Origin of the sequence: Micromonospora sp. NPDC085948 (assembly GCF_040686315.1) — a bacterium.
Classification (GTDB): domain Bacteria; phylum Actinomycetota; class Actinomycetes; order Mycobacteriales; family Micromonosporaceae; genus Micromonospora.
Window position 1 is genome coordinate 186,454 of record NZ_JBFBJW010000008.1, and the last position, 57,671, is coordinate 244,124.

Sequence of the window (57,671 nt, forward strand, 5' to 3'; positions counted from 1 at the left end):
CGCAGTCGCGAACGAAAGGCGGGTCCGGTGAGCGTAAAGACGTCTGAGACCGCTGAGAAGCAGGAGACGACCTGGCAGACCCTGCGCCGGGGTCTGGCGCTCTCTCCGGAGCTGCGGACCGGCCTGGCCGGCACCCTGGCGCTGGCGTTGGTCTACATGGTCGGTCGGGTGGCCGTGCCGGTCGCCGTGCAGCAGGGCATCGACCGCGGCCTCGTCGGTGGTCTGGACCTCGACGTGGTGTGGACGGTGGTGGCGGTCACCGCCGCGATCCTGGCGGTCACGACGGTCTGCGGTTATCTGATGATGCGCCGGCTGTTCACGGTCAGCGAGACGGCGCTGGCCAACGTCCGGACGCGGGCGTTCCGGCACGTGCACGACCTGTCGATGTTGCACCAGCAGTCGGAGCGGCGGGGCTCGTTGGTCTCGCGGGTCACCAGCGACGTCGACCAGATCACCCAGTTCCTCCAGTGGGGCGGGGTGATCCTGCTGGTCAACCTCGGTCAGCTGGTGGTCACCACCGCCGTGATGCTCGCGTACTCCTGGCAGTTGACCCTTGTGGTGCTGGCCGCGTTCCTGCCGGCGGTGTTCATCATCCGGCAGTTGCAGCAGCGGCTGGGCTCGGCGTACGCGACGGTGCGTCAGCGCACCGGCACGCTGCTCGGCACGATCGGCGAGAGCGTGGTGGGCGCGCCGGTGATCCGGGCGTACGGGATCGCGGGCCGCACCGAGCGGCGGTTGGACGAGGCGATCGACGCGCAGCGTCTGGCGCAGCAGCGGGCGATCCGGATCAGCATCGTGGGCAGCTCGGTCGGCGAGCTGGCGGCGGGGCTCGCGCTGGCGGGTGTGGTGGTGCTCGGGGTGACGCTGGGGGTGGACGGCACGCTGTCGATCGGCCAGTTGACCGCGTTCCTGTTCCTGGTGACGCTCTTCATCCAGCCGGTGCAGATCGCCACCGAGGTGCTCAACGAGGCGCAGAACGCGATCGCCGGCTGGCGTCGGGTGCTGGATGTGCTGGACGTCGCCCCCGACGTGGCCGACCCGGGGGAGCAGGGGCGCAAGCTGCCGGCCGGGCCGCTGGACATCCGGTTCGCCGGTGTGCGGTTCGCCTATCCGGGTGGCCCGCCGGTGCTGCACGACATCGACCTGGAGATCCCGGCGAAGAGCCGGGTGGCGGTGGTCGGCGAGACCGGCAGCGGCAAGACGACCTTCGCCAAGTTGCTGACCCGTCTGATGGACCCGTCGGCCGGGGCGGTGCTGCTGTCCGGGGTGCCGTTGGCGGAGGTGCGGTTCGACTCGCTGCGCTCCCGGGTGGTGATGGTGCCGCAGGACGGGTTCCTCTTCGACGCGACGGTGGGGGACAACGTCCGGTTCGCCCGGCCGGAGCTGACCGACGAGGAGCTGAGCGCGGCCTTCACCGAGCTGGGCCTGTCGGACTGGCTGGAGGGTCTCCCGGCGGGTCTGGACACACCGGTCGGGGAGCGCGGCGAGGCGCTCAGCGTCGGTGAGCGGCAGTTGGTCGCGTTGGCCCGCGCGTACGTGGCCGATCCGGACCTGTTGGTGCTGGACGAGGCGACGAGCGCGGTGGACCCGGCGACCGAGGTGCGTCTGCAACGCACCCTGGACGCGGTCACCCGGGGCCGGACGACCCTCGCGATCGCGCACCGGCTCTCCACGGCGCAGGCCGCCGACGAGGTCATCGTGGTGGACCGGGGGCGGGTGGTGCAGCGCGGCCCGCACGACGAGTTGGTCCGCGACGCCGACTCGGTATATGGCCTGCTCTATGCCTCGTGGTTGGAGCAGACCCGGTGAGCTGTCCCGGCTACGCGAGGGTGGTGGACGCCGACGGCCGGGTGCTCTAGGCTCCGGGTTAGGTAAGCCTAACCTTCGAAGGAGGTCGCGCCATGCGGCCCAAGCCCGCCGAGATCGTCCGTACCCTCGTCGCCGGCCGCCTGCCCGGTCTCGTCCATCTCGCGCACCGGCCGGGCCCGCACCACGCCCGGCACGTGACCGACCCGGACGGGCGGGTGCTGCTGCTGGTGCCGGTGGCCAGCCACCTGGCCGCCGCGCTCCAGCCGGTCGCCGGGGCCAGCGACATCGCGGTGGTGCTCGACGTGCTCGACCTGCCGCCCGCCGCCGGTGCGCCGGGTCTGGGTCGCGCCTGGGTCTCCGGCTGGGCGGGCGAGTTGCACGGCGACGAGGCTCGCCGGGCGGCGCTCGACTTCGCAGCGGTGGAGCCGACCGGCGACCTGCTCGACCTGGGCACCCGGTTCCGGCTGTTCCGCTTCGAGGTGGTCGAGGTCCGCTGGGAGCGCGCCGGCGCCGTGCGCCGGATCGACCCGGGGGAGTACGCCGAGGCCGAGCCGGACCCGGTGCACCCGGTCGAGGCGCGTCTGCTCGCCGACCTCGCCGAGCGCCACGGCGCCCAGGTGACCGCGTACCTGCGCCGGCAGCTCGGGTTGACCGAGCAGACCCTCGACGGGCCGCCCCGGGTGGTGCGCATCGACCGCTACGGGCTGGTGGTCGCCCTCGGCCACCCCGGCGCCCGACGTCGGATCCGGTTGGCCTTTCCCGGCCCGGTGGCCGACCCGGCCGACCTGCCGCGACTGCTCCCACCGCTGCGCCTGCCCGCCAGCGCTCAGCCGCCGCGCTGACGGTCAGGTCGGCAGGGGGCCGGTGAGGTAGCGCTGGATCGTCGGGCCGATCGCGGCGACGAGGGTCTCCGGGTCCGCCGAGGCGACCGGCTCCAGGCGCACCACGTACCGCATCATGGCCAGGCCGATCATCTGGGTGGCCACCAGGGAGCCGCGCAGCGGTAGCTCGGCCGGATCCACGTCGAGGTTCTCCAGCACCCGGCGCAGCACCTGGGTGGTGACGAACTCGCGCAGCAGTCGGGCGGTCCACTCGTTGCTCACCGCGGAGCGCAGCAGTGCCTGCGCGGCGCTGCCGGTCGGGGAGTCCCAGACGCCGAGGAAGATGCGCACCATCCGCTCACCGGCGCCGTCCCGGTCACCGGCGAGCACCTTCGGCACCAGCTGACCGGGATCGACCGGAAAATCCATCGCGGTCCGGAAGAGCTGGTCCTTGCTGCCGAAGTAGTGGTGCACCAGCGCCGGGTCGACCTCCGCCGCGCCGGCGATGGCCCGGATCGAGGCGGCGTCGAAGCCCCGTTCGGCGAACGCCGTCCGCGCCGCGTCGAGAATCGCCTCCCGGGTGCCCGGTTTGCCGGGTCGCCGGCCGGTTCGCCGCGTCATCGCCGCCCTTCGTTCGTCCGCCTGGCCCGTCGTGGGCCGGCCCTGCCCGCGCCGGGGTCGGCCGCCGCGCCGGCCGCCGCCCCCGGCGCCGGCCGTCAGCCGCTGCGTCGGCGCAGGGTGGCCGCCGCGAGCACCAGCGCCAGCACCACCGCACCGAGCACCACCGCCACGTCCCGCCACATCGTGCCGGTCGGCTCGGCGTGGGCGCCGACCTCCTGCAACGCCTCGATGGCGTACGAGAGGGGGAAGGCGTCACTGAGTGCCTGGAGCCAGCCGGCCATCTGGTCACGGGCCACGAACAGCCCGCAGAGCAGCAGTTGGGGGACCACCACGACTGGCAGGAACTGTACTGCCTGGAACTCGGTCCGCGCGAAGGCGCTGCACAGCAGCCCGAGGGCGACACCGAGCACGGCGTCGACGACGGCGATCCCGATCACCAGTCCGATGCTGCCGGCGGTCTCCAGGTCGAAGACCCAGTACGCGACGGCGGCGGCGACGGCCGCCTGCACGGCGGCGGCCAGCCCGAACGCGATGCCGTACCCGAAGAGCAGGTCGAGCTTGCCCAGCGGTGTGGTGAGCAGACGTTCCAGGGTGCCGGAGGTGCGTTCGCGGAGCATGGCGATGCTGGTCACCAGGAACATGATCACGAAGGGGAAGATGCCCAGCATCACCAACGCGACCCGGTCGAACGTCGTCGGCTGGCCGGGTGGGGTCGGCTGGTCGGCGTACATGAAGTAGACCAGGGTGAGCAGGACGGCCGGCACCACCACGAGCAGCGCGATCGTCCGCCGATCGTGCCGGAGCTGACGCAGGATGCGGCCGGTGGTGGCCGCCAGGATCCGGGGGTTCATGACTGCTCCTGTGCGGCGTTCGAAACGGTGGTGGTGGGACCCGCCTCGCCGGCCCGGATCAGGCGCAGGAACGCCTCGTCGAGATCGTCCACACCGGCGGCGGCGCGGATGGCGGCCGGGCTGTCGTCGGCGATCAACCGTCCCTGGCGGATCAGCAGCAACCGGTCGCAGCGGGCCGCCTCGTCCATCACGTGACTGGACACCAGCAGGGTGGTGCCCGCGGCGGCCATCGCGTGGAACCGGGCCCACAGGTCGGCCCGCAGCACCGGATCCTGACCGACTGTCGGCTCGTCGAGAATGACCAGCTCCGGCTCCCCGACCAGGGCGCAGGCCAGCGAGGCCCGGCTGCGTTGACCGCCGGAGAGGGTGGCGACCAGTTGACCGGCGGCCTCGGCCAGGCCGACATCGCTGATCGCCCGGTCGGCCTCGACCCGTCCGCGCCCGTAGAGGGCCGCGAAGTAGCGGGCGTTCTCCCGGACGGTCAGGTCGGCGTAGACGCTCGGCGCCTGGGTCAGGTAACCCACCCGGTGCCGCAGCGCCGGGGTGCCCGCCGGTTGGCCCAGCACGGTGACCGTGCCGCCGCTGACCACCTGCACCCCGACCACGGCGCGCATGAACGTGGTCTTGCCACTGCCGCTGGGGCCGAGCAGCCCGGTGACGGCCCCACGGGGGACCTGGCAGCTGATGCGGTCCAGCACCCGCCGCCCGCCCCGGTCGACGACCAGGTCGCGGACGCCTATCGCGTCGTCCATCACGTGCCTCCCAAGAAACTCATCATCTGTTGAACTCAACGCTAGATGAAATACTGCCTTCGGTGCAACGGCGGGACCGGCGATCGGCCAGCTACCGTGCATCGAGCATGAGAACGGGCAGTAGGCTTCGGACCGGACAGCGAGTCCGCCAACGGGCATTGCGCGCTGATCGGACGTACGGCACGATGGCGCCGTGGGTCACGCTCCGTTACCGAATAGCGGTTTTTTCGAGGACTGGGCCGCGCGGTTGCGGCAGACCGTCGAGCGGCCGGTCGTCGGCATCCTGCTGCGCGGCAGCCACGCCCGCCGAGCGGCCACCGCGCACAGCGACGTCGACCTCGACGTGCTGGTCGGCGGCGCGCCGTACGCGGCGCGGCAGGCGTACCTGGCCGAATCCGCAGGTCGGGTCACCCACGTCTCGGTCGCCGCCCGCGACGTCCGCTCCTGGGTGCACCGGCTCGGCGAACCGGCCGACTGGGCGTTCGGGCTGCCGGTCACCGCGCCGGCGCGGCTGCTCTGGGCCGACCCGCACTGGCGGCCCCGGATCGACCTGCCGGTGCTCTGCCAGCCCGCCGAACCACCCCGACTCGAGGAGCTGATCGCCACGCTCGGTAAGGCAGCGGCCGCCCGGTCCGCCCACGACCGCCTCGGGGTCCGGCTCGCCGTCGCCGACCTGGCCCGACTCTGCCCGTCGGTGCTGCGCCCCGCGAACCCGTCGGTGCGGGTCCACTCCCGCCGGGCGGCCTTCGCGGCGGCCCTGGACCTGCCGGTGGCCCCACCGGGCTACCGGGCGGACATGCTGCTCTGCCTCGGGCTCCGACCGGGCGCCACCGGCCAACTGTGGGCCGCCGCCGTCCGGCTCGTCGCCGGCACCCTGCCGTTGATCCGACCGTACGCCGAGGAGATCGCCGAGGCGGCCGGGGCGGACCTGGCCGCCGCCCTGCTCGACGGCCGGCTGGACCGTTACGTGGCCCAGTTGGCCCGGCCGGACGGACCCGCGCCGCAGCCCTGCCGGGAGCGGTCACCGGTGCCCGCGCCACGTGCGGGACACTTGGACACTGTGTCCGTACCTGACTCGCCGGCGACCGGCGTCCCCAGCGCTCCGAGCGACCCGGTGGCCTCCGGGTCGGCCCGCCCGTCCCGACTCGACGCGGCCATCGCCGCCCGACTGCGCCGTACCGCCGACGGTCTGGTCGCCGCGGTGGTCCGCGCGCACGACTCCGGCGAGGTGCTGATGGTCGCCTGGATGGACGACGAGGCACTGCACCGCACCCTCACCACCGGTCGGGCCACCTACTGGTCGCGCAGCCGACGCGAATACTGGGTCAAGGGGGCCACCTCCGGGCACCACCAGTACGTCCGATCGGTCGCGCTGGACTGCGACGGAGACGCGCTGCTGGTCAGCGTGGACCAGGTCGGCGCGGCCTGCCACACCGGCCAGCGGACCTGCTTCTTCACCGAGTTGCCCGTCACCTCCCCGGAGGCACGGTGAGCGCGCGCGGCGCAGCCCGGCGCAGTCCCGCAGCCGCGAACGAAAGGCAGACCCAGCCATGACCGACGGCACCGTCAGCCCCGACCTGGGCACATTCACGGAGCTGGCCGCCGACTGGCGGGTGGTGCCGGTGACCCGGCGGCTCCTGGCCGACGCGGAGACGCCGGTCGGGGTCTACCGGAAGCTGGCCGGTGGACCGGGCACGTTCCTGCTGGAGTCGGCCGAGCAGGGCGTCGGCTCGGCCGGCCTGGCCTGGTCGCGGTACTCGTTCATCGGCGTCCGCAGCAGCGCCACCCTCGTCGAGCGCGACGGCGTGGCGACCTGGCTCGGCACGCCGCCGGCGGGGCTGCCCACCGGCGGTGACCCGGTGCGGGTGCTGCGGGAGACGGTGGCGGCGCTCGCCGGCCCGGTCGGGGACCCGTCCGACGGTCTGCCGCCGCTGACCGGGGGCATGGTCGGCTACCTCGGGTACGACCTGGTCCGCCGGTTCGAGCGGCTGCCCGAGCTGACCGAGGACGACCTCGGCGTGCCGGAGTTGGGCATGATGCTCGCCACCGACCTGGTGGTGCTCGACCACTACGACGGCTCGGCGATCCTGGTCGCCAACGCGGTGCTGCCGCCGCTGGACGCCCCGGACCGCGCCCCGCAGGTCGCCGCCGCGTACCACCACGCGGTGGGCCGACTCGACGCGATGACCACGGCGCTGTCCCGGCCCATCCCGCCGATGATCTCCACCGTCGAGCGTCCGACGGCCGGGGAGGTGCTCTGCCGTACGCCCGACGGCGGCTACCCGAAGGCGGTGGAGGCCGCCAAGGAGGCGATCCGGGCCGGTGAGTGCTTCCAGATCGTGCTCTCCCAGCGCTTCGAGCGCTCGACGCACGCCGACCCGCTGGACGTCTACCGGGTGCTGCGCACCAGCAACCCCAGCCCGTACATGTACCTGCTGCGCTTCGACGGGTTCGACATCGTCGGCTCGTCCCCGGAGGCGCACCTGAAGGTCACCGGCGGCGCGGACGGGCGGCGTCGGGCGTTGCTGCACCCGATCGCCGGCACCCGGCCGCGCGGTGGCACCCCGGCCGCCGACGCCGTGCTCGCCGCTGAACTGCTCGCCGACCCCAAGGAACGCGCCGAGCACGTGATGCTCGTCGACCTCGGCCGCAACGACCTGGGCCGGGTGTGTCAGCCCGGCAGCGTGGAGGTGCCCGAGTTCGCCACCATCGAGCGGTACAGCCACGTCATGCACATCGTCTCCACCGTCACCGGCACGCTGCGTGATGACCAGAGCGCGTTCGACGCGCTCGCCGCGACCTTCCCGGCCGGGACCCTCTCCGGTGCGCCGAAGGTGCGGGCCATGGAGATCATCGAGGAGTTGGAGCCGGTCCGCCGGGGCCTCTACGGCGGCACGGTGGGCTACTTCGGCTTCGGTGGCGACCTGGACATGGCGATCGCCATCCGGACCGCGCTCATCCGTGACGGCCGCGCCTACGTGCAGGCCGGGGCCGGGGTGGTGGCCGACTCGGACCCGGCCGCCGAGGACCAGGAGACGCGGAACAAGGCCGCCGCCGTACTGGCGGCGATCGCCGCCGCCGAAACATTGCGGCCAGCCCGGTGAGCGCGAGGAGTGCAGCGCAGCGGAGCCCCGCAGTCGCGAACGAAAAGCCGGCACCGGTGAGCGCGAGGAGTGCAGCGCAGCGGAGCCCCGCAGTCGCGAACGAAAGGCCAGCCCGATGAGGGATGGTGAGCGGTCCGTCGGGGGCCGGCGTGAGTTGACGTACGCCGTACTTCTCTGTCTGGTCGGCGCGGCCCTGGCGCTGTGGGCCGCGACGCGGACCTGGTCGGTCGAGCTGACCGTGCGCCCGGCGCCGCTGCCGCCGGTCCGCGACACGCACAGCGGTGCCGGGCTGCTGCCCTGGCTGCCGGCGTTGGCCCTGGTGACGTTGGCCGGCGGTGGCGCGCTGCTGGCTACCCGGGGTCGGCTGCGGCAGGTGCTCGGTGCGCTGCTCGGTGTGCTCGCTCTGGCCGTGGCGGCCGGCGGTGGGTACGGGCTGGGTGTGGACGTCGACGGCTCGGTGAGCCGGCAGTGGCCGGTGCTCTGCCTGCTCGGCGGCCTGCTGGCCGCTGCGGGCGGTTTCTGGACGGCGGTGCGCGGTGGCGGCTGGCCCGCGATGGGTGCCCGCTACGAGCGGCCGGCCCGCACCGCCCCGCAGGCCGCGCCCGCGCCGACCGGCGCATCGGAGTCGCCCGCGCCGATGGCCGGGCGACGGACCACCGAGGCGTGGGACGCGCTGGATCGGGGTGAGGACCCGACGGCCGAGTGAGGGCGACGGCAGCTACGACAGGTGGGTGTCAGCCGACCGGTTGACGGTCCGGCCGCGGTCGCTGGCTGGCGGCGCGGGCGGCGGTCAGTTCGGCCACCAGGCGGTTCAGTTCGGCGCGCTGGTCGGCGCGGGCCCGGTCGGCGCAGACCGCCTCCCAGGCGTTGCCACGCGCCGTGCGCATCCGCCCCTCGCCCACCACGGCCCGTTCCACGGTGTGCACCACACCGACGGCGAGCGATGCCACCGTCCGCGAGATGGTCGTCAGGCCGATTGTCGCTTGCGGCTCGGACATGCTCATGGTCACCTCGCACGAGGAGTTGCGACGGTCGGGGCAGGCGCGTCATCGAGTCTGCCCGAGGACGATGCTGGCCGGCTGACGTTTCGCCGTCGTGACCGCCGGGTCAACTGTCCCGCCTCGGCCGTGACCAGGGGCCGTCCGTTCGGCCTTGAGATTGCTCACAACATCGACCGACGCCGTTGTCGTCGGGCGCGGGCGGGGAACTGGTGGCATGATCGATGCATCGGCACGGTCTGACCGCGGCCGCCAGGCTCCATACCGCGTTGCGATTGTCGATACGGGAGGTGGCGCTGCGTGACATACCGTTCACGGCAAGTCGGCCATTATGCCGCAGCCCTTTTCGTGAGCAGCGCCATACCCCCGGCATTCGGCGTCGGTCGGCTGCCCCTAGCATCGGCCCATGACGCCCGGAGAGGGGAGTCCGTTGGTGACTGCTGAGCATGCGCACGCGGAGGGGGACGAGGCCGGTCAGGCAGCGTCCGTAAGCGTGCTCGACGAGATTCTGGCTGGCGTGCGTGAGGACGTCGCCCGACGCCAGGAGCAGGTTCCGCTGGAGCGGATCCGTGAACTGGCAGCGGCGGCGCCGCCGCCGCTGGACGCGTACGCGGCGTTGCGTAAGCCCGGCGTCGCCGTGATCGCCGAGGTGAAGCGCTCGTCGCCGTCCAAGGGGCGGCTGGCCGAGATCGCCGATCCGGCCGACCTGGCGGTCGACTACGCCGCCGGTGGGGCGCGGGCGATCAGTGTGCTGACCGAGGGGCGCTGGTTCGGTGGCTCACTCGACGACCTGGCGGCCGTTCGGGCCGCGGTCAGCGTGCCCGTGCTGCGCAAGGACTTCGTGGTCTCCAGCTACCAGATCCACGAGGCGCGCGCGCACGGCGCCGACCTGGTGCTGCTGATCGTCGCCGCGCTCGAGCAGAACGTGCTGATGGGCCTGCTGGAGCGGATCGAGTCGCTGGGCATGACCGCTCTGGTCGAGGTGCACGACGAGGAAGAGGCCGACCGCGCGCTGGAGGCGGGCGCTCAGGTGATCGGGGTCAACGCCCGTGACCTGCGTACCCTGGAGGTCGACAGGTCGGTGTTCGAGCGGATCGCACCCGGCCTGCCCAGCAGCGTCGTCAAGATCGCCGAGTCCGGCGTTCGTGGTCCGCACGACCTGATCCGGTACGCCTCCGCGGGTGCTGACGCGGTCCTCGTGGGCGAGGGCCTGGTCACGCAGAAGAGTCCTCGCGAGGCGGTCGCCGAGCTGGTCAACGCGGGTAATCACCCGGCAACGCCCCGGCCGGTGCGCTGACCTCGCACCGGACGCCCCACCGAGAGGATTTCCGATGAGCGCCGACGCGCTGGCCCCGGTGGCCGGCCCGCAGCCCGACTCCGCCGGCCACTTCGGCCGCTTCGGCGGTCGGTTCGTTCCCGAGGCCCTGGTGGCCGCGCTCGACGAGCTCGACGGGGCGTGGCGCACGGCCATGGCGGACGAGTCCTTCCGGGCCGAGTTCGGCGCGCTGCTGCGCGACTACGCGGGCACGCCGTCGCTGCTCTACGAGGCCCGGCGGTTCTCCGCGAAGGTCGGGGCGCGGGTGTTGCTCAAGCGTGAGGACCTCAACCACACGGGCGCGCACAAGGTTCGTAACGTGCTCGGCCAGGCGCTGCTCACCAAGCGGATGGGCAAGACCCGGGTGATCGCCGAGACCGGCGCCGGCCAGCACGGCGTGGCCACCGCGACGGCCGCCGCCCTGTTCGACCTGGAGTGCGTGGTCTACATGGGCCAGGTCGACACCGAGCGGCAGGCGCTCAACGTGGCCCGGATGCGGATGCTCGGCGCCACCGTCGTGCCGGTCACCAACGGCTCGCGCACCCTCAAGGACGCGATGAACGAGGCGATGCGCGACTGGGTGGCGAACGTCGACGAGACGCACTACCTGATCGGCACCGCCGCCGGTCCGCACCCGTTCCCGGCGATGGTCCGCGACTTCGTCCGGGGCATCGGTGACGAGGCCCGTCAGCAGTGCCTCGACCTGACCGGCGCGCTGCCGGACGCGGTCACCGCCTGCGTCGGCGGCGGCTCCAACGCGCTGGGCATCTTCCACGCGTTCGTCGGCGACGACGACGTGCGGCTGTACGGGTTCGAGGCCGGCGGCGACGGCGTGGCCACCGGCCGGCACGCGGCCAGCATCACGGGTGGGTCGGCCGGTGTCCTGCACGGCACCCGCACCTACGTGTTGCAGGACGCCGACGGGCAGACGCTGGAGTCGCACTCGATCTCCGCCGGTCTGGACTACCCGGGCGTGGGGCCCGAGCACGCCTGGCTGCACGACACCGGCCGGGCGAGTTACCTCCCGGTCACCGACGTCGAGGCGATGGCCGCCTTCGAGCTGCTGTGCCGCACGGAGGGGATCATCCCGGCGATCGAGAGCGCCCACGCGCTCGCCGGCACCGTCGCGCTGGGTCCGAAGCTCGCCGCCGAGCTGGGTCGGGAGCCCACCATCGTGGTCAACCTCTCCGGTCGGGGCGACAAGGACGTGCACACCGCCGGCGACTACTTCGGCATCCTCGACAAGGAGCGGTGAGATGAGCCGGATCGGGGTGGCCTTCGACAAGGCCCGCGCCGACGGACGGGCCCTGCTGATCGGCTGCATGCCGGCCGGGTTCCCGAGCGTCGACGGCAGCATCGCCGCGATGACCGCCATGGTCGAGGCCGGTGTCGACGTCATCGAGGTGGAGATTCCCTACTCCGACCCGGTGATGGACGGGCCGGTGATCCAGAAGGCCAGCGACATCGCGCTGGCCGGCGGCGTCCGCACCAGGGACACCCTGCGCATCATCGAGGCGGTGGCGGCCACCGGCGCTCCGGTGGTCACCATGACCTACTGGAACCCGGTCGAACGGTACGGCGTGGACGTGTTCGCCCGTGACCTCGCCGCCGCCGGTGGCACCGGCCTGATCACTCCCGACCTCATTCCCGACGAGGCGGCCGAGTGGCTGGCCGCCTCGGACGCACACGGACTGGACCGCACGTTCCTGGTCTCCCCGTCGTCCACCGACGCGCGGCTGGCGATGACCGTGCAGCACTGCCGCGGTTTCGTCTACGCGACAGCGGTCATGGGTGTCACCGGCGCCCGGGCGCGTACCTCGGACGCCGCGCCGACGCTTGTCTCCCGGGTCCGGGAGGTCACCGACCTGCCGGTGGGTGTCGGTCTCGGCGTGGGCACGGGTGCGCAGGCCGGCACCGTCGCCGGTTACGCCGACGGGGTGATCGTCGGCAGTGCGCTGATCAGGTGTCTGCTCGACGCGCCCACCGAGGCGGAGGGGCTGGCTTCCCTGCGTGCCCTCAGTGCCGAACTCGCCGAGGGCGTCCGCAACCCCACCCGCTGACCCCACCCGCGGCGAGGGATTCGCGTCCCTGCGGCGGGCCTCGGGTCGCTGACGGAATCGTCAGTGGCGCCGGGACGGGTCCGCGGCCTCGCCGCGTTGCTCGGGTGGCTGCCCCACTCCCGACCGCCCGTCCGGGCTGGTCGCCGTTCGGTCCTGCTCGGCTGGGCGAGCGGCTGGCGGCGAGGTCTCGGTGGGGCCGGGCAGCGGCGGGACGTCGCGGAGCATGCCGGAGCGGCCGGCGGTCGCGTCGGCGACGGCGGCCCGGGTGAGCGGGGTGACCGCCTCGGGCAGCGCGTCGGGGGAGTGCCAGGACAACCGACAACCCGGCAGGGGGTCGGCGGGCGGGTGGCCGTCGGTGGCGCACGCCCGAAAGACGTGCACGAGTACGTCGGGCAGCGGCCCGACGCGCCCGGGCGACGTCTGCCCGGTGGGGCCGCTCAGGTGGTAGACGCCGACCAGGTCGACCAGCTCGATCTCCCAACCGGTCTCCGCGCGGATGTCCCGTAGGGCCGCCCGCACCGGGCTCTCGGCCGGACGCAGCCGCCCACCGGGCAACGCGTAGCGGCGTTCTCCCCGGCCCTGCTGGCAGAGCAGCACCTGGCCGGTGTCGTCGGTGACGACCGCGGCGACCGCCCAGGTGAGCGCGCTCATGGACAAAGAGCGTACGGGGGCGCAAACCAGAAGTCACCGAGATGCGCGCTCCCGTGCCCGGGGTGCCGCTACGGGGGTGTGCAGCGGTAGCGTGTGCACCCGTGACCCTCGCCTCGCTGTCCCCCCAGGCGGCCCTGCCCAGTCCCAGCACCGCGGTCTGGCAACTCGGGCCGGTGCCGATCCGGGCGTACGCGCTCTGCATCATCGCCGGCATCGTGCTGGCCTGCTGGGTGACGGAGCGCCGGCTGCGGCAGCGCGGCGTCGCGCCCGGCGCGGTGCTCGACATCGCCGTCTGGGCGGTGCCGGCCGGCATCATCGGCGCCCGGATCTACCACGTCGTCACCTCACCGGAGAAATACTTCGGCGCCGGTGGGGATCCGATGAAGGCCTTCGCCATCTGGGAGGGCGGTCTCGGCATCTGGGGCGCCGTCGCCGGTGGGGCGGTCGGTGCGTACATCGCCGCCCGGCAGCTCGGCATCCCGTTCGGCGTGGTGGCCGACGCGGTGGCACCCGGGCTGGCGCTGGCCCAGGCGGTCGGCCGGGTCGGCAACTGGTTCAACAACGAGCTGTTCGGTGGCCGCACCACGCTGCCGTGGGGCCTGCAGATCCACCGGATGGATCCGGACAACCCGGGGCACGCGCTGCGGGACGACGCCGGGCAGCCGATCCTCGAACCGGGCCTCTACCAGCCGACCTTCCTCTACGAGGCGCTGTGGAACCTCGGCGTCGTCGCCCTGGTCCTTCTCCTGGACCGCCGGCTGAAGCTGGGCCGTGGTCGCGCGTTCGCCCTCTACGTGATGGGCTACACCGTCGGCCGGTTCTGGATCGAGATGATGCGCACCGACGAGGCCAACCAGATTCTGGGCGTACGACTGAACGTCTGGACCGCCGGCCTGGTCTTCCTCGGCGCGTTGATCTACTTCGTCCGGGTGCGCGGCCCGCGGGACTACCTGATCCCGCTCGGCGCGGTGGCGACGCCGACCCCGCCTCCCACCTCCGACCTGTCCCAGATCGACCTCTCGGAGCGGGAGACCCCCGCGCGGGCCACCGCCCCGGAGGGCTACCGGGTGGTCAGCGAGGAGCAGTACGCCGCCTGGCAGGACACCGGCGTCATCCCAGCGGAGCCGGCCACCGACCAGGGCGCCGAGCCGCTCGATGACGCGTCGTCGGTCGACGGCCCGTCGACCGACGACGAGCCGGTGGACGACCCGTCGGGTGTGCGTACCGACCGGGCCGACGCCGCAGGCGTGCGGCCCGCCGACCGGGACAGCTGAGCGGGGGCGGCACCGATGCGAAGCGCGGTGGTGGTCGGCGCGGGGGTCGGTGGCCTCGCGGTGGCCGGTGCGCTGGCCCGTTCGGGCTGGCAGGTCACCGTGCTGGAACACGCCGAACGGATTCGCCCCGAGCCGACCGCCGTGGTGCTCTGGCCCAACGGCGTCCGCGCGTTGCAGGCCCTCGGCCTCGGCGCGGGTCTGACCGCCATCGCCACCCCGCTGTCCGACGGCGGGGTCCGTCGCCCGGACGGGCACTGGCTCGTGCAGCCCCGGCCCATCCCGGCCGACCGGATGCCGGTGGTGGTGCACCGCGAAGACCTGCACGACGCGCTGATCGCGGGCCTCGGTGAGCGGGTCGAGCTGCGTACCGGCGTGACCGTGCGCCACGTCCGCGTCGAGCCGGGCGAGCGACCGGGGGTCAGCGACGGGCGGCAGACCATCGAGGCCGACTTGGTGGTCGCCGCCGACGGCACCGACAGCGGCATCCGCCGCCAACTCGCGCCCGAGTCCCGGGTGGTCAGCTCCGGCTGCGCCGCGTGGCGGGCCGTCATTCCCTGGTACCAGGCGCCGCGGCTGCCCGACGACCAACCGCTGGTCGGTGAGATCCTCGGTGCCGGTTACCGGTTCGTGGCCGCGTCGTTGGGTGAGCGCGGCTCCTCGGGTGGGTCCACCCGGGGCGGGATCTACTGGGTGGCCACTGCCGCCGGCGCTCCTCGCCCGGAACCCCCGGAGACCCAGCTCGCCCTGCTGCGCCGCTGGTACGCGGGCTGGCCCGCCCCGATCGGCGCGCTGCTCGACGCCACCGACCCGGCCGACCTGGTCCAGCAGGAGGTCCGCGAGCTGCGTCCGCTGCCCCGTGCGTACGGCTTCCCCGTTGGGCCGGGCGGGGTGGTGCTGCTCGGCGACGCGGCGCACGCCATGCCGCCGCACCTCGGGCAGGGCGCCTGCCTCGCGTTCGAGGACGCCGCCACGCTCGCCTCGCTGCTGCGCGAGGCTCGACTGCCCGACGCGGTGCAGGCGTACGACCGGATTCGTCGCCCCCGGGCCACGACCGTGGTCCGGCAGACCCGGCGGATGTCGGCGGTGCTCCAGGCCCGGGGCCGGTTGGCGTTGCGCGCCCGCGACGCCGCACTCGGCACGATCAACACGCGGCTGCTCTCCAGCGCCGCCGCCTCGGCCGCCCAGTGGCGTCCCCCGGCCTGACCCACCCCACCCCACCCCACCCCACCCCACACCCGCACACCCGCGCCGATCTTGCACTTTCTGTCGCCGATACGCGTTAGATATCCGTTTTTGTCGCGGCAGAAAGTGCAAGATCGCGCGGCGGGGCGGGGCGCGTCGGGGCGGGGCGCGTCGCGGCGGGGCGGGCGGCGTGAGCGGTCAGGCGATGAGCGCGGCGGGTTCGGCGATGCAGGCGGTGCCGATGCGGCGGAACCCCACCCGCAGGTAGACCCGGGCGATGTCGTCGCTGCCCGCGGAGAGAAAGATCAGGTCGGTGCCGGCCGCGTGCAGCTCCCGGGCGAGGGTGGCGGTGAGTGCGGCGCCCAGCCCGCGCCGCCGGGCGGCCGGCAACGTGGCCACGCCGGCGATCTCCGCGACGTCGCCCACGCGCATGGCCATGCCGCTGGCCAGCGCCCCGTCGGTCGCCGTCCCGGCGAGCGCGGAGATCCGTCGGCCGTCGGCGATCCGGGTCCGCTCCTCGTCGAGCGCGGCCAACTCCAGTTCGGTGACCGCGGCGTCCCGCTCGGCCGGACCGGCCGCACCGGGCGCGGTGCCGGCGGCGGCGAACGACACCGCTGCCACCGCGCGTCGGGCCGCGACGTCGGCGGCGAAGCCGGGGGAGTCGGCCGCCAGCACCCGCACCGCCGCGTCGGACAGGGTCGCCGGGTCGGGCAGCGCGGCCGGGTCGAGGACCATCAGCGGCGCCTCCAGCACGTGCAGCCCCGCCGAGCGGGCCACCGCCAGCAGCTCGGGAGTCGTCTCGTGCACCCACTCGAAGGCTTCCGGCAGACCCAGCTCGCGCTGCCGCCCGCGGACCGAGGTCACGTCGGCGAGCGACGGCGGCTCGGCGGCCCCGATCCGGGGGCGTGCGTAGAACGGCCAGCCGGCACCTTCGCGCACGAACAGCACCAGCCCGCCATGATCCTCCGCAGCGGCGACGTCGCGGGGCACCGCGTCGTAGAAGCGTTCCAACCGGTCGAAGACGTCCTTGTGTAGCGGATCCACCGCGCGAGACTACACGTCCCAGCCTGTGGACGGTGTGATCAATCTCAGGTGGCTGTGCGAGCCGGGCCCTAACGTAGACTCAATAGACCCACGGGCCGACGTCGTCCCCTGCATGATCAACCTGAGTGACGACAGGAGGCCCGGTGGCTCAGCCGTACGCGGAAATGACACAGCCGCACCCGCACAGCCCGCAGGCGTCCCCGATGCCCGGCACCCGCCCGTCCGCCCAGGGCCTCTACGACCCCGTGCAGGAGCACGACGCCTGCGGGGTGGCCTTCGTGGCGGACCTGCACGGTCGCCGTTCCCACGCGGTCGTCGCCAACGGGCTCGGCGCGCTCTGCCGTCTGGACCACAGGGGTGCCCGGGGCGCGGAGCCCAACACCGGCGACGGCGCGGGCATCATGATCCAGGTGCCGGACACGTTCCTGCGCGCGGCGGCCGACGTGGCGCTACCCCCGGCGGGCGAGTACGCCACCGGGCTCGTCTTCCTCCCCGACGACGACGCCGGCGAGGCGCGTGCCCGGCAGGTGGTCGAGAAGTACGCGCTGGTCGAGGGTGCCGAGGTGCTCGGCTGGCGGGAGGTGCCGATCGCCCCGGAAGGGCTCGGCGAGACCGCCCTGGCGGCGATGCCCCGGGTCCGGCAGGTCTTCGTGGCCGCGCGCCGGCTCACCGGCTCACCGGCCGGCCCGGCCGGTGACGCGCTGAGCGGCATCGAGCTGGACCGGGTGGCGTTCTGCCTACGCAAGCAGGCCGAACGGGAGACCGCCGAGCGGGGCGTGCCGGCGTACTTCCCGTCGCTGTCCAGCCGGACGATGGTCTACAAGGGAATGCTCACCCCCGACCAGCTTCCGGCGTTCTACCCGGACCTGCGCGACGAGCGGGTGGACAGCGCCATCGCGCTCGTGCACTCCCGCTTCTCCACCAACACGTTCCCGTCCTGGCCGCTGGCGCACCCGTACCGGTTCATCGCCCACAACGGTGAGATCAACACCATCCGGGGCAACCGCAACTGGATGCAGGCCCGCGAGGCGCTCCTGCGCTCGCCGAACGTGCCGGGCAACATCCGGCGGGTCTTCCCGGTCTGCACCCCCGCCGCCTCCGACTCGGCGAACTTCGACGAGGTCCTGGAGTTGCTGCACCTGGCCGGGCGGAGTCTGCCGCACGCGGTGCTCATGATGATCCCCGAGGCCTGGGAGAACGACCCGGGCATGGAGCCGGCCAAGCGTGCCTTCTACCGCTTCCACGCCAGCCTCATGGAGCCGTGGGACGGGCCGGCCTCGGTGGCCTTCACCGACGGCGAGATCGTCGGCGCGGTGCTGGACCGCAACGGCTTGCGCCCGGGGCGCTGGTGGCAGACCGACGACGGGCTCGTGGTGCTCGGCTCCGAGGCGGGCGTGCTCGACCTCGACCCGGCGCACGTGGTCGCGAAGGGGCGGCTCCAGCCGGGCCGGATGTTCCTGGTCGACACCGTGGCCGGCCGGATCGTGCACGACGAGGAGATCAAGTCCGAGTTGGCCGCCGCCCAGCCGTACGGTGAATGGCTGCACGCCGGGCTGATCGAGCTGGGTGACCTGCCTCCCCGCGCGCACACCGTCTACACCCACGACTCGGTGCGCCGCCGGCAGCAGACCTTCGGCTACACCGAGGAGGAGCTGAAGATCCTGCTCGCGCCGATGGCCCGTACCGGCGCCGAGCCGCTCGGCTCGATGGGCACGGACACCCCGATCTCGCCGTTGTCCACCCGGCCGCGGCTGCTCTACGACTACTTCCATCAGCTCTTCGCCCAGGTCACCAACCCGCCGCTGGACGCCATCCGCGAGGAGTTGGTGACCAGCCTGGCGTCGACGATCGGGCCGGAGGGCAACCTGCTCGACCCGGGCGCGGCGAGCTGTCGGCAGATCGTGCTGCCGCACCCGGTGATCGACAATGACGAGCTGGCCAAGATCCTCTCCATCGACGAGGACGGCGACCTGCCCGGCTTCAAGGCGGTCCGGGTGTCCGGCCTGTACCGCATCCGGGAGGGCGCCGCCGGGATCAAGGCACGGCTGACCGAGATCTGCCGGCACGTCTCCGAGGCCATCGAGGACGGCGTCCGCATCCTGGTGCTCTCCGACCGGGACTCCAACGCCGACCTGGCGCCGATCCCGTCGTTGCTGCTCACCGCCGCCGTGCACCAGCACCTGGTGCGGGAGCAGACCCGCACCCAGGCGGCGCTGATCGTGGAGTCCGGCGACTGCCGGGAGGTGCACCACGCGGCGGTCCTGATCGGCTACGGCGCGGCGGCGGTCAACCCGTACCTGGCGTTCGAGTCCGTCGAGGACATGATCGCCACCGGCGCGCTCGTCGGGGTGGAACCAGCCGCCGCGGTGCGCAACTACGCCAAGGCGCTCGGCAAGGGCGTTTTGAAGATCATGTCGAAGATGGGCATCTCGACGGTCTCGTCCTACTGCGGCGCGCAGGTCTTCGAGGCGGTCGGCCTGGAAACCCGGCTGGTCGAGCGCTATTTCCGGGGCACCCCCAGCCGGATCGGCGGGGTCGGCCTGGCGGGCGTACACACCGAGGTCGCGGCACGGCACGCGCTGGCCTGGCCCCCGGCCGGCACCGCGGCGTCCGCCCGACTGGAGGTCGGCGGCGAGTACCAGTGGCGCCGCGAGGGTGAGCTGCACCTGTTCAACCCGGAGACGGTCTTCCTGTTGCAGCACGCCACCCGCAGCCGGCAGTACGACGTCTTCCGGCAGTACACCGCGAAGGTCGACGCGCTCGCCGCGCAGGCCGGCTCGTTGCGGGGGTTGTTCACCCTGCGTACCGGGCTGCGCCCGGCGGTGCCGATCGAGGAGGTCGAGCCGGCCACCGAGATCGTCAAGCGCTTCGCCACCGGCGCCATGTCGTACGGGTCGATCTCGGCGGAGGCGCACGAGACGCTCGCCATCGCGATGAACCGCCTCGGCGGAAAGTCCAACACCGGTGAGGGCGGCGAGGACGTCGACCGACTGCACGACCCGAGGCGCCGCTCGGCGGTCAAGCAGATCGCCAGCGGCCGGTTCGGGGTGACCAGCGAATACCTGGTCAACGCGGACGACCTCCAGATCAAGATGGCCCAGGGCGCCAAGCCCGGTGAGGGCGGTCAGCTGCCCGGCAACAAGGTCTGGCCGTGGATCGCCCGCACCCGGCACGCCACGCCCGGCGTGGGTCTGATCTCCCCGCCGCCGCACCACGACATCTACTCCATCGAGGACCTCGCCCAGCTGGTGCACGACCTCAAGTGCGTCAACCCGGCGGCTCGGGTGCACGTCAAGCTGGTCAGCGAGTTCGGTGTCGGCACCGTCGCGGCCGGCGTGGCGAAGCTCAAGGCGGACGTCATCCTGATCTCCGGCCACGACGGCGGCACGGGCGCCTCCCCGATGAACTCGCTCAAGCACGCCGGCACCCCCTGGGAGTTGGGGTTGGCCGAGGCGCAGCAGACGTTGCTGCTCAACAAGCTGCGGGACCGGGTCACCGTGCAGGTCGACGGCCAGCTCAAGACCGGCCGGGACGTGCTGGTCGCGGCGCTGCTCGGCGCGGAGGAGTTCGGCTTCGCGACCGCGCCGCTGATCGTCGAGGGCTGCGTGATGATGCGGGTGTGTCACCTGGACACCTGCCCGGTCGGCATCGCCACCCAGAACCCGGTGCTGCGGGAGCGGTTCACCGGCAAGCCGGAGTTCGTGGAGAACTTCTTCCTCTTCCTCGCCGAGGAGGTCCGGGGTTACCTGGCCGAGCTGGGTTTCCGGTCGATCGAGGAGGCGATCGGGCAGTCCGAGGTGCTCGACGTGGCCCCGGCGCTGACGCACTGGAAGGCGCACGGGTTGGACCTGGCGCCCGTCCTGCACCTGCCGGAGCTGCCCGCCGGTGCGGCCCGACGCGGGGTCCGCGCGCAGGACCACGGCCTGGAGCAGGCGCTCGACAACGAGCTGATCGCGCTGGCCCGTCCGGCTCTGACGGACGGGGCGCCGGTGCGGGTCGAGGTGGCGGTGCGCAACGAGCACCGCAGCGTCGGCGCGATGCTCGGCGGCGAGGTGACCCGTCGTTTCGGCGGCGCCGGCCTTCCCGAGGACACCATCGAGTTCGTGCTGCACGGCACGGCTGGGCAGTCGTTCGGCGCGTTCCTGCCGCGCGGGGTGACCCTGCGCCTGCACGGCGACGCCAACGACTACGTGGGCAAGGGCCTCTCCGGGGGCCGGCTCGTCGTCCGTCCGGACGCCGCCGCGCCGTTCCTCGACCCGGACGCCGCGCCGGGGCAGCGGGCCGAGGATCAGATCATCGCCGGCAACACCATCCTGTACGGGGCCACGGCGGGCGAGGTCTTCCTTCGTGGCCGGGTGGGGGAGCGGTTCGCGGTCCGTAACTCCGGCGCGATCGCCGTGGTCGAGGGTGTCGGCGACCACGGCTGCGAGTACATGACCGGCGGCACGGTGGTGGTGCTCGGCGCGACCGGCCGGAACTTCGCGGCCGGCATGTCCGGCGGCACGGCGTACGTGCTCCACCTGGATCGTTCGCGGGTCAACGGGGAGATGGTCGACCTGGCGCCGCTGGGCGAGCAGGAGCAGTCACTGCTGCACGAGCTGGTCCAGCGGCATGTGGCCGAGACCGGCTCGTCGGTCGCCGAGGAGTTGCTCAAGCGCTGGCCGGAGGCGGTGGCCGAGTTCACCGCGGTGGTACCCCGCGACTACCGCCGGGTGCTGGAGATCATGAAGGCCGCCGAAGCCGCCGGCCGCGACGTCGACGACGCGGTGATGAGCGCGCTCAGCGTGCCGTCCGCCGCGCCGGTGCCGCCCGCCCCGCGGGTGGCGGCCCAGGAGGTGGCACGTGCCTGACCCGAACGGTTTCCTGCGCTACGACCGGCGTCTGCCGGCCCGCCGCCCGGTGCCGGTGCGGATCAGCGACTGGCGCGAGGTGTACCCGCCGGCCGGCGAGGAGCTGGTCCGTGAGCAGGCCACCCGCTGCATGGACTGCGGCATCCCGTTCTGCCACGACGGATGCCCACTGGGCAACCGCATCCCGGACTGGAACGACCTGGTCCGCACCGGCAACTGGGACGCCGCGGTGGAGTCGCTGCACGCCACCAACAACTTCCCGGAGTTCACCGGCCGGCTCTGCCCGGCGCCCTGCGAGGCGGCCTGCGTGCTCGGCATCTCCGGCGGGCAGCCGGTGACCATCAAGCAGGTCGAGGTGGAGATCGCCGACGCCGCCGCGGCGCGCGGGTTCGTCCCTCGGCCGGTGCCGGCGCCGTCCGGTCGGTCGGTCGCCGTCGTCGGTTCCGGGCCGGCCGGCCTGGCCGCCGCCCAGCAGTTGGCCCGCGCGGGTCACGCGGTGACCGTGTACGAGCGGGACGACGCGATCGGGGGCCTGCTGCGGTACGGCATTCCCGACTTCAAGTTGGAGAAGCGGCACATCGACGCCCGGCTGGCCCAGCTCGCCGCCGAGGGGGTGCGCTTCCGCACCGGGGTGAACGTCGGGGTGGACGTCACCGCCGAGCAGCTGCGCGCCGAGCATGACGCGGTGCTGCTGGCCGCTGGTGCGTTGCAGGGGCGGGACACGCCGGAGACTCCGGGACGGGCGCTGCGGGGCGTACACCAGGCCATGGCGCATCTCGTCGCGGCGAATCGCGCGGTCGCCACCGCGGCCACCGGCGAGCCGGGCGTCCCGGCCACCGGCGAGGGCCGGCCGGCGCGTGCGCTGCTGCCGGACGGCACCCCGATCGACGCGGCCGGCAAGCACGTGGTGATCATCGGTGGCGGTGACACCGCGGCCGACTGTCTGGGCGTGGCGCACCGGCAGGGCGCCGCTGGCGTGCACCAGCTCGACCTGTACCCGCAGCCGCCGCAGGGGCGCGACGAGGCACGGGACCCGTGGCCGACCTGGCCGTGGGTGCTGCGCAGCTACCCGGCGCACGAGGAGGGCGGCGAGCGGGTCTTCGCCGTCGCGGTGCAGGAGTTCGTGGACGACGGCACCGGCCAGGTGCGGGCGGTGCGGATCGCCGAGGTGACCGTGGAGAAGCGCGACGGCCGGCGGGTCGTCACCGTGGTGCCGGGCTCCGAGCGGGAGTTGCCGGCCGATCTGGTGCTGTTGGCGATCGGCTTCGAGGGCACCGAGCAGCAGCCGTTGCTGGACCAGTTCGGGGTGACCCGTAACGCCCGGGGGGCGGTCGACGCCCGGGACGACTGGCAGACCGACGCCGACGGGGTGTTCGTGGCCGGTGACATGCACCGGGGCGCGTCGCTGATCGTCTGGGCCATCGCCGAGGGGCGGGCGGCGGCCGCCGCCATCCACGGCTATCTGGGCGGTGTCGGTACGCTGCCGGCCCCGGTGGGTCCGGCCGCGCAGGCTCTCGCCGTTCGCTGAGGTGCGGGCGTCCGGTCGGTGGGGCGGTTCTGCCGCCGCACCGGCCGGGCATTCCCGCTGGTGAAGCCACTCACAAAGGTGGGCAAAGAGGTTTAGGCCGGCAAGACTTGCCGGCTGCCGAACCGCACTGCGATCGGCATGAATGATCATGCTGCCGATCGCTGGAGGTCCGTCGTGGCCAGAGGTGCCACCTTCGCCGCGCTGCGCCACCGCAACTACCGGATCTGGGCGCTCGCCGGTTTTGTCTCCGTCATCGGCACCTGGATGCAGGTCCTCGGCGTCAACTGGTACGTCCTGAAGGAAACCGGCTCCGCGACGTCCATGGGCTTCGCCGTGCTGCTCCAGGCGGCGCCCACGCTGCTGCTCAGCGTCTGGGGCGGTGTGCTGGCCGACCGCCTGCCCGCCCGTCCGCTGCTGATCGCCGCCCAGGTGGCCCACGCGACGCTCGCCGCCGGACTGGCGGCGGTCGCCCTGACCGGGGTCGGCGGCCTGCCGCTGATCTTCGCGATCTCCCTGGGCACCGGTGCCGTGTCCGCGATCGAGGGCCCGGTGATGGGGCGGTGGGCCGCCACCCTCGTCGACCGGGAGACGCTCGGCAACGCCCTGGCGCTCGGGTCCCTCACCAACTCCGCCGGGCGCATCCTCGGCATGAGCCTCGGGGCCGTCGTGGTGGCCGCCGTCGGACCCGCCCTGCTGTTCGGCATCAACGCGGCGAGCTTCGCCGCCGTGGTGGTGGCGCTGTTCGCGGTACGTCCGGGAACCCCACCGACGCTGACGGCGACCGGCCGAACCCACGACGGCGTCCGCGCCGGCTTCGCGTACCTGCGCGGGCAGCCGGTGCTGCTGCTCGCGCTCGCCCTGGCGTTCGTACTCGGCAGCCTGGGCCGCAACTACCAGGTGACGATGGCCGCGATGAGCGACGGGCCACTGCACGCCGGTGCGTCCGGCTACGGTGTCCTGTCGACCGTGTTCGCGGTCGGGACCGTGCTGGGCGCGCTCGTCGCGGCCCGCCGAGGTTCCCTGGGCTACCGGACCCTGGTCGCCGCGGGTCTGTTCGCCAGCGGGCTGGAGATCGTCGCCGGCCTGGCACCGGGGACCTGGAGCTTCGCCGCGATGATCCTGCCGATCGCCGCCGCCGCGGTGGTCATCGACACCACCGTCGGCACCCGCGCCCAACTCGACACCGACGGCGCGATGCGGGGCCGGGTGCTCGCCGCGCTGGCGGTCACCGGCTCGGTCTCGGCCGCGGCCGGTGCTCCGCTGCTCGGCTGGCTCGCCGAACATGCCGGGCCGCGCCAGACGCTCGTGCTCGCCGGGTCCACCGCGGCGATCGCAACGGTGGCGGCGGCTGTCGCCCTGGACCGCCAGCACGCCCGCGCGGCCCTCGCGCTGGTCGCGCCACGGCCTCGTCATCCGGTACGGCGAGTGGCGTTCCGGGCCGCCCGCATCGTCCGACCCGCCGGGGCGGTGTGTGTCATCGCGCCCGCCGGCGTGGGGCTGGGCGCGTCCCGGCTCGGGGAGTTGGCCACGGCCGGACCGGCGGCGCGTCGCTGAGACAGCGGTCACCCCCGGTGGCCCGCGCACGGGACAGGACGACACGAAGATCATCGTTACGCTGCGATCATGGACATCGAGGAGCGGCTGCGACGGACCCGTCGGTGGCTGTGGATCGTGCTGATCGGGCTCTTCCTGAGCGGTGCCACCGCATTTCCGCTGGAGATCGAGGTGCGCTGGCTGCTGCGCGTACTGGACCCGCTCTCCGACCAGCTTCCCGCCCTGGTCGACTGGATCGAGCGGGTGCACACCGGGCTGGTGACGGCCGACGAGGACTACCCGTTCCTGCTCTACGGCACCGACTGGCTGGCGTTCGCCCACCTGGTGCTGGCGGTGGCGTTCTGGGGGCCGCTGCGTGACCCGGTGCGCAACGTCTGGGTCGTGCAGGTCGGCATGATCGCCTGCGCGGGCATCGTTCCACTGGCGGTGATCTGCGGCCCGATCCGGGACATCCCCTGGTTCTGGACGCTCATCGACCTGTCCTTCGCGGTCGGCGCGTTCCCGCCGCTCTGGTTCGCCTACCGGCACATCCGCGCCATCGAGGCGAGCACCGCCGGTGCGGTGACGCCGACGTCCTGAGCCGCGGGCTCCCCGCCCGTCGTCTTGCGCCGCCGTCACCCCTGCTGCTGCCGGCGCCGGCTCGGGGCGCGGTACTGGTGGCGGCCGCCTCTACCCGGCAGGACCACCGTGGACCGACGGAAGGGCCGCCGCGTCAGCGACGGCCCTTCCGGTCGGTGCCTGGTCTGCCTCTAGTGCGACAGCAGGTCGTGGGACTCGCTGATCTTGGCCCAGGACTTCGGTGCGGTCGGCGCGGCGGTGGCCTTTCGTGCGGTGGTGGCCACGTCGGGTCGGCCGGCGGTGAACAGCCAGGTGGTGAACAGGTCGTCCAGGTCCAGCCCGGAGATCTGTTCGGCGAGTGCCTGGAACTGCTCGATGGTGCCGTTGCCGTACCGGTGCTCGGCGGTCCAGGCCGGCAGGATCTCGAAGAACGCGTCGTCGCCGACGGCCAGCCGCAGCTGGTGCAGGGTCATCGCGCCCCGGTCGTAGACGGCGTTGTCGAAGATCCGGGCCGCGCCCGGGTCACCGGGCAGCACCTGCCAGAACTCGTCGTCGGCCGGGTAACTGGCGTAGGCGAAGTCGAACACCTCCTGCGCGGTGCCCTCGCCCTGCTCCTCGGACCAGAGCCACTCGGCGTACGAGGCGAATCCCTCGTTGAGCCAGATGTTGCGCCAGTCGGCCACCGAGACCGAGTCACCGAACCACTGGTGCGCGAGCTCGTGCGTCACCACGTACGTGTTGGCGCCGCGCCGCCAGAAGCCCGGCCCGTACACCGGTCGGGTCTGGGTCTCCAGCGCGAAGCCGATGCCGTCCACCGGACCGGCCACGCCGCCCTGCGCCTCGAACGGGTACGGGCCGAAGATCCCGCTCTCCCAGTCGACGATCTCGGCGGTCCGCTCGATGCTGGCCCGTGCGGCCGGACCGAGCGCACCCAGCGAGGTGCTGTACGCGTTGACCACCGGCTGACCGCCGGGGGTGGTGTCGGTGACGATGTCGTACTGCCCGATGGCCAGGAAGGCCAGGTAGGGGGCGGTGGGGGAGGTGGTCCGCCAGATCCAGCGGGTGCGGTTGCCGGCCTCGGCGGCCGGCGGCCGCGGCTGCACGCCGTTGCTGATCACCTCGACGCCGGTGGGCACCGACACGGAGATGTCGAAGGTGGCCTTGTCCAGGGGGTGGTCGTTGCTCGGGAACCACCACCACGCCGACTCGGGCTCGTTGACCGCCATCGCCCCGTCGTCGGTCCGGGTCCACCCGGTGTAGCCGCCGACCAGGGTCTCCGACGGGACGCCGGCGTAGCGCACCACGATGGTGAGCTGCTGGCCCCGGGTCACCGTGCGGGTCGGGGTGACCACCAGCTCGTGGGCGCCCGCCGTGCTGGTGCTCGCCGCCCACCCGTTGACCCGCACCGACTCGACGTCGAGCAGGAAGTCCAGGTTGAACGCCGAGAGGTCCTGCGTCGCCGTGGCGAGGATCGTGGTGGTGCCACTGAGCTGGTCGGACGCCGGGTCGTAGCGCAGCCGGACGTCGTAGTGCTCGACGTCGTAGCCACCGTTGCCGTAGTCGGGAAAGTAGCTGTCGCCCAGGCCGGGTGCGCCGGGTTGCGGCGCGGCGGTGACGACGGGTCGGCCCCAACCGGTCGGGGCGGCCTGGGCGGGGGTGCCGGCGAGCATGGTGCCGGCGGTGGTGAGGGTCAGGGCGGCGGTGGCCGCCGTGAACATTCGTCGCACGGGGTGGACTCCCTCCATCGGGTGTTCGCCACGCCAACCTAATAGACAACCGTGAGCGTCGCCGGCCTGCCGCGCCCGACCTGCCGTCGCCGTCCCCGGTGGACCGTCGGCCACCGGTCACTGGCGTGCCTTGCGCCGCAAGGTCACACTGTGTGGATCGGAGGTGACGCGTGCCGCGGTCCGAGGTGCCCAAGCGGGAGTTGATCGGCCAGCGACAGTCGCCCGGAGGTCGGGACCGGCTGCCGGCCGGTGGGCTGGAATTCTTCGCGCTGCTCGCACGGCTGCTGCGGCGACCCCGCCGCGGTGACCGGAGACTGCCACTGCTCTGGCTGGTCCGTTCCGACACCTCGGATCTGATGGTGCCGCTGCGCCGATTCCTCGGTCAGGGGCCCCGGCGGCGGGTGCCGCACGCCGTGCTGGACGCCGACGCGCCGCCGGGCGCCGGGGACGTGCCGGCGCTGCTGCGCGAACTGCACCGACAGCTCTCCCTGGAGGCGTTCGGCGCCGCCCGGCTGCGCTTCCGGCACTACCCGCTCGCGGACTGGCTGATGCACCAGAGCCTCAGCTTCGGCGTCGACGCCGACGACAGCAGGGCGGCCCTGGTACGCCGGCTGCGGGATCGCCGGGGCACGCGTACCCCCGAGGCGCTGCCCTCCGGTGGTGACGCGGTCAGCATCGTCTCGCAGGTGCTGCTCTGGCTGGTCCGCCGCGCCGTGCCGAGCGTGGTCTTCCGGGCCGCCGTCTCCGGCCGGGTGCCGGTCATCGGGCGGCACTACAACTGGTTCATGCGCCAGCAGTACCTGGCGCCCCGGCAGTCGGTCACGTTCCTCGGCTTCGCCGAACGCCTCACCGCCGGGTGGCGCGACGGCGAGCAACCCGACCAGGTCAACAAACTGCTGCTGCACGCGTTCCTGGAGGACCTGCGGCAGGCGTACCGGCGTCGGCCGTGGCGTCCGTCGGACTGGCGGCGCACCGCGTACCCGGCGCTGCTGCTCGACCACGTCGCCCCCGGCAACGTCGGCGGCGAACTGGTCCGCCTGATCGGCGACGTCCGCACCGAAACGGGCCGCAACGACCCGCTGCTCATCGTCGTGTCCGGCGGGCAACCACCGCCGGAACTGCCCGAGCCGCACCCGCTGACCGAGGCCGACGAGGCGTACGACGAGTGGGCTGAGGCGCTGCCGGAGATGCGGCGGCTGCGCCGCCCGGCCGCCTGGCTGGTGGCGTTGCGCCCCGACGACTCCGACACCGGCCCGCCGTCGCGTGGCGGCATGCGACCGTTCTCCGCGCCCGACCCGCCCTGGTGGTCGCGGCGCTTCCTGCCGGCGGCGCTGTGCCTGGTGCTGGTGGCGGCGCTCGGTGTGTGGGCGGGCAGCCGGTGGGCGCCGGGGTGTCACCCGTCGCTGACCGGCGGTCGGGTCTCGGTCGAGGTGGTCGCCAGCGGCGAGTGTGTCGGCTACAGCGACAGCGCCGCGCAGGTGTTCAACGACGATCCCGGTCAGGAGGGTCTGCGGAAGATCCAGCGGCGCATCTTCGCGCAGAACCGCGCCGCCGAGGAGGTCTGGCAGCGCAGCGACCGACGCCGGCCCTTCCTGACCCTGGTCTACCTGGGCACGCTCACCGGCAACCGGACCCGCGCCGACGAGGAGTCGTACGTCTCCGAGCGGGAGGAACTGGAGGGGATGGCGACCGCCCAGTACGCGTTGCTGAAGGAGTCGGCCGGCGCCGACGGTGCCGCGCTGCTGCGGATCGTCGTGGCCAACGGCGGCCGGCAGATGATCTACTCAGACCGGGCCGTGTCGATGCTGGCCGAGCTGGCGTCGGACGACCCCACGGTGGTCGGGGTGGTCGGCCTGGTGGAGAGCCGGACGAGCACCGCCCGAGCGCTGCGCGAGCTGAACAAGGTCGGGCTGCCGGTGCTGGCACCCACGCTCTCCGCCGACCGGATGGACGCCAACTCCCGCCTCTACCTGCAGATCTCCGCGTCCAACACCGATCAGGTGGAGATGGTCGACGCCTACGCCCAGCAGGTGCTCAAGGTCGACGAGGCGCACGTCTACTACACGACGTTGGAGGGCAGCACGCTCACCGAGGACCTCTACGTGGGCACCCTCGTCGACGGGCTGCGGCAGCGGTTCGGCGCCCGGATGACCCGGCTCGACGAGTGGCGCACCGGTGAGCGGCTGGTCGACGAGTGCGGCTATCCCGGGCTGCTCTTCTACGCGGGTCGCTGGTCGGAGTTCGACGGTTTCCTGCGGGCGCTGCGCGAGTGCGGCGGCAACCCGCCCCGGCACCTCGTCGCCGACGACTCGGTCAACCGCTACATGGCCAACCCGGGGCTGCGCGCCGCGGCCCCCGGCAACCTGCCGGTTACGTACGTCTCCAAGGCATCCCTGGCCACCTGCGCCGCGCTGCGGGTCGCCGAGGAGCGCCGCGACGACGCCCGAGCCAGTTTCCTGGCCTGGATCCAGGCCGACGACCTGCTGGATCCGCCGCGCTGCCGGCCGGACTCCGGGCACCAGGTCGGCGAGCGGGTCAGCCTCGCCTACGACGCGGCGATGATGATGATCCGGGCGGTGGAGAGCCTCGCCGCCCGGCTGCACCACGCCGACCCGCGACAACGGTGGGAGCCGACGTCGGTCAACCCGGTCGCCGTGCACGCGGAGGTGCTCCGGCAGAACGCTGGCCAGGGCTACCGGGGGGTGGCCGGGCTGATCCGGTTCACGCCCGAGTCGGGCGAGCCGGTCGACAAACGGCTGGCCCTGCTCCGGGTCGAGCAGGTGCCGCAGGTGGCGACCGCGCCGGTGGAGGTGTTCCGCTGCGGGCTGGCCGACGCGCCCGACCCCGTGCCGTGCAGCCCTGCCTGACGGGTCCGGCGGGACACGTCCTCGCAGGACTGTCCGGGTGCCACCGCCGTCCGTTAGGGTTCCTGGGACCAGACGGCCGTCGGCGTTGGGGGCAGAGGGTGGGCAGGCTCGCGTCGGCGTACGGGCAGGCGATCAACTCCCACCGGGCGGCCCGAGCGCACCTCGACGCCGCCCGGAACGCGCTCGGCACCGCACCGGCTACCGTCGCCCCGGCCGGCGTCGACGCGCTGGTCGCCCGCCTCGCCCGCCTCGGCGGCGCCCTGGCCACCCCCGCACCGGGCGTCACCCCGCTGATGGAGGAACCGACCGCGGTACGGATCGGCGAGGCGTCCACCTCGGACGGCGGGTTTCCGGTGCTGGTCCCGCTGGGCGGCGGCCACCATTTGGCCCTGGACACCGACGCCCGGGACCCGCGGGTCGCCGGGCTGCTGCGGGCGCTGGTGCTACGGCTGGTCGCCACCGCGCCGCCCGGTCAGGTCCGCGTCGCCGGGATCGACACCGCCGCGCTCGGCGCGACCTTCGGCCCGCTGCGACCACTGCTCGACGCCGGGGTGCTCGACCCGCCGGCCACCGCCGAGGCCGAGGTGGCCGCGCTGCTGGACGCCGCCGAGCGGCACGCCCGCGCCGCGCAGCACGCCCAGTCCGCGGCCCGGCACCTGCTGGTGGTGGTGGCCACCGCCGCGCCGCCGCCGCGCGAGCTGGCCCGGCTCGCCGCGCTCACCCATGCCGGCCCGGCCGCCGCCGTGTGCGTGCTGCTCGCCGGCCACCCGTCCCGGCTGCCCGGCGAGACCCCGACGCCGCTGGGCGGCACCACCGCGGTCCGGCTCGACCAGGGGTACGCCTACGTCGGCGACCCGCCCGGCACCCCGTTCAGCGCCGACGGCTCCGGTCTCGCCGCTCCCGTACTGCTCGATGGTGACCCGCCCTCCGCGTCGGTACGCGCGCTCGCCGAACACCTGGCCGCCGCCGCCCGCCGCTCCGACGCGTTGCCCTTCACCGACCTGCTGCCCGAGCGGCGCTGGGTCGAGTCCGCCGGCAACGGCCTGCGTACGGTGATCGGCCGGGCCGGCGGCGCCGCGCTGACGTTGGCCTTCGACGACGCCACCCCGCACTGGCTGGTCGGTGGTCGCACCGGCGCCGGCAAGACCGTCTTCCTGCTCGACGTCCTCTACGGGTTGGCGGCCCGCTACTCCCCGGCCGAGTTGCAGCTCTACCTGCTCGACTTCAAGGAGGGCGTGAGCTTCACCGAGTTCGTGCCCACCAGCCGGGACCCGTCCTGGCTGCCGCACGCCCGTGCCGTCGGCATCGAATCCGACCGCGAGTACGGTCTCGCCGTCCTGCGCGAGCTGCGCCGGGAGGCGCAACGGCGGGCCACCGCGCTGAAGCGGCACGGCGTCACCAAACTCGCCGACCTGCCCCGGGACAATCCGCTGCCGCGCATCGTGGCGGTCATCGACGAGTTCCACGTGTTGCTCGCCGGCAACGACACGCTGGCCCGGGACTCCGTGGACCTGCTGGAGGAGTTGGCCCGCAAGGGCCGCTCGTACGGCATCCACCTGGTGCTCGCCAGCCAGAGCATGACCGGCATCGAGGCCCTCTACGGCCGGGCCGAGGCGATCTTCGGGCAGTTCGCGTTGCGGGTGGCGCTACCCGGCGGTGGCGGCGTGCTCGACCAGCTCAACACCGCAGCCGCGGCCCTGCCGATCGGCTCCGCCGTCATCAACACCGCCGCCGGGGCGGTCGGCGCCGACACGGTGCTGCGTTTCCCCGACGCGCACGCCGCGGCGGCGGACCTGGCCGCGCTGCGCCACGACCTGTGGCAGGCCCGGCCGGCGGGCTCGCGGGCACCTGCGGTCTTCCGGGGGTACGAGGCCGCGCGGGTCGAGGACGACCCCACGTTCGCCGGGTTGCGTCCCGGTGGCCGGCGTCCGATGGCCCTGGTCGGCCGGACCGTCGACGTGCACGGCACCACCGCGCTGTTCCTGATGGACGCCACCCCCGGCCGGCACCTCGCCGTGGTGGGCACCGCACCGGCCGGCGCGGACGTGCTGCGCGCCGCGACACTCAGCCTGGCCCGCCAGCACAACCCCGGCGATGTCCGGTTCCAGCTGGCCTCCCTGGTCAGCTCCGCCGCCGGTGTCGCCGACGACACCGAGACGCTGCTGCGGTCCGCCGGGCACCCGGTGCAGCGCCTCGACGCGGCCGGACTGCGCGACCGGATCGCCGCGCTGGCCGCCGAGCCCGCCGGTCGGGAGTACCTGGTGGTGTTCGGGATGGACGCCGCCGCGCCGGTCCTCGGGGCCACCGACCCGGGCACGTTCCGCTCCGGCCTGGACGACCTGCGCACAGTCCTGCGCCAGGGACCCGGGCAGGGTGTGCACCTGCTCGGTTGGTGGCGGGGGCTGCGCCGGCTCGCCGACGACCTCGGCGGCACCCAGAACCGCGACGACGTCGCCTGCCTGGTGGCGCTCAACGTGCCCGGGAGCGAGCTGGCCCTGCACCTCGGGACCCACGACCTGGCCTACACACCCCGCGCCGACCGGGCGCTGCTGATCGACCGGCACGACCAGCGCACCCGGCTGATCGTCCCGTTCGCCGGCGAGGGGGACGAGCCGGACTTCGCCGGCCGGGCGGACGAGCCGGACTTCGCCGGCCGGGCGGACGAGCCGGACTTCGCCGGCCGGGCGGACGAGCCGGACGGGGAGCGGTGACCGTGTCCTTCGAGGAGTACGCGGCGCTGGCCCGACAGCTCGCCGAGCAGCACCGAGCCGGGGAGCAGCACGCCGCCGCCGAGTCCGCGCGCCGCCGTGACCTGCACGCCGCCGTCGACTACCTGCACCAGCGGCTGACCGCCCAGGGGCAGCGCCTCGACCAACTCGGCCAGGCGATCGGCGTCGACCAGCCGGCCGCCGGACCCGCCCCGGGTCGTCCGAGCGAGACCGCCGCCTGGCCCGGCCCGCCGCCCAGCTCCGGCCCCGCCGCCGGCTCCGTCCCCGGCCCCGCTGCGGGGTTCGGTCCTGGCTCGGCCGTCGGGTCCGACCCGTTAACCGCGGCCGGAACCGGGGACGGGGCATCCGACGGCGCAGCCGGCGCGCCGGGGCGGGCGGGTGTTGGGGCGTACCCCCAGGTGCCGGCGGGGGAGGCGCGGCTGGCGTTGCCGACGGCGGCGAGCCCGACGGGCGCCGGGGTGCCGGCGCAGCGGGCGGCGGCGGTCGACCCGGTGGTGGAGCTGGAGTTGGCCCGGCGGATGGCCGACGAGGCCGACCGGCACGGGCAGCAGGCGGAGTTGTTGGCCCAGCGGCCGGCGCTGCTGCCGACGTGGTCGCCGCTGGCGCGGGCGGTCGCCGTCTACGTCGGGTGCGCGGCCGTCGCCGGGGTGGTCATGCTGGCCCTGGTGCTGGCCTCCGGGGTCGGGATGGTCGACGGGTTCACCCTCGGTGCGTGGACCTGCGCGGGGTTGCCGGCGGTGGCGTTCTTCGGCGGCTACCTGGTGCTGGGCCGTTGGGGGCGGCCCGCCATGGTCGCCGGCACCCCGCCGCGCTATCTGCCGCTCGGGTTCCTGATCTGTTTCCTGCTGGTGCCGATGGCCTACTGCGCCTACCTGCTGCTGGTCCGCGGCCTGCGCTGACCCCGACGCGTCCCCTGCGCAGGGTCCTTGCATGATCCACTCGAGATCACTGAAACCGGGTCATCGAGGCCGCTCGGATACCCCGATCTCAATGACTTCGTGACGATCATGGAGGGCTGCGGACGCGGCATACGCAGGTGTTGTGCTTACTGCCACATCCGGGGCCAAATCGAGTCAGGGGAGCTTGCGCCGGGGGACCAGTTGCCCTCCACGGTGCAGCTCAAGGCTCAGCACGGTGTTTCGACGACCGTGGTTCGGCAAGCCATCCTCGTCCTTCAGGCCCAGGGCTGGGTGCAGGGTGTTCACGGGCTCGGGGTGTTCGTCGCCGAGCGCTGAACCCGTGGACGCCATGCGATCTTGGAAGGAAAGTGCCCTTGGAGGGGCCGAATCCTTCCAAGATCTACCGTAGTGGGGTCCCTGATGCGCGATCAGGCGGTCGCGCTGGGTGCGCGGATCTCGTACGCTCCCTTGTGGTCTCCGCCGGTGCGGTGGTGGAGGCGATGGTCGATCACGGGGAGGTGCGCGTGAGCGCAGCACAGATCATCGCGAGGTTGGCGGCGGCGTCGCAGAAGCTGGACGAGGCGAAGGCCAAGACCGCAGCGGCAGCACAGGACGCAGCCGAGGCACGAGCACTCGTCGCCGGAGCGCTGGAAGGCGTTGCCGCTGGTCCACTGGTCGGGATGATCGACTCGTATCGTCAGGCGCTTGCGCAGGCGTCTCAGGGCGGCGACCCAGCCAAGCAGCATGTGCAGGAGACGATCGCCAAGGTCCGAGCGCTGGGAAACTGACCACGGGTGGTGGCAGCACAACCCGCCGTTCGCCCGTACGACCTGCGGTTCCACCGCCGGAGCCGCCTGTCCTGGAGCACGGCGCCTCGGTGCTGACCAGCGAGGTCAAGGCGTACGGCGACGGCGGTGACCTTCCGGTCATCCGCTTCCCCGGCTAGAGCGCCCGGTTAGGGCGCCCGCTCGATCACGACGACGGGGATCTCGCGGTCGGTGCCCTTCTGGTAGCGGGCGTACGTCGGGAAGACCTTCGTCATGACGGGCCAGAGCCGAGCCCGCTCCTCGCCCGTCGCCGTCCGCGCCCGCCCGGTAAATCGTTCCGCGCCGACCTGCACTTCGACCGTCGGGTCGGCGCTCAGGTTCAGATACCAGGCCGGGTGCGTGCTGGCACCTCCGTTGGACGCCACCAGCAGGTGGTTGTCGCCGTCGCGGCCGTACATCAATGCGGTGCGGCGCAGTTTGCCCGTGCGGCGTCCGCGCGTGGTGAGCAGCAGCGACGGTACGCCGTAGAAGGTGTCGCCGTCCGCGCCGTCGGTCTGCACGTAGCGCCGGATGTGCTCGGCGACCCACCCGACCGGGCTGTCCTCGATCGTCTCGTGCTGCTCCGGTGCCGTCACGGCATCGTCTCCTTCGTCGGGCCGGCTCGGAGGTGGGCCGGCTGGGAGGTGCGCCGGCCGGTTCGGAGGTGGGGCCGGTTCGGAGGCGGGCTGGTCGGAGGTGCGCCGCTCAGGACGTCGCGGTGGACTGTCCACTGCGGTCGGCCGGCCGGGTGCCCTGCCCGGGGCGGGTGGTCAGCACCTGGGGGCCGGCCTCGGTGATCGCGACGGTGTGCTCGGAGTGGGCCGTGCGTGAGCCGTCCGCGGACCGGATCGTCCACCCGTCCTCGTCAAACTTGATCTTGTCGGTGCCGCGGCAGAACCACGGCTCGATCGCGATCGTCAGACCGGGCTTGAGCGTCATGCCCCGGCCGGGGCGGCCCTTGTTGGCGACGTGCGGGGCCTCGTGCATGGTACGGCCGATGCCGTGCCCGCCGAACTCGTTGTTGACCTGGTAGCCGTAGCGGTGGGCGACCTCGCCGATGGCGGCGGAGATGTCACCGAGTTGGTTGCCCGGCTGTGCGGCGTCGATCGCGGCGGCAAGCGCGACCTCGGTGGCCTCGATCAGCTTGAGGTCCGCCGGGCTGGGGGTGCCGACGATGACGGACAGCGCGGAGTCGGCGACCCAGCCGTCGATCCCGACCGCCATGTCGATGCTCAGCAGGTCACCGTCGCGCAGCACGTAGTCGTGCGGCAGGCCGTGCAGCACGGCGTCGTTGACCGAGAGGCACAGGACGTTGCGGAACGGGCCGCGGCCGAACGACGGCGCGTAGTCCCAGTAGCACGACTCGGCGCCCCGCTCCTTGATCCGACGGCGGGCGTGGCGCTCGAGGTCCATCAGGTTGACCCCGACGGCGGCGACCTCCCGCAGCTCCGCCAGCAACTCGCCGACGAACTGGCCGGTCACGGCCATCCGTTGGATTTCCTCGGGGGACTTAAGCTCGATCACGACCAACCCTCCCTGTCCGTAGCGGTATATTTATACCACGGCTCGGCGCGTCCGCCCGGATGGCGTTGCTGGTCCGCGACGGCAGATCTATCCTGCTCACATGGTTCGCCCACCGCTCACCCCCGCGCAGATCGCCGCGGGTCAACGTCTCGGTGCGGCGCTTCGGGTCGCGCGAGGTGGCCGTCCCCTCGTCGAGGTGGCCCTGGCGGCCGGCATCTCGCCGGAGACGCTCCGCAAGATCGAGGTGGGTCGGCTCCCGGCGCCCGCGTTCGGCACGGTGGTCTGCCTCAGTGAGGTCCTCGGCGTCCAGCTCAGCGACCTGGCCGAGGTGTGGCTGGCCGACCTGCGCCTCCGCGAAGCGTCCTGAGGGCCGGCCGCGCGAGCACGACACCCACCGGCCCGCCGCGCGAGCGGCGAGCACACCGTCAGCCGCGCGGGCGGCGAGCACACCGTCAGCCGCGCGAGCGGCAAGCACACCGTCAGCCGCGCGAGCGCGGCAGGCAGCACTTCTTGTACTTGGTGCCCGATCCGCACCAGCACGCGTCGTTGCGGCCGGGCGGCCAGGCCCGTAGGTCGGGGCCGGTGAGCGAGTCGGCGTACTCGTCCTGGGTTTCCTCGTCGGTGGGGTCGCTGCCCTCGCTGTCGGCGAAGGCCGCCAGGTCGGCGACCGTGCCGACGGCCACACCCAGGTCCGCGCCGCCCATCGCGGACGCGTCGACGAGGGCGCGTTCGATCTGGGCGCGGTGCTCGTCCCACGTGGCGGGGTAGCTGTCGGCGAGGGTGGGCCAGCGCAACAGCAGCGCGGTGAACTCGGTCTGCGGCCAGAACAGCAGCGTCGCCGGGCCGTCGTCGAGGGCGTCGAGCGCGTGGTCGCTCGCGGCGCGCAGGCGGTCGGCGAGGTTGTCGTACTCGTCGTGCGGTAGGCCCTGTTCTTCGCGCAGGTCGTGTCGCTGCTGGGCCAGGCCGTAGATCATGGCGGCGGCCTCGTCCTGGGCGTCCTCGGATGCGTGCTGCTGGGTCCGGGTCCGTTCCAGGATGGCGTCCAGCGCCCCGGTGAGCCATTCCACCGCCGTGTCGCTGTGGCCGGACTCGACCAGTTCGTCGACCAGGTAGGTCGCCGCCGGGTCGGTCTCCAGCAGCGGACGCAGGGCGGTCAGTTCGGCCATGCCCTCGTCGGTACGCCCGAGGCGCAGCAGCAGGCCGCCGCGCACCCCTCGCGCGTACGCGTTGTCGTCCGGCTGTTCGGCGACGGCGCGGGTGGCCAGCGCCAGCGCGTCGGCCAGGTCGCCGGCCTGCTCCAGGATGTCCACGGCGACCAGCAGGGCGTACCCGGTGTCGTCCGGGTCCGCGACGCGCCCCTCGTCGACGGCGCCCACCAGTTCGGCGACGAGCGCGGCCGGGTCCGGGCTCTCGAAGCCCAGGTTGCCGATCTCGTTGATGCGGTCGGCGGTCAGCAACTCGGACATGGGCGCATCCTGAAAGACGACGGGCGGTGGGTGGGGGAGCGGCCAGCGTACTCCGGAACATGGCGCGGCCCGGGCGGCGAACCGCCCGGGCCGTGTCACGAACCGTCAGCGGGTCGCGGGCATGGTGGCGAACTCGCCGGCTAGCTCCGACTCGACGATCGTCGTGGCGGACGGCCGGCGACCGGCCGACGCCCGCCGGGCGGACGGGACGGCGAGGGCCGCGAGCGCGGCGGCCAGGGCGATGGCCGTGAGGACGAGAAACCCGGTCGTGAAGCCGGCCTCCCGGGGCAGGCCGTTGGCCTGCGGGTGCGCGGTGATCACGCCGCTGACCACGGCGGCGCCGATCGCGCCTCCGATGGTGCGGATGTTGGCGTTCATACCGGTCGCCACGCCGGTCTGGCTGGCCGGCACACTGCCGACGATCAGGTTGGCCATCGACGCGAAGGCCAGACCGATGCCGAGGCCGACCAGGCCGCCGGCGATGGCGACCTCCCAGCGGGTGTCGTGCGCGGCGGCGAGCATCGCCGAGGCGGCCACGTTGAACGCGGCACCGGTGGCGAGCTGCGCCTTGGCGCTGAAGACGGACTGGAGTCGGCCGGCGACGAGGCCGGCGACGAACATCGCGACGAGCATCGGCAGCATGAGCAGACCGGCCTGGCTGATGCTCGCCCCGAAGCCGTAACCGGCGGCGGTGGGGGTCTGCACGAACTGCGGCAGGAACGCGTAGACGGAGAACATCGACGCGCCATAGAGCAGGGCGACCAGGTTGGTGGTCCAGACTCCGGGCAGACGCATCATCCGCATGTCGATCAGCGGGTTCTTCGAGCGCAGTTCGGCGACCAGCCAGCCGACCAGCAGCACCACGGCGAGCGCCAGCAGACCGAGCACCCGGGTGGAGGTCCAGCCCCAGGTCGCGCCCTGGCTGATCGGCAGCAGCAGCGCCACCAGCCAGCCGGAGAGCAGCAGGGTGGCGCGCCAGTCGATGCGCCCGGGGGTCCGGACCGGCGACTCGGGGACGAACAGGTGTGCGGCCACAGCGGTCAGCCCGACCACGACCATCGGGATCCAGAACAGCCAGCGGTAGTCCAGCGTGGTGACGATCGGGCCGGCCAGCACGATGCCCAGGCCACCGCCGACGGCGACGATCGCCGAGATGGAGGCCACGGCCGTGGAGACCCGGGCGGCCGGGAACTCGTCGCGGATGATCCCGAACGACAGCGGGAAGACCGCTCCGCCGATGCCCTGCACGACCCGGGCGAGGATGAGCACGCCGATGTTCGGCGCGATGGCGGCCAGGAGGCAGCCGAGCGCGAGCGCGGCGAGCGAGACGACGAGCATCCGCTCCTTGCCGACCATGTCGCCGACCCGTCCGAGGATCGGCGTGAAGATCGACGCGGAGAGCAGGTAGGCGGTCAGGACCCAGGTCACGGTGTTCTGGGAGGTGTGCAGATCCTGCTGGATGGTCGGTAGCACCGGGGTGATCAGCGACTGGAGCATCGCGAAGAACCCGGCACCGGCCGCGAGCACGGTGAAGGTGAGCCGGCGCGAGCTGCGCCGGGAGGTTGCTGCCACGAGAGAAAACTCCCTGAGTACGTACTGAGCCCGTCATCTGCGACGGGCAGGGCTGTCGGGTCCGGGCGATCGGGTGGCCAGGCGGCGATCGGGCGGACCCCGAGGTAAGCTAACCGGAGGCAGGCCTCCGGGGTTTCCGGAGGGGTGCCTCCACTAAGTTAGCGGAGGGTTGCCTCCGGATGCAACCAGGGTGAGGTGACGCACGTCATGACCAGCGCGGGGCAGGCGCCCGAGGTCTTCGCCCAGCGGCCCAAGCGGGCCGATGCGCGGCGTAACTACGACGCCCTGATCGCGGCGGCGCGCGAGGCGTTCGCCGAGCACGGCGCTGCTGCCTCCCTGGAGGACGTGGCCCGGCGGGCCGGGGTGGGCATCGGCACGCTCTACCGCAACTTCCCCAGCCGACGGCACCTCTTCGAGGCCGTCTACGTCGAGGAGGTCCGGGCGCTGAGCCGCTCGGCCGAGGACCTCGGCGAGCTGCCCCCGTGGGACGCGCTCGTCGCCTGGCTGCACCGGTTCGTCGCGTACGTCGCCACCAAGCGGGCGCTCGCCGAGCAGCTGCTGCACGACTCGGAGATCTTCACCAGCTGCCGGACGGAGATCTACGCCGCCGGCGAGCCGCTGATGCGCCGCGCCCAGGATGCCGGCGTGGTCCGTGCCGACGTCGGCTTCGACGACGTGGTGCGTCTGATCAGCGGCCTCACCATGGCCCAGTTCCCGTCACCCGAGCAGCGCGACCGGGTGCTCGGCGTGGCCCTGGACGGGCTGCGCGCCACCGGGCGCTGACCCGACGTCAGCGGTCGACCAGCAGCAGCCACTCGTCGTCGAGCCGTTCCACCACCGTGCCCGTCGGCCAGCGGTGACCCGGGTCGACAACCGCCCTGGCCTGATCGACCTGCGGGGGCCGGCTGAACTCCGCGTCGCGGAAGCTGGTCATGCGGTGGAACCGGGACCGGCCGAAGTTCGCGGCGTCGGTGAAGCGGGCCCGGTCGAACAACGCCTCCGCGCCGAACACCGTCCAGCGAAACAACGCCATGCCCCGGAAGCGGACGGAGTGGAAGGTGGCCGACCGGCCGAACTCGGTGTGCTCCATCGACAGGGCAGCGTCGAAGACGGCCTCCTGAAAGGTGGCGGCGTCCTCGAAACGGGTCGCGTCGAAGCTGGTCGGCTGACCGAAGACCGTCCGGCGGAATGAGGTCAGGTCGGCGAAGGTGGACCGCCGACAGGACAGGCCACCGGTGAAGGCGGCCCCGTCGAAGCTGGCCACACCGCCGACGCGAGCGCCGTCCAGCAGGACCTCACCATCGGCCGCGAGCCCGTCGAAGGCCACGTCGCCGAAGGTCGCCGCCCCGAGCTGGAGACGCCCCCGGGCCGTCGCGCCCGCGAAGGTGGTCGTGCCGGTGAACGTCGCCGCCGTGAAGGTCGCGTCGACGAGCGTGCAGCCAGTGGCGTCGAAGTCGACGAGCGCGGCGCCGGTCAGGTCCAGCACCACCTCCGGCCAGTGGGCCGCGTCGTCCGCGCGCAGGTGCCGGGTGAGCACGCTCTGCGCGGTGCGCCGGACCTCCGTCTCGCGCGGCTCGCCGTCCGGCGCCGGCATCCGCAGGTACGCGCAGAGCACCGCCGTGATCGTCGGGCGCTGCCCCGGGTTGTCCTGACCGAGGCGCTCCAGCGCGTGCAGGCCGCCGAGGCGTACCGCCGCGCTGTCGTTGCCGAGCAGCTCGACGGCCCGGGTGTAGAGCTCGGTCAGCCGGCGCTCGGCCGCGTCGTGTTCGGCCGCACCGGAGTGCCGGTCCTGCTGGCGTTGCGCCGCCTCGGCCACCGACTCGGCGTGCGCCTGCACCCGGTCCCGGTGTGCCTGGTCGCGGGCGGCGACGCTCTCCTGGTGCCGTTGCGCGCGTTCGGCGATCCACTGGCGACGGGCGGCCAGCAGCAGGGCCAACCCTCCGCCGGTGCCGGCGACCACGGTCAGGCCGGTGCGGATCGCGTCGATGCGCAGCGTGGCGCGGGTGTCCGGCTGGCCGGCCCGGTCGGCCTCGGCGAGCAGCAGGTCGAGCACCAGCCAGCCCAGGGCGGCGGCGACCAGCAGACCGACCAGCACGAGCCACCACGGCATCACCCGTAACTGGCGCTCGGGAGGTTCGTCGGCGACCACGGCCACAGCATGCCATTCGCGCTCACCACCCGGGGGTGCGCGACGGTGAATGTCGGGTGGGCGACGTTCCTGGGAAAGGGGGTGCCGCACATCAGAGGTGCTCGATAGCCTGCTGCCGCTGTCCAGTTGGGACAGACGTGGCGTCCCAGAGGAGCAGCGCGCATGACCGAGCCGCACAGCGTGCCCCCGGAGGGCACCCCGCCGACCGTGCCGCAGCTCGACGTCCGGGCGGCCGAGCCACCGACCGCGGCCGCCCCACCACCCACCGGCGGGTTCGCCGACCGGCCGCCCGGCTATCCGAGTGCGCTGGTCTGGCTGCGCGCCGGGATCCTGCGGGACTGGCGGGGCGTGCTCGGCGCGTTCGTCGCCACCTGGTTCTACCTACCGCTCGCGCTGCTCCTGGCGTTCTGGAGCGGCCTCACCTTCGCCGTCACCGGGCTCTTCGTCGGCGGGTTGGGCGCCGATGACCAGGTGCCCCAGGTGCTGCGCGACGCCCCGCTGATCGGCTCCCTGCTGGAGGCGTTCCTGACCCGCTCCGGCGGGGTGCTCGGCGGCGTGACCGGCTTCGTCGCCGGGTTCCTGATCGGCTTCCTCGCCGTGCTCGTGGCGCCCTGGCTGGGTGCCGAAGACGGGGCGTTCACGGTGGTCACCGGTCTGGTCGGCACGGTGGCCGCGGCGGCGCTGATCGGGGTGCTCTACACCCTCTACCGGGTGCTGCTGGAACCGCGTCTGCTGGTGGTCTCCGGCGCCCGCCAGCCCAGCCGCCGGGAGTACGCGCGGCTGAGCCCCGTGCTGGGCGAGTGCGCCCGGCGGCTCGGCCTGGACAGCGTGCCCCGGCTGCTGATGGAGGACGACCCGGTCCTGAGCAACGCCCGCACGTACGCGCGGCACGTGGTGATCACCACCGCGGTGCTGACCGAGCCGGACGAGGAGGTCGCCGCGCTGTTCAGCCACGAGTTGGTGCACTGGCGCACCGGCGACGAGATCACCAGCGCCTTCGTCCGCGGTGTCGGCCTGCCGCTGACCCTCGCACACGCCCTGCCGACCTGGCTGATGCGGACGTTCCCGCACCCGGGCACCAACTTCGTGGTCTTCCTGTTCTTCTGGCCGGTGCTGCTCACCATGCGCTACGTGGTGCTGCCGCTGCACGCCCGCGACGTGCGGGCGGCCGAGTACCGGGCCGACCTCGGCACCGTGCTCACCGGGCACGTCGACGGGATGCGGCGCGTCCTGGAGCGGCGACTGTCCTTCGAGACCGGCCGCAGCGGCTGGGACGAGGCGGTCTGCGCCACCCACCCCCCGCACGAGCTGCGGCTCGACGCGCTGGAGCGGGCGTCGGCGCCCGCGGTGGCCGCCGCCGCGGACGAACCCGTCACCGTCGAGCGGCTGTTCGGCCACTCCGGCCCGGTGGGCACCCGCCGCACCTGGCTGCTGGTCGGCGCCCTCGTGCTGGCGGCCTGCGTCGGCACCGGCGGGCTCGGCGTGGTGCAGTGGGCGTTCTTCCGGCCGCAGGCGACTGTCGACGGATACTTCGCCGCACTCGCCGACCGGGACAGCGACGCCGCGCTCGGCTTCCGGAGCGACGGAAGTGGCGTCACCGACCGCAAGCTGCTCGCCCAACTGGTGCGCGGCAAGGGTTATCGACCACCGACCGACGTTGAGATCACCAAGATGGACCGGGACGGCGACAGCGCCACCGCCACCGTGGCGTACCGGTTGGCCGGGGAGCGGCGCACCACCGAGGTCGCCCTGCGCCGCGACGACGAGGCCACCCTCGGGTTCTTCCACGGTTGGCAGGTGAGCGGTGGGCTGACCTCGCTCGACACCCCGATCGCCGGCCCCGGGGTGCAGCTCAACGGGGTGGCGCTGCCGGGCGCCGCCGAGGGTCCCGCACTGGTGCTGCTGCCCGGTGAGTACACCGCGACCGGCCCGGCCACCGCGCTCAGTGAGACGCCGAGCGAGATCGTGGCGGTCGCCCCGGGGCAGAGCACGGCGGCCCTCCAACTGGCCCCGGTGCTCAAGCCGACGGCCGGCGAGGCCGTCGAGGCCCAGGTACGCGCCTGGTTGGACGAGTGCGCCACGCAGACGGTCGCCGCGCCGCCGGGCTGCCCGTTCCGCTACTACGGCGGGTCCGCGCAGAAGGTCACCTGGAAGATCCTGGAGTACCCGAAGATCGCCGTCGAACTGACCGGCCCGGCCAGCGCACAGGTCCTCACCCCGAGCGAGACCCAGGGCCGGGTGCAGGCCAGCGGCACCACCACCTCGTACCTCGGCACCAACACCCCGTTCACGGACGAGGACGAGTTCACCGTGGCGGGCGTCGCCACCGCCGACGGGGACACCATCGCCTTCCGCCCCGCCACCAACTGACCGGGAGAGACCGTGACCGACAGCGACACCGCCGCGCGACAACCCGTCCGGTTGACCATCAGCCCGCGGCACCGGCAGCCACCGCCGGTCGCCCTGCTCGACTGGATCCAGCGCAACCCGCAGTACCGGCCGGTGGTCCGCCAGGCCGGCGGCGGCGGGGGACGGCCGGGCTTCACCGACGCGGTGATCATCGCGGTGCTGGCGCAGGGGCTGCTCCCAGGCCTGTTCAACCTGTTGCAGTCCTGGGTCGACCAGCAGCGCACCGAGGCCAGCGTCCGGATCCAGGCCGGCGACACCGAGGTGGAACTACAGGTGAGTGGACGCACCGATTCGGCTCACCTGCTGGCCCAGGCGACCGAGGCGCTGCGGGCCGCCCGGGAGCCCGGCCCGGACGCCGCCGACTGACACCGGCGGCGTCCGCACCGGCGGGTCAGCTCGCCTTGGCCAACGACTCGAACTCGTCGTCGGTGAGCCGTACGTCGGCCGCGCCCACGTTCTCCTCGAGGTGCGCCACCGAGGACGTACCGGGGATCGGCAGCATCACCGGCGAGCGGCGCAGCAGCCAGGCCAGCGCGAGCTGCGCGGGCGACGCGCCGTGGGCGGTGGAGATGGCGTCCAGCGGGCCGCCCGGGCGGGCCAGCTCACCGGTGGCGATCGGGAACCACGGGATGAACGCGAGGTCGTTGCGCTCGCAGTACTCCAGCACGTCCTCGGCGCTGCGGTTGGCGAGGTTGTACAGGTTCTGCACGGAGGCGATCGTGGTGATCGCGCGTGCTTGCTCGATCTGCGCCACGCTCACCTCGGACAGCCCGATGTGTCGGATCTTGCCCTCCTGCTGCAACAGCGCCAACTCGCCCAGTTGATCGGCGAGCGGTACCTTCGGGTCAATCCGGTGCAACTGGTAGAGCGGGATCGAGTCCAGGCCGAGGTGGCGCAGGCTCAGCTCACACTGCTGGCGCAGATACTCCGGGCGGCCCACCGGACGCCAGTCGCCCGGGCCGGAGCGCGTCAGCCCGGCCTTGGTCGCGATGACCAGGTCGTCGGCGTACGGGTGCAGAGCCTCGCGGATCAGCAGCTCCGAGACGAACGGCCCGTACGAGTCGGCGGTGTCGATGAACGTCACGCCCAGCTCGACGGCCCGGCGCAGGACCCGGACCGCCTCCGCCGGGTCCTTCGGGTCGCCCCAGACACCGGGGCCGGTGATCTGCATCGCCCCGTAACCGAGCCGGTTGACGGTGACGTCTCCGCCGATCCGGTACGTGCCGGACGCCTTCGCGGGCTGCTCACTGATGTTTGTCGCCATGGGTAGATCATCCCCCGCACGTCGACAGGCATGCCGCCCGTTGGCCGACTGTGTGCGTGGACACGCCGTGTGCGGGTCGAGGGGGATTGCCGGCAAGCGCCCGGTACGACCGGGATGTCCGTGCGACGCTGGCGGGGCCCGTGCCGTTCGGCGCGGCGGCGGAGGGAGCACCCATGGCGGGAGTGCCGCAGGTCAACTTCGCGCTCGACACGTACGAGTGCATCGTGATCTATCCCGGCGCGGCCGGACGGGTCCTGCCCGCCGAGACCGTGCAGCGGTTGCAGGCCGAGCACGCCGAGCACATGCAGGCGCTCCAGCGAAGCGGCATCATCCTGGTAGCCGGTTCGGTGGACGGGCCGGCCCGCGAGCCGGAGCCACCGATCGGCTTCGGTCTGGCCCGCACCGGCAGCGTCGACGACGTCCGCAGCGTGCTGGAGGCCGACCCGGCGGTGCAGGCCGGGCTCTACCGGGTGGACGTGCTGACCTTCCTCTGCCCGGCCGGTTCACTGGAGTTTCCGCTGGTCAAGACGGAAAGCTGACTGGTCGGTCAATCGGTGGCTGTCGTGATGGCGACGGCGCTCGACGGCCTGCCGGTGTTACGGTCGCGCCCAGCGAGGGCCGCCGCCGGGGCGCACCCGGAAGCCATGGGTCGGCCCCGGTCGAGGAGTCGCCATGATCTCCGCCGCCACCCCCGATGTCGCGAGGGCCACCACCCGGCTGCGCGCCCTGTTCGGCGACCGCCTGTACGAGCCGGGTGATCCCGCGTACGCCACCACCACGACGCTCTGGAACGGCGCGGTCCAGCGCACACCCGTGCTGGTGGCGCACTGCCAGGACGCCGACGAGGTGGCCCACGCGGTCCGCATCGCCGCCCGCTGTCACCTGCCCCTGTCGGTCCGCTCCGGCGGGCACGACTGGGCCGGCCGGGCCCTGCGCGACGGCGGCCTGGTGCTCGACCTGACCGGTCTGCGCGCCGTCCAGGTCGACCCGGACGCGGCCACGGTGACCATCGGCGGTGGTGCCACGACGGCCGAGCTGCTCGCCGCCGCCCGCCCGTACGACCTGGTGGTGCCCACCGGCGTCGTCCGCGACGTGGGCATGGCCGGGCTCACCCTCGCCGGCGGGTACGGTCCGCTCTGTGGTCGGTTCGGTCTGACCCTGGACAATCTGCTCGGCGCGGAGGTGGTCCTCGCCGACGGTCGCCGGGTCACCGCCGACCCCCGGCACGACGCCGAGCTGTACTGGGCGCTGCGCGGCGGCGGTGGGAACGTCGGCGTGGTCACCGAGCTGCGTTTCCGCGCGCATCGACTGCCCGGCGTGCTGGCCGGCATGATCATGTTTCCGCTGGCCGAGGCGCCGGCCGTGCTGCGCGGTTACGGCGCGCTCGTCGCCGAGGCCCCGGACGAGCTGACCGTGATGACCGGCTTCCTGCCCGGCCCGGCCGGCGAACCGGTGATCTTCGTCTGCCCGTTCTACAGCGGCCCGGACCTGGACGCCGGGCTGCCGTGGATGGATCGGCTGCGCGCTCTGGGCACCCCACTCGTCGACCAGATCGCCCCGATGCCGTACGCGGAAGCGCTGCGGATGTTCGACGGCGGCATGGTCGACGGCAACCACTACCTGTTGCGGACCCGCTGGCTGCCCGCACTCACCGACAGCGCGGCGGACGTGCTCGTCGACGCTGCCCGGCAGGTCAGCTCCCCGTTCTCGGCGCTGGCCGTGCACCACTTCCACGGCGCGGCCACCCGGGTCCGGCTCGCCGACACGGCGTTCGGCCTGCGCGGCGACCACCTGCTGACCGAGATCATCGCGGTCTGGCCGCCCGGCGAGCAGGCCGGGCCGCACCGCGAGTGGGCCGAGCGCACCTCAGCGGCGCTCGCCCCGCACGCCCTGCCCGGTGGATATCCCAACCTGCTCGCCCCGGAGGAGACCGACCGGGTCCGGCTCGCCTACGGCGCGAACTGGGCGCGGCTGCGCCGGGCCAAGCGCCGCTACGACCCGCGTGAGCTGCTCACCGCGGTGCCCACCCTGCCCCCGTCGGGGCACTGATGACGGGCCGTCGCCGGGAGCACCCCCACAGCGCATGGCACCGGAGGCGTACGATTCCCCGCGCGCGGTCGCCGTTGCCCGTCGCCACAACGTTCCCGGTGCGGTTCCGCCCGCCGGCCCGACGCGCGCCGCGCGTCGTTGGACACCTGTTCCGCTGCCTGCAATGGGTCGGCCCCGAGTCCGACCTGAAGGAGAGACTAGCCTGATGGGCGTGACACGCCGTGTGAAGATCGTCTGCACCCTTGGTCCCGCCACCTCGTCCCCGGAGCGCATCCGGGGTCTCGTCGAGGCCGGCATGAACGTGGCGAGGCTCAACTTCAGCCACGGCAGTCACGCCGACCACGAGGCGGTCTATCGACTGGTCCGGGAGGCGTCCGAGGCGGCAGGTAAGCCGGTTGCCGTCCTCGCCGACCTCCAGGGCCCCAAGATCCGGCTCGGTCGGTTCGCCGACGGCCCGCACGAGTGGCGTACCGGCGACTCGGTCGTGATCACCGGTGACGACATCCTCGGCACCAAGGAGCGGGTCTCCTGCACCTACACCAAGCTGCCGCACGAGGTGAAGCCCGGTGACCGCCTGCTGATCGACGACGGCCGCGTCGCCGTCGAGGTCACCGACGTCACCGGCAACGACATCCGCTGCCTGGTCACCGAGGGCGGCCCGGTCTCCAACAACAAGGGCGTCTCGCTGCCCAACGTGGCGGTCAGCGTGCCCGCCATGTCGGACAAGGACGCCGAGGACCTGCGCTTCTCCCTGGGCCTGGGCGTCGACCTGGTCGCGCTGTCCTTCGTCCGCTCGGCCGAGGACATCAAGCTCGTCCACAACATCATGGCCGAGGAGGGCGTGTACCGCCCGGTGCTGGCCAAGGTCGAGAAGCCGGAGGCGGTGGAGCACCTCGAGGCCATCGTGCTGGCCTTCGACGGCGTGATGGTCGCCCGCGGTGACCTCGGCGTCGAGATGCCGTTGGACCAGGTCCCCCTGGTGCAGAAGCGTGCCGTGCAGCTGTGCCGGGAGAACGCCAAGCCGGTCATCGTGGCCACCCAGATGCTCGACTCCATGATCGAGAATTCCCGCCCCACCCGGGCGGAGGCCTCCGACGTCGCCAACGCGGTGCTCGACGGCGCCGACGCGGTCATGCTCTCCGGCGAGACCAGCGTCGGCAAGTACCCGGTGCTGACCGTCAGCACCATGGCCAAGATCGTGACGACCACCGAGGCCGGCTCGATCGGCGTGCCCCGGCTGCAGCACGACCCGCGTACCCACGGTGGCGCGCTCACCGTCGCCGCCTCGTCGATCGCCCGCGCGATCAACGCCAAGGCCCTGGTCGCCTTCTCGCAGACCGGTGACACCGTCCGACGGCTGTCCCGCCTGCACTGCGACCTGCCGCTGCTGGCGTTCACGCCGGTCCCCGAGGTGCGCGACCAGCTCGCCCTCACCTGGGGCGTGGAGACGTTCCTGATGCCGTTCGTGCAGCACACCGACGACATGTTCCGCCAGGTCGACCAGGCGCTGCTCGGCCTCGACCGGGCCAACCCCGGTGACTACGTGGTCATCGTGGCGGGCAGCCCGCCCGGCACCCCCGGCTCGACCAACACGCTGCGCGTACACCAGCTCGGCTCGCTGGTCGACGCGGCGTCGGCGCGGGCGCTGCAGTGAGCGACGGTCGGGTCGCGGTCGGCCAGGCGGCGGTCGACCAGCTGCTGGAAGTGCTGGACCTCGACCCGACCGGCGACATGGCCTTCCGGGGGATGAGCCCCCCGGTCGGCCCACAACGGGTGTACGGCGGCCAGGTCGCCGGTCAGGCCCTGGTCGCCGCCGGCCGCACCGTCGACCCGGAGCGGTTCGTGCACTCGCTGCACGGCTACTTCGTCCGCCCCGGCGACCCGGCCGAGCCGATCGCGTACCAGGTGGAGAACATCCGCGACGGCCGGTCCTTCTCGGTCCGCCGCGCGGTCGCCCTGCAGCACGACAAGCCGATCTTCTTCATGTCGGCGTCGTTCCAGCGGGCCGAGGAGGGCCTGGACCACCAGGTCACGGCCCCCCTGGACGTGCCGCCGCCGCAGGACGTGCCGACGATGTCCGACCGGCTCTCCCGCTACCCGGAGCGGCTGGGCATGTGGGGTCAGATCCCGCGACCGATCGACGTGCGTTATGTCGGCGAGCCCGGTTGGGTCCGTCCCGGCGACCGGCCGGCCGACCCGCACCAGCGCGTCTGGATGCGCATCGACGGCAAACTGCCCGACGACCCGCTGCTGCACGCCTGCGCGCTCACCTACGCCTCGGACCTCACCCTGCTGGACTCGGTGCTCTCCGCGCACGGTGAGGTGTGGGGGCCGGGCGGGCTGGTCGGCGCGAGCCTGGACCACGCGCTCTGGTTCCACCGGCCGTTCCGCGCCGACGAGTGGTTCCTCTACGACTGTCTGAGTCCGTCGGCGTCCGGCGCGCGGGGGCTGGCCACCGGGCGGATGTTCACCACGGACGGCCAGCAGATCGCCAGTGCCGTCCAGGAGGGCCTGCTGCGCCGCGTGGGCGCCTGACACCGTCGGAGGCGTCCCCGGCAGACCCCGGGCGGCGCTGACGCCCGTCAGGCCTGGTGGATGGCCTCGCCGGCGATCTCGATCTGCACCGTCTTGCCGACCAGGACCCCGCCGCTCTCCAGCAGGACGTTCCAGAGCAGGCCGTAGTCCTCGCGGTTGATCTCAGCCGTCGCGCTGAACCCGAAGATGTTCTGCCCGTACGGATCCTGACGGGCACCGCCGAAATTCACCTCCAGGTCGACAGCCCGGGTGATTCCTTTCACGGTCAACTCGCCGGTCAGCACGAATCGCCCGGGGGTGCCCTCGGACTGCGGCGGGACAATCGGACTCCGCCCCCGTCCGCCGAGCCGGTGGCTACGCAGGCGGGCCCATTGGAAGATGGGATCCTCCTGGCCCTGCCATTTGATACCGGTGCTTCGATATTCGAGGGTGGGATAGCGCTCCACGTCGAGGAAGTCGGCACTCTTCAGATGTGTGTCCCGGTCGACACTTCCGGTGGTGATGCTGGCCGACATGATGGTCGACGTCACCGAGGAGAGCAGCGGGTCCTCCGCCACGAAGATCTGTGCGGTGGCCTCGGCGAACTCGCCGCGCACCGGGCTCACCATCATGTGCCGGGACAGGAAACCGATCCGCTTGTGCGCCTGATCGAGAAGATAGGTGCCAGCGACCGGGATGGTCATGCCATCCCAGGTGCGTGTGGCGATATCGGTCATCGTGTTGCCTTCCCCCCGATGTTTATCAATGTGCTGCCCGGCGCCGCTGCAACGGTCTGGCGGTCGCGCCCCCGCCCAGCATAAGGACGCGTCAGACCGGCATTCCGGCCCCCACCTCACGGTGGATCATGGCGCACTTTGACCGGTCCTCGTCGACTGCCGGAACCGGCGTGAATTGCGCGGGTCCCATCGATGCCTATCCGTTCGGCCGAGGGTCGCCCGCCCGGCCGGTTGACCGGGGGCTAACCTTGCCGACATGCGCCTCTCCGCCCGGGTCGACTACGCCCTCCGCGCGGCCGCCGAGCTTGCCGCGACGGCCAGTGGTCCTGGGCGCGGCCGGCCCGTCACGGCCGACCAGATCGCCCGTGCCCAGGAGATCCCGCCGAAGTTCCTGGAGAGCATCCTGCTGCAACTGCGCCGGGGCGGCATCGTGCACGCCCAGCGCGGCCCGGAGGGCGGCTACTGGCTGGCCCGCCCGGCCGAGGAGATCTCGCTCGCCGAGGTGATCCGGGTGATCGACGGCCCGCTCGCCCACGTCCGCGGGCAGCGTCCCGAGCAACTCGGCTACCACGGTCCGGCCCGCGCGCTCCAGGAGGTCTGGATCGCTCTCCGGGCCAGCGAACGGGAGATCCTGGAGTTGGTCAGCGTCGCCGACGTGGCCGCAGGCACCCTGCCCCCGCGGATCACCGAACTGGTCGCCGACCCGCGCGCCTGGATCTGACCACCGCCCCACCGTCCTGGTCTGGTTCGCCGGGCCGCCGTCCTGGCCTGGTTCGCCGGCGTCGCGCTGGCCTGGTTCGCCGGGCCGCCGTCCTGGCCTGGTTCGCTGGCGTCGCGCTGGCCTGGTTCGCCGGGCCGCCGTCCTGGCCTGGTTCGCCGGCGTCGCGCTGGTCGCCCGCGCTGCGCGGCCGCGTCTCCGGCCGTTGCCGCGTCACGCCGCCGTGTGGCGCGGCGGTGTCTGCCGCGGCGCGGCTCGCATCGACCGTGGTGCGTCGGACGGCGGCGTCCCATCCACCGATCAGAGGCTTGACCGAGGCCGCCCCGTGCCGCATTGTCGACCAAGTCGATAGGAGATACCGAAAAGTCAGGGGGCGCTCGTGCGCAAGCTGCTGGTTCTCGCTCTGGTCGGGCTCGTCGCGCAGCTGATCGACGGCTCGCTCGGCATGGCGTACGGGCTGACCTCGTCCACTCTGCTGCTGGTCGCCGGGGTCGCCCCGGCCGCCGCCTCGGCCTCGGTGCACCTGGCCGAGATCGGCACCACGCTCGCCGCCGGGTTCGCGCACTGGCGCTTCGGCAACGTCGACTGGCGGGTGGTCACCCGCATCGCCCTGCCCGGCGCCATCGGTGCCTTCGCAGGCGCCACCCTCCTCAGCTCGATCTCCACCAAGGCGGCCGCGCCGTGGATGGCGGGCATCCTCTTCACGCTCGGCGCGTACCTGCTGGTCCGCTTCGCCCGACCGCTACGCACCGACCGCGTCGGCAGCCGGCTACGCGGACGTTTCCTCGGACCCCTGGGCCTGGTCGCCGGCTTCGTCGACGCGACCGGCGGCGGTGGGTGGGGTCCGGTGGCCACCCCGGCGCTGCTCGTCTCCGGGCGGATGGAGCCCCGCAAGGTGATCGGCTCGGTGGACACCGCCGAGTTCGTCGTGGCCGGTGCGGCAAGCGTCGGCTTCCTGATCGGGCTGGGCTCCGAGGGGTTCCTGCTCCCGACCGTCGCCGCGTTGCTGATCGGCGGGCTCATCGCCGCCCCGCTGGCCGCCTGGCTGGTGCGCATCGTGCCCGCCCAACTGCTCGGCGCGGCGGTCGGCGGCGTGATCGTGCTGACCAACGCCCGCACGCTGATTCGCTCCGCCGAACTCGACGGCCCGGTCCGCCCTGTCACGTACGCCCTGTTGGCCGCCGGCTGGCTGGCCGCCCTGGTGCTGGCCGTGCGCGCCCTTCGCCGCACTCGCCGGGCTCGCGCCGAAGCCGCCGAGGCCGCAGGCGCTTCCCCCGCCGTGGCCGTGCCCGCCGTGGCCGTGCCCGCCGTGGCCGTGCCCGCCGTGGCCGTGCCCGCCGTGGCCGTGCCCGCCGTGGCCGTGCCCGCCGCGGCCGTGCCCGCCGCGAGCGCGCCCGCCGAGGTGCCCGTCGTTGCTTCCGCCGGCGCGGTCGCGGCCGATCTCGCCGCCACGGGTACGCCCACCACTCGCTGAACCCATCTGGGGGCAGCGGGATGAAGCGACGCCCGGTCAGACGTCGCGATCGCCACGGTCGAGCCACCAAGGTCACGCTCGATCGTGGATGTAGTGGCTTCCCCGCGCTTCGTGGCCACTACATCCATGATCGAGCATGACCTTGACGGTGGAGGACGTCTCGACCCGCTCCCGGCCCCTTGAACGGGCGCTCGCCAGAAAGATCCGCGCAACAACGGGGATGTTGCTGCCTCGCGCGCGTCGGAGGCAGCAACATCAGGGAAGTTGCGTAGATCTTGGTGCGGGGTGCGGGGTGCGGGGTGCGGGGTGCGGGGTGCGGGGCAGCGGGATGAAGCGACGCCCGGTCAGACGTCGCGATCGCCACGGTCGAGCCACCAAGGTCACGCTCGATCGTGGATGTAGTGGCCACGAGGCGTCGGGAGGCCACTACATCCATGATCGAGCACGACCTTGACAGCCGAGGACGTCTCGACACCCCCTCCCGGCCCCTCGAACAGGTGCTCGCCAGCAAGGGCGCGGGGTGCAGGGGTCACGCGACGACGACCCCACAGAACCTAGGGGGTGGGCAGGCTGTCGGCCGCCTCGGCGAGCAGTGTCCAGGCCTCGTCCACGTGCGCCTCGGTGCTCTGCGGCGAGCCGACCGCCAGTCGCAGCGTGTAGCGGCCGGCGATGCGGGTGTGCGTCAGGTACACGCGTCCGGTGGCGTTCACCGCGACCAGTAGCGCGGCGTTGACGTCGTCGTCGGCGCGCAGCCGGAAGCAGACCAGCGCGAAGGGGTGTGCTGTCGTCAGTTCGAACCGGTCGTCGGCACGCACCCGTTGGGCGAACCGCTCGGCCAACGCCACCCCGGAGCGGATGTGTGCCCGCAGCCCCTCGGCGCCGTACCAGCGCACCACGAACCACAGCTTCAGGGCGCGGAACCGTCGGCCCAGCGGCACCTGCCAGTCCCGGTAGTCGATCACCGCGCCGGATTCGGTTGCCGCGTTACGCAGATACTCCGGCAGCACGGTCAGCGCGTCGATCAACTCGGCGCGGTCGGCCACCCAGAACGCATTGCAGTCGAAACCGGTGAGCAGCCACTTGTGCGGGTCGAAGCAGTACGAATCGGCGTACTCCACGCCGGCGTGGGACCACCGCAGTTCGGGGCAGACGGCGGCGGAGCCGGCGTACGCGGCGTCCACGTGCAGCCAGATTCCGTACTCGGCGCAGATGGCTCCGATCTCGGGCAGCGGGTCGATCGCGGTGGTGGAGGTGGTGCCGATGGTCGCCACCACGATGGCGGGTACGTCTCCGACGGCCAGGTCGGCCTCGATCGCCGCGCGGAGCGCGTCCGGCAGCAGTGCCTGGCTGTCCGGGTCCACCGCGATCGGACGGACGCCGTCGCTGCCCAGCCCGGCGATCCGCGCGGCCTTCTCGATGGAGGAGTGACCGTGCACGGAGGTGTAGGCGCGGTAGCGCCTGTCGAGGCCGGTGTCGCGCCAGCGGCCAGCGCTGGCCCGGTGCAGCGCGGCCAGGGTGGCCACCAGGGTCGCCGAGGACGCCGAGTCCTGGATGACCCCACCGCCGGTGTCGGTGGAGCGGAACCGCTGCGGCAGGTCCAGCAGTTGGGCCAGCCAGTCCATCAGCACCGTCTCCAGTTCGGTGCAGGCGGGGCTGGTGGCCCAGAGCATGCCCTGGACGCCGAGCCCGGAGCTGACCAGGTCACCGAGCACGCTCGGGCCGGAGGTGTTGGCGGGGAAGTAGCCGAAGAAGCCGGGGTGCTGCCAGTGGGTCAGTCCGGGTAGGACGATCGAATCCAGGTCGGCGAGGACCGCCTCGACCGGTTCGCCGCCGACGGTGGGTGGTGCGGTCGGCAGAGCGGCGGCCACCGTGCCGGGGGGATCGGCGGGGGTGACCGGTCGTTGCGCGAGCGTCGTCCAGTAGTCGGCGATCCAGTCGACGACGGCGTGGCCGGCGCGACGGAACTCGGCGGGGTCCATGTGGGGAGCACTCATCCGAAGGAGTTGATCAGGCATCGATCGTCGGGGCAAGGGGAGGCCGGTGCGGCATCGAACAACGCTCATCGATGTTGCGGTTCGGAAAGCGCTTGCCCTACGATGCGCGGTGAGTCGGATCCGCGAGTTCCAGGGCGTTTCACCCCCGATCAGATCGCCGTCCGCCGCCGTAGCGGCGAGACGGGTCCACTGTGCGTGCCGGGCAGGGCCGGTGGGCCGCCGCGATCACCCGCGGATCCTCGGAGGCAGTCCATGCACCCGTCCAGACATCGGCTGATCCTGCTCGCCGGCACGACGGCCGCCGCCGTCGTGGCCGGCACCCTCGGCACGGTGGTCGCCTCGGCCGCCGCTGTCGGCTGCCGGGTCGACTACCAGATCACCAACCAGTGGCAGGGCGGCTTCGGCGCCAACGTCACCGTCACCAACCTCGGCGACCCGGTCGACGGGTGGGCTCTCACCTGGTCGTACCCCGCCGGGCAACAGGTCGCCCAGGCGTGGAGCGCCGCCGTCACCCAGTCCGGCGCCCAGGTCACCGCCCGTAACGTCGACTACAACGCCGCCATCGCCACCAACGGCAGCGCCGGGTTCGGCTTCAACGGTTCGTGGACCGGCAGCAATCCGGTGCCGACCACCTTCGCGCTCAATGGCGCCACCTGCACCGGCACCCCGGCCACCGACGGACCGACCACCCCACCGCCGACGACCCCACCGCCGACGACTCCGCCCCCGACCACGCCACCCCCGACCACGCCACCCCCGACGACTCCGCCTCCGACCACACCTCCGGCCGGGGCGAAACAGATGGAGAACCTGGACCGAGGGTTGGTCAGCGTCCGCTCCGGCAGCGGCAACCTGGTGTCCTGGCGGCTGCTCGGCACCGAGACCTCCGGGGTGGCGTTCAACCTCTACCGGGGATCAACCAGGGTCAATGCCAGCCCGATCACCGGCGCCACCACCTACCTCGACAGCGGCGCGGCGGCCGGCTCGGCGTACACCGTGCGGGCCGTGGTCGGCGGCGCCGAACAGGCGGCGTCGGCACCGGCGCTGCAGTTCGGCAACGGCTACCTGGACGTGCCGTTGCAGGTCCCGGCCGGTGGCACCACTCCCAGCGGGGAGAGCTACACCTACAGCGCCAACGACGCCTCGGTCGGGGACCTCAACGGCGACGGCAGCTACGAGATCGTGCTCAAGTGGGACCCGTCGAACGCCAAGGACAACTCGCAGTCCGGCTACACCGGGAACGTCTACGTCGACGCGTACACCCTGACCGGCACCCGGCTGTGGCGGATCGACCTGGGCCGCAACATCCGGGCCGGCGCCCACTACACCCAGTTCCAGGTGTACGACTACGACGGCGACGGCCGCGCCGAGGTGGCCATGAAGACCGCCGACGGCACTCGCTCCGGCACCGGCCAGCTCATCGGTTCGTCGTCGGCGGACCACCGCAACTCCGGCGGCTACGTGCTGGCCGGTCCGGAGTACCTGACCATGTTCAACGGTCAGACCGGCGCGGTGCTCTCCACCGTCAGCTACGACCCGCCGCGCGGCACGGTGTCGTCCTGGGGCGACTCGTACGGCAACCGGGTGGACCGGTTCCTCGCCGGCACCGCGTACCTGGACGGGCAGCGCCCCTCGCTGATCATGGCCCGGGGTTACTACACCCGCGCGGTGATCGCGGCGTGGGACTTCCGCAACGGCACGCTGACCAGGCGATGGACGTTCGACTCGAACTCCTCCGGCAACGGCGCCGCTGCCGGCCAGGGCAACCACCAGCTCTCGGTGGCCGACGTCGACGCCGACGGCCGCCAGGAGATCGTCTACGGCGCCGCCACCATCGACGACAACGGTCGGTTGCTCTACTCGACGGGCAACGGGCACGGCGACGCGATGCACGTCGGTGACCTCGACCCGGGCCGCGCCGGCCTGGAGGTGTTCAAGGTCGACGAGGACGCCAGCAAGCCCAGCTCCTGGTTCGCCGACGCCCGTACCGGTCAGATCCTCTGGTCCACGCCGGCCTCCGGCGACAACGGCCGGGGTGTCTCGGCGGACATCTGGGCCGGCAGCCCCGGCGCGGAGTCGTGGTCGTCGGCGGTCGGCGGGCTGGCCAACACCAGAGGTCAGAACATCGGGCGCAAGCCGTCGTCGGCGAACTTCCTCGCCTGGTGGGACGGCGACCCGATCCGCGAGCTGCTGGACGGCACGAAGATCGACAAGTACGGCACCGGCGGCGAGACCCGGCTGCTCACCGGCGACCAGGTGGCGTCCAACAACGGCACCAAGTCCACTCCGGCGCTCTCCGGCGACATCCTGGGTGACTGGCGGGAGGAGGTGATCTGGCGAACCAGCGACAGTCGGGCCCTGCGCATCTACAGCACACCCACGCCGACCAGCACCCGGATCCACACCCTGATGCACGACCCGCAGTACCGGGTGGCGATCGCGTGGCAGAACACGGCCTACAACCAGCCGCCACACCCGGGGTTCTTCATCGGCGACGGAATGGCCAGCCCACCCACCCCGAATATCTACCTACGTTGATCTGACCCCTGGCGGACCCGAGCGGGGTCGCCTAGCGTGGCAGGCACCGGGCCGCAGCCGCGGAATCCGCTCAGCTCCGGCCCGGTGCGCCACACCGCGGCATTCCCGACCCGTCCCGACCGGGTATGCCGTACCACCACCGGCACCAACATTAGGCAGCATCGGGGTCGGCAGGGTGACGCTGACGTGAAGATCGTGTTTCATGCCCCCCGGTGCAGACCGCCCGCCACCTGCTCGGCGATCAACTCGTACGACCGCACCCGGTCGGCGACGTCGTACACCAGCGTGGTCAGCATCAGCTCGTCCGCGCCGGTGCGTTCCACCAGTTCGGTGAGCTGTCGGCGCACCGTCTCCGGCGAGCCCATCGCCTGACCGTCGCGGCGTTGCAGGACGAACTCCCGCTCGATCTCGGAGTACGGGTACGCCGCCGCCTCGTCGGGCGTCGACAGCGGTTCCGGCCGGCCGGAGCGCAACTTCAAAAACGACAACGCGCTCGGCCCCGCCAGCCACTCGGCCCGCTCGTCGGTCTCCGCGCACACCGCGTTGACCGCCACCATCGCGTACGGCTTGTCCAGCCACTGCGACGGTCGGAAGTTCTGCCGGTACAGGGCCAGCGCCGGCAGGGTGTTCGCCGAGCTGAAGTGGTGCGCGAAGGAGAACGGCAGACCGAGCAGGCCGGCGAGCTGGGCGCTGAAACCGCTGGAGCCCAACAGCCACACGGCCGGCTGCTCACCGTGGCCCGGGGTGGCGATGATCTGCCCCGGCTTCTCCCCGCTGAAGTAGTTCATCAGGTCGGCCAGCTCGCGTGGGAAACCCTCCGCGGACAGGCCCTCCATGGTGCGCCGCAGCGCCAGCGCGGTCACCTGGTCGGTGCCCGGCGCCCGCCCGATGCCCAGGTCGATCCGGCCGGGGTGCAGCGCCTCCAGGGTGCCGAACTGCTCCGCCACCACCAACGGCGCGTGGTTGGGCAGCATCACCCCACCCGAGCCGAGGCGGATCGTCGACGTGTTCGCCGCCAGGTGCGCCAGCAGCACGGCGGGCGCGGAGCTGGCGATCGCCGGCATGTTGTGGTGCTCGGCCACCCAGAACCGGTGGTAGCCCAACTCCTCGGTGCGGCGGGCCAACTCCGTGGTGGCCTCCAGGGCCGCGCCGACGGTGGTGCTCTTGGCGACCGGGGCAAGATCAAGAACAGACAACGGTACGGTGATCACACGGTCAGCCAACCCGTCTCGGGCCGGCTTTGTTCCGGCAAACGGGTTTTCG

46 protein-coding genes and 1 pseudogene are annotated in these 57,671 nt (G+C 72.8%); 31 read left to right on the plus strand and 16 right to left on the minus strand.

The annotated features are described in order from the left end of the window. The first annotated feature begins 27 nt into the window (after window positions 1–27). The gene (locus tag AB0O48_RS21830) at window positions 28–1,809 is read left to right on the plus strand and encodes an ABC transporter ATP-binding protein (protein ID WP_357251149.1); all 1,782 of its coding nucleotides are present in this window, start codon (window positions 28–30) and stop codon (window positions 1,807–1,809) included. Between the two features lie 92 nt (window positions 1,810–1,901). After that, window positions 1,902–2,651 (plus strand): DUF2470 domain-containing protein, encoded by a 750-nt coding sequence (locus AB0O48_RS21835; RefSeq protein ID WP_357251152.1) that lies wholly within the window; start codon window positions 1,902–1,904, stop codon window positions 2,649–2,651. A gap of 3 nt (window positions 2,652–2,654) precedes the next feature. On the opposite strand, the gene AB0O48_RS21840 is transcribed toward AB0O48_RS21835, so the two are convergent. The 3 genes from AB0O48_RS21840 to AB0O48_RS21850 form a co-directional block, all read right to left on the minus strand. Next, the gene (locus AB0O48_RS21840; RefSeq protein WP_357571497.1) at window positions 2,655–3,251 is read right to left on the minus strand and encodes a TetR family transcriptional regulator; all 597 of its coding nucleotides are present in this window, start codon (window positions 3,249–3,251) and stop codon (window positions 2,655–2,657) included. A 95-nt stretch (window positions 3,252–3,346) separates the two neighbouring features. After that, window positions 3,347–4,102: an ABC transporter permease gene (locus tag AB0O48_RS21845; protein ID WP_357251158.1), complete on the minus strand. Its 756-nt coding sequence runs from the start codon at window positions 4,100–4,102 to the stop codon at window positions 3,347–3,349. Continuing rightward, window positions 4,099–4,854 carry an ABC transporter ATP-binding protein gene (locus tag AB0O48_RS21850; RefSeq protein ID WP_357251161.1) on the minus strand — a complete coding sequence of 252 codons (756 nt, stop codon included), beginning with the start codon at window positions 4,852–4,854 and terminating at the stop codon, window positions 4,099–4,101. The genes AB0O48_RS21845 and AB0O48_RS21850 overlap by 4 nt, the downstream gene beginning before the upstream one ends. Window positions 4,855–5,410: 556 nt before the next feature. Here AB0O48_RS21850 and AB0O48_RS21855 point away from each other — a divergent pair. The 4 genes and pseudogenes from AB0O48_RS21855 to AB0O48_RS21870 all read left to right on the plus strand — a co-directional run. Continuing rightward, window positions 5,411–5,734, plus strand: a pseudogene (locus AB0O48_RS21855) (phosphoribosyl-AMP cyclohydrolase); the annotation flags it as partial. Between the two features lie 180 nt (window positions 5,735–5,914). Then, complete coding sequence (hisI, locus tag AB0O48_RS21860; protein ID WP_357251429.1) at window positions 5,915–6,346, plus strand: phosphoribosyl-AMP cyclohydrolase; 432 nt, start codon at window positions 5,915–5,917, stop codon at window positions 6,344–6,346. A 58-nt stretch (window positions 6,347–6,404) separates the two neighbouring features. Further along, on the plus strand, window positions 6,405–7,958 hold the full coding sequence (locus tag AB0O48_RS21865) for an anthranilate synthase component I (RefSeq protein ID WP_357251164.1): 1,554 nt from the start codon (window positions 6,405–6,407) through the stop codon (window positions 7,956–7,958). A 115-nt stretch (window positions 7,959–8,073) separates the two neighbouring features. After that, the gene (locus AB0O48_RS21870) at window positions 8,074–8,664 is read left to right on the plus strand and encodes a Trp biosynthesis-associated membrane protein (RefSeq protein ID WP_357251167.1); all 591 of its coding nucleotides are present in this window, start codon (window positions 8,074–8,076) and stop codon (window positions 8,662–8,664) included. Between the two features lie 28 nt (window positions 8,665–8,692). Here AB0O48_RS21870 and AB0O48_RS21875 read toward each other — a convergent pair whose 3' ends face one another. Further along, window positions 8,693–8,962 (minus strand): hypothetical protein, encoded by a 270-nt coding sequence (locus tag AB0O48_RS21875; protein WP_357251170.1) that lies wholly within the window; start codon window positions 8,960–8,962, stop codon window positions 8,693–8,695. A gap of 487 nt (window positions 8,963–9,449) precedes the next feature. Between AB0O48_RS21875 and trpC the strand changes: the two genes are divergently transcribed. From trpC to trpA, 3 genes are read left to right on the plus strand one after another with little or no spacing between them, the layout of a single operon-like run. After that, complete coding sequence (gene trpC, locus AB0O48_RS21880; protein WP_357251431.1) at window positions 9,450–10,253, plus strand: indole-3-glycerol phosphate synthase TrpC; 804 nt, start codon at window positions 9,450–9,452, stop codon at window positions 10,251–10,253. Between the two features lie 34 nt (window positions 10,254–10,287). Further along, window positions 10,288–11,526 (plus strand): tryptophan synthase subunit beta, encoded by a 1,239-nt coding sequence (gene trpB / locus AB0O48_RS21885; RefSeq protein ID WP_357251173.1) that lies wholly within the window; start codon window positions 10,288–10,290, stop codon window positions 11,524–11,526. Between the two features lies 1 nt (window position 11,527). Then, window positions 11,528–12,331, plus strand: coding sequence for a tryptophan synthase subunit alpha (trpA, locus tag AB0O48_RS21890; RefSeq protein ID WP_357251176.1), 804 nt, complete (start codon window positions 11,528–11,530; stop codon window positions 12,329–12,331). Between the two features lie 60 nt (window positions 12,332–12,391). On the opposite strand, the gene AB0O48_RS21895 is transcribed toward trpA, so the two are convergent. Next, window positions 12,392–12,982, minus strand: a complete 591-nt coding sequence (locus AB0O48_RS21895; RefSeq protein WP_357571501.1) for an NUDIX hydrolase — start codon at window positions 12,980–12,982, stop codon at window positions 12,392–12,394. 101 nt (window positions 12,983–13,083) lie between these two features. On the opposite strand from AB0O48_RS21895, the gene lgt reads away from it, so the two are divergent. Together lgt and AB0O48_RS21905 are read left to right on the plus strand one after the other, a co-directional pair. Beyond that, window positions 13,084–14,256 carry a prolipoprotein diacylglyceryl transferase gene (lgt, locus tag AB0O48_RS21900; protein ID WP_365067926.1) on the plus strand — a complete coding sequence of 391 codons (1,173 nt, stop codon included), beginning with the start codon at window positions 13,084–13,086 and terminating at the stop codon, window positions 14,254–14,256. Between the two features lie 15 nt (window positions 14,257–14,271). Continuing rightward, a complete protein-coding gene (locus tag AB0O48_RS21905) occupies window positions 14,272–15,459 on the plus strand; it encodes an NAD(P)/FAD-dependent oxidoreductase (RefSeq protein WP_365067928.1) in 1,188 nt (395 codons plus the stop codon). Between the two features lie 177 nt (window positions 15,460–15,636). Here the strand turns inward: AB0O48_RS21905 and AB0O48_RS21910 are convergent, their stop codons facing one another. Then, complete coding sequence (locus AB0O48_RS21910; protein WP_357374373.1) at window positions 15,637–16,482, minus strand: GNAT family N-acetyltransferase; 846 nt, start codon at window positions 16,480–16,482, stop codon at window positions 15,637–15,639. A 164-nt stretch (window positions 16,483–16,646) separates the two neighbouring features. Here AB0O48_RS21910 and gltB point away from each other — a divergent pair, with 164 nt between their 5' ends. The 4 genes from gltB (at window position 16,647) to AB0O48_RS21930 (ending at window position 24,993) form a co-directional block, all read left to right on the plus strand. Continuing rightward, complete coding sequence (gene gltB / locus AB0O48_RS21915) at window positions 16,647–21,332, plus strand: glutamate synthase large subunit (protein WP_365068031.1); 4,686 nt, start codon at window positions 16,647–16,649, stop codon at window positions 21,330–21,332. Further along, entirely contained in the window at window positions 21,325–22,860 is a 1,536-nt protein-coding gene (locus tag AB0O48_RS21920; RefSeq protein WP_365067933.1) for a glutamate synthase subunit beta, read from the plus strand. The genes gltB and AB0O48_RS21920 overlap by 8 nt, the downstream gene beginning before the upstream one ends. Before the next feature lie 174 nt (window positions 22,861–23,034). Continuing rightward, window positions 23,035–24,414 (plus strand): MFS transporter, encoded by a 1,380-nt coding sequence (locus tag AB0O48_RS21925; RefSeq protein WP_365067936.1) that lies wholly within the window; start codon window positions 23,035–23,037, stop codon window positions 24,412–24,414. A gap of 69 nt (window positions 24,415–24,483) precedes the next feature. After that, on the plus strand, window positions 24,484–24,993 hold the full coding sequence (locus AB0O48_RS21930; protein WP_357251195.1) for a hypothetical protein: 510 nt from the start codon (window positions 24,484–24,486) through the stop codon (window positions 24,991–24,993). 170 nt (window positions 24,994–25,163) lie between these two features. Here AB0O48_RS21930 and AB0O48_RS21935 read toward each other — a convergent pair whose 3' ends face one another. Then, a complete protein-coding gene (locus AB0O48_RS21935; RefSeq protein ID WP_357251197.1) occupies window positions 25,164–26,699 on the minus strand; it encodes a M1 family metallopeptidase in 1,536 nt (511 codons plus the stop codon). 170 nt (window positions 26,700–26,869) lie between these two features. On the opposite strand from AB0O48_RS21935, the gene AB0O48_RS21940 reads away from it, so the two are divergent. The 5 genes from AB0O48_RS21940 to AB0O48_RS21960 all read left to right on the plus strand — a co-directional run bounded on the left by AB0O48_RS21940 (window position 26,870) and on the right by AB0O48_RS21960 (window position 33,982). After that, a complete protein-coding gene (locus tag AB0O48_RS21940; RefSeq protein ID WP_365067940.1) occupies window positions 26,870–29,566 on the plus strand; it encodes a hypothetical protein in 2,697 nt (898 codons plus the stop codon). Window positions 29,567–29,664: 98 nt separating this feature from the next. Further along, window positions 29,665–32,277: an FtsK/SpoIIIE domain-containing protein gene (locus AB0O48_RS21945; RefSeq protein ID WP_365067943.1), complete on the plus strand. Its 2,613-nt coding sequence runs from the start codon at window positions 29,665–29,667 to the stop codon at window positions 32,275–32,277. A gap of 2 nt (window positions 32,278–32,279) precedes the next feature. Next, the gene (locus tag AB0O48_RS21950; protein WP_357251205.1) at window positions 32,280–33,194 is read left to right on the plus strand and encodes a hypothetical protein; all 915 of its coding nucleotides are present in this window, start codon (window positions 32,280–32,282) and stop codon (window positions 33,192–33,194) included. Between the two features lie 108 nt (window positions 33,195–33,302). Beyond that, on the plus strand, window positions 33,303–33,530 hold the full coding sequence (locus AB0O48_RS21955) for a winged helix-turn-helix domain-containing protein (protein ID WP_357251437.1): 228 nt from the start codon (window positions 33,303–33,305) through the stop codon (window positions 33,528–33,530). Between the two features lie 164 nt (window positions 33,531–33,694). Continuing rightward, window positions 33,695–33,982, plus strand: coding sequence for a DUF6244 family protein (locus AB0O48_RS21960; protein WP_231394634.1), 288 nt, complete (start codon window positions 33,695–33,697; stop codon window positions 33,980–33,982). 167 nt (window positions 33,983–34,149) lie between these two features. Here the strand turns inward: AB0O48_RS21960 and AB0O48_RS21965 are convergent, their stop codons facing one another. Both AB0O48_RS21965 and map read right to left on the minus strand, forming a co-directional pair. Then, window positions 34,150–34,596, minus strand: a complete 447-nt coding sequence (locus AB0O48_RS21965) for a nitroreductase family deazaflavin-dependent oxidoreductase (RefSeq protein ID WP_357251207.1) — start codon at window positions 34,594–34,596, stop codon at window positions 34,150–34,152. A gap of 109 nt (window positions 34,597–34,705) precedes the next feature. Further along, the gene (gene map, locus AB0O48_RS21970) at window positions 34,706–35,524 is read right to left on the minus strand and encodes a type I methionyl aminopeptidase (protein ID WP_357251209.1); all 819 of its coding nucleotides are present in this window, start codon (window positions 35,522–35,524) and stop codon (window positions 34,706–34,708) included. 100 nt (window positions 35,525–35,624) lie between these two features. Between map and AB0O48_RS21975 the strand changes: the two genes are divergently transcribed. Further along, window positions 35,625–35,891, plus strand: coding sequence for a helix-turn-helix transcriptional regulator (locus AB0O48_RS21975; RefSeq protein WP_357251211.1), 267 nt, complete (start codon window positions 35,625–35,627; stop codon window positions 35,889–35,891). Window positions 35,892–36,003: 112 nt separating this feature from the next. Here AB0O48_RS21975 and AB0O48_RS21980 read toward each other — a convergent pair whose 3' ends face one another. Both AB0O48_RS21980 and AB0O48_RS21985 read right to left on the minus strand, forming a co-directional pair. Beyond that, on the minus strand, window positions 36,004–36,990 hold the full coding sequence (locus AB0O48_RS21980; protein WP_365067950.1) for an SEC-C domain-containing protein: 987 nt from the start codon (window positions 36,988–36,990) through the stop codon (window positions 36,004–36,006). Window positions 36,991–37,095: 105 nt separating this feature from the next. Further along, a complete protein-coding gene (locus AB0O48_RS21985; RefSeq protein ID WP_365067952.1) occupies window positions 37,096–38,562 on the minus strand; it encodes an MFS transporter in 1,467 nt (488 codons plus the stop codon). A 207-nt stretch (window positions 38,563–38,769) separates the two neighbouring features. Here AB0O48_RS21985 and AB0O48_RS21990 point away from each other — a divergent pair, with 207 nt between their 5' ends. After that, entirely contained in the window at window positions 38,770–39,345 is a 576-nt protein-coding gene (locus tag AB0O48_RS21990; RefSeq protein ID WP_357251219.1) for a helix-turn-helix domain-containing protein, read from the plus strand. A gap of 7 nt (window positions 39,346–39,352) precedes the next feature. On the opposite strand, the gene AB0O48_RS21995 is transcribed toward AB0O48_RS21990, so the two are convergent. Next, the gene (locus AB0O48_RS21995; RefSeq protein ID WP_357251222.1) at window positions 39,353–40,711 is read right to left on the minus strand and encodes a pentapeptide repeat-containing protein; all 1,359 of its coding nucleotides are present in this window, start codon (window positions 40,709–40,711) and stop codon (window positions 39,353–39,355) included. Between the two features lie 162 nt (window positions 40,712–40,873). Here AB0O48_RS21995 and AB0O48_RS22000 point away from each other — a divergent pair, with 162 nt between their 5' ends. Both AB0O48_RS22000 and AB0O48_RS22005 read left to right on the plus strand, forming a co-directional pair. Further along, window positions 40,874–43,081, plus strand: coding sequence for a M48 family metalloprotease (locus AB0O48_RS22000; protein ID WP_365067957.1), 2,208 nt, complete (start codon window positions 40,874–40,876; stop codon window positions 43,079–43,081). Window positions 43,082–43,093: 12 nt separating this feature from the next. After that, on the plus strand, window positions 43,094–43,486 hold the full coding sequence (locus AB0O48_RS22005) for a hypothetical protein (protein WP_357251228.1): 393 nt from the start codon (window positions 43,094–43,096) through the stop codon (window positions 43,484–43,486). A gap of 25 nt (window positions 43,487–43,511) precedes the next feature. Here the strand turns inward: AB0O48_RS22005 and AB0O48_RS22010 are convergent, their stop codons facing one another. Next, the gene (locus AB0O48_RS22010) at window positions 43,512–44,384 is read right to left on the minus strand and encodes an aldo/keto reductase (RefSeq protein WP_357571522.1); all 873 of its coding nucleotides are present in this window, start codon (window positions 44,382–44,384) and stop codon (window positions 43,512–43,514) included. 173 nt (window positions 44,385–44,557) lie between these two features. On the opposite strand from AB0O48_RS22010, the gene AB0O48_RS22015 reads away from it, so the two are divergent. From AB0O48_RS22015 to AB0O48_RS22030, 4 genes are all read left to right on the plus strand, one after another. Next, complete coding sequence (locus AB0O48_RS22015) at window positions 44,558–44,923, plus strand: YciI family protein (RefSeq protein WP_088949307.1); 366 nt, start codon at window positions 44,558–44,560, stop codon at window positions 44,921–44,923. Between the two features lie 133 nt (window positions 44,924–45,056). Next, complete coding sequence (locus tag AB0O48_RS22020; protein ID WP_357251234.1) at window positions 45,057–46,433, plus strand: FAD-binding oxidoreductase; 1,377 nt, start codon at window positions 45,057–45,059, stop codon at window positions 46,431–46,433. Between the two features lie 205 nt (window positions 46,434–46,638). Then, window positions 46,639–48,087 (plus strand): pyruvate kinase, encoded by a 1,449-nt coding sequence (pyk, locus tag AB0O48_RS22025; protein ID WP_357251236.1) that lies wholly within the window; start codon window positions 46,639–46,641, stop codon window positions 48,085–48,087. Continuing rightward, window positions 48,084–48,968: an acyl-CoA thioesterase II gene (locus AB0O48_RS22030; RefSeq protein ID WP_357251239.1), complete on the plus strand. Its 885-nt coding sequence runs from the start codon at window positions 48,084–48,086 to the stop codon at window positions 48,966–48,968. Before pyk ends, AB0O48_RS22030 begins: the two co-directional genes overlap by 4 nt. A 47-nt stretch (window positions 48,969–49,015) precedes the next feature. Here the strand turns inward: AB0O48_RS22030 and AB0O48_RS22035 are convergent, their stop codons facing one another. Further along, window positions 49,016–49,684, minus strand: coding sequence for a YceI family protein (locus tag AB0O48_RS22035; protein WP_357251242.1), 669 nt, complete (start codon window positions 49,682–49,684; stop codon window positions 49,016–49,018). 256 nt (window positions 49,685–49,940) lie between these two features. On the opposite strand from AB0O48_RS22035, the gene AB0O48_RS22040 reads away from it, so the two are divergent. Both AB0O48_RS22040 and AB0O48_RS22045 read left to right on the plus strand, forming a co-directional pair. Next, complete coding sequence (locus AB0O48_RS22040; RefSeq protein ID WP_357011130.1) at window positions 49,941–50,405, plus strand: Rrf2 family transcriptional regulator; 465 nt, start codon at window positions 49,941–49,943, stop codon at window positions 50,403–50,405. Between the two features lie 376 nt (window positions 50,406–50,781). After that, window positions 50,782–51,876, plus strand: a complete 1,095-nt coding sequence (locus tag AB0O48_RS22045; protein ID WP_365067966.1) for a sulfite exporter TauE/SafE family protein — start codon at window positions 50,782–50,784, stop codon at window positions 51,874–51,876. Window positions 51,877–52,430: 554 nt separating this feature from the next. Here AB0O48_RS22045 and AB0O48_RS22050 read toward each other — a convergent pair. Continuing rightward, on the minus strand, window positions 52,431–53,870 hold the full coding sequence (locus tag AB0O48_RS22050; RefSeq protein WP_365067970.1) for a pyridoxal-dependent decarboxylase: 1,440 nt from the start codon (window positions 53,868–53,870) through the stop codon (window positions 52,431–52,433). Between the two features lie 252 nt (window positions 53,871–54,122). On the opposite strand from AB0O48_RS22050, the gene AB0O48_RS22055 reads away from it, so the two are divergent. Further along, the gene (locus tag AB0O48_RS22055) at window positions 54,123–56,408 is read left to right on the plus strand and encodes a cellulose binding domain-containing protein (RefSeq protein ID WP_357251251.1); all 2,286 of its coding nucleotides are present in this window, start codon (window positions 54,123–54,125) and stop codon (window positions 56,406–56,408) included. 200 nt (window positions 56,409–56,608) lie between these two features. Here the strand turns inward: AB0O48_RS22055 and AB0O48_RS22060 are convergent, their stop codons facing one another. Further along, window positions 56,609–57,619: an LLM class flavin-dependent oxidoreductase gene (locus AB0O48_RS22060; protein WP_357571527.1), complete on the minus strand. Its 1,011-nt coding sequence runs from the start codon at window positions 57,617–57,619 to the stop codon at window positions 56,609–56,611. Between the last annotated feature and the right edge of the window lie 52 nt (window positions 57,620–57,671).

Excerpts from the sequence above, each read along its gene's own strand:
- AB0O48_RS21835 (WP_357251152.1), top strand. The coding sequence starts at position 1,902 with ATGCGGCCCAAGCCCGCCGAGATCGTCCGTACCCTCGTCGCCGGCCGC.
- AB0O48_RS21840 (WP_357571497.1), bottom strand. The coding sequence starts at position 3,251 with ATGACGCGGCGAACCGGCCGGCGACCCGGCAAACCGGGCACCCGGGAG.
- AB0O48_RS21845 (WP_357251158.1), bottom strand. The coding sequence starts at position 4,102 with ATGAACCCCCGGATCCTGGCGGCCACCACCGGCCGCATCCTGCGTCAG.
- AB0O48_RS21850 (WP_357251161.1), bottom strand. The coding sequence starts at position 4,854 with ATGGACGACGCGATAGGCGTCCGCGACCTGGTCGTCGACCGGGGCGGG.
- AB0O48_RS21865 (WP_357251164.1), top strand. The coding sequence starts at position 6,405 with ATGACCGACGGCACCGTCAGCCCCGACCTGGGCACATTCACGGAGCTG.
- AB0O48_RS21870 (WP_357251167.1), top strand. The coding sequence starts at position 8,074 with ATGAGGGATGGTGAGCGGTCCGTCGGGGGCCGGCGTGAGTTGACGTAC.
- AB0O48_RS21875 (WP_357251170.1), bottom strand. The coding sequence starts at position 8,962 with ATGAGCATGTCCGAGCCGCAAGCGACAATCGGCCTGACGACCATCTCG.
- trpB (WP_357251173.1), top strand. The coding sequence starts at position 10,288 with ATGAGCGCCGACGCGCTGGCCCCGGTGGCCGGCCCGCAGCCCGACTCC.
- trpA (WP_357251176.1), top strand. The coding sequence starts at position 11,528 with ATGAGCCGGATCGGGGTGGCCTTCGACAAGGCCCGCGCCGACGGACGG.
- AB0O48_RS21895 (WP_357571501.1), bottom strand. The coding sequence starts at position 12,982 with ATGAGCGCGCTCACCTGGGCGGTCGCCGCGGTCGTCACCGACGACACC.
- AB0O48_RS21905 (WP_365067928.1), top strand. The coding sequence starts at position 14,272 with ATGCGAAGCGCGGTGGTGGTCGGCGCGGGGGTCGGTGGCCTCGCGGTG.
- gltB (WP_365068031.1), top strand. The coding sequence starts at position 16,647 with ATGACACAGCCGCACCCGCACAGCCCGCAGGCGTCCCCGATGCCCGGC.
- AB0O48_RS21930 (WP_357251195.1), top strand. The coding sequence starts at position 24,484 with ATGGACATCGAGGAGCGGCTGCGACGGACCCGTCGGTGGCTGTGGATC.
- AB0O48_RS21955 (WP_357251437.1), top strand. The coding sequence starts at position 33,303 with ATGGAGGGCTGCGGACGCGGCATACGCAGGTGTTGTGCTTACTGCCAC.
- AB0O48_RS21960 (WP_231394634.1), top strand. The coding sequence starts at position 33,695 with ATGGTCGATCACGGGGAGGTGCGCGTGAGCGCAGCACAGATCATCGCG.
- AB0O48_RS21975 (WP_357251211.1), top strand. The coding sequence starts at position 35,625 with ATGGTTCGCCCACCGCTCACCCCCGCGCAGATCGCCGCGGGTCAACGT.
- AB0O48_RS21980 (WP_365067950.1), bottom strand. The coding sequence starts at position 36,990 with ATGTCCGAGTTGCTGACCGCCGACCGCATCAACGAGATCGGCAACCTG.
- AB0O48_RS21990 (WP_357251219.1), top strand. The coding sequence starts at position 38,770 with ATGACCAGCGCGGGGCAGGCGCCCGAGGTCTTCGCCCAGCGGCCCAAG.
- AB0O48_RS22000 (WP_365067957.1), top strand. The coding sequence starts at position 40,874 with ATGACCGAGCCGCACAGCGTGCCCCCGGAGGGCACCCCGCCGACCGTG.
- AB0O48_RS22010 (WP_357571522.1), bottom strand. The coding sequence starts at position 44,384 with ATGGCGACAAACATCAGTGAGCAGCCCGCGAAGGCGTCCGGCACGTAC.
- AB0O48_RS22015 (WP_088949307.1), top strand. The coding sequence starts at position 44,558 with ATGGCGGGAGTGCCGCAGGTCAACTTCGCGCTCGACACGTACGAGTGC.
- AB0O48_RS22020 (WP_357251234.1), top strand. The coding sequence starts at position 45,057 with ATGATCTCCGCCGCCACCCCCGATGTCGCGAGGGCCACCACCCGGCTG.
- pyk (WP_357251236.1), top strand. The coding sequence starts at position 46,639 with ATGGGCGTGACACGCCGTGTGAAGATCGTCTGCACCCTTGGTCCCGCC.
- AB0O48_RS22035 (WP_357251242.1), bottom strand. The coding sequence starts at position 49,684 with ATGACCGATATCGCCACACGCACCTGGGATGGCATGACCATCCCGGTC.
- AB0O48_RS22040 (WP_357011130.1), top strand. The coding sequence starts at position 49,941 with ATGCGCCTCTCCGCCCGGGTCGACTACGCCCTCCGCGCGGCCGCCGAG.
- AB0O48_RS22050 (WP_365067970.1), bottom strand. The coding sequence starts at position 53,870 with ATGAGTGCTCCCCACATGGACCCCGCCGAGTTCCGTCGCGCCGGCCAC.
- AB0O48_RS22055 (WP_357251251.1), top strand. The coding sequence starts at position 54,123 with ATGCACCCGTCCAGACATCGGCTGATCCTGCTCGCCGGCACGACGGCC.